At 71.6% G+C, this 40,430-nt stretch carries 50 protein-coding genes and 3 pseudogenes; 24 read left to right on the forward strand and 29 right to left on the reverse strand.

Going from position 1 to position 40,430, the window contains the following annotated elements; all coding sequences use genetic code 11:
• The 22 genes and pseudogenes from QK442_RS33120 to QK442_RS33225 form a co-directional block, all read right to left on the reverse strand.
• Positions 1-432: pseudogene (locus tag QK442_RS33120) on the reverse strand (hypothetical protein); the annotation flags it as partial.
• Between the two features lie 194 nt (positions 433-626).
• Positions 627-845 (reverse strand): hypothetical protein, encoded by a 219-nt coding sequence (locus tag QK442_RS33125; protein WP_282697868.1) that lies wholly within the window; start codon positions 843-845, stop codon positions 627-629.
• Between the two features lie 37 nt (positions 846-882).
• Positions 883-2,124, reverse strand: a complete 1,242-nt coding sequence (locus tag QK442_RS33130; RefSeq protein WP_282697822.1) for an MFS transporter — start codon at positions 2,122-2,124, stop codon at positions 883-885.
• 91 nt (positions 2,125-2,215) lie between these two features.
• Positions 2,216-3,388 (reverse strand): hypothetical protein, encoded by a 1,173-nt coding sequence (locus QK442_RS33135; protein WP_282697823.1) that lies wholly within the window; start codon positions 3,386-3,388, stop codon positions 2,216-2,218.
• Positions 3,385-4,296 carry a hypothetical protein gene (locus QK442_RS33140; RefSeq protein ID WP_282697824.1) on the reverse strand — a complete coding sequence of 304 codons (912 nt, stop codon included), beginning with the start codon at positions 4,294-4,296 and terminating at the stop codon, positions 3,385-3,387. Before QK442_RS33140 ends, QK442_RS33135 begins: the two co-directional genes overlap by 4 nt.
• A gap of 139 nt (positions 4,297-4,435) precedes the next feature.
• Positions 4,436-4,858 carry a hypothetical protein gene (locus tag QK442_RS33145; protein ID WP_282697825.1) on the reverse strand — a complete coding sequence of 141 codons (423 nt, stop codon included), beginning with the start codon at positions 4,856-4,858 and terminating at the stop codon, positions 4,436-4,438.
• Complete coding sequence (locus tag QK442_RS33150; RefSeq protein ID WP_282697826.1) at positions 4,855-5,586, reverse strand: hypothetical protein; 732 nt, start codon at positions 5,584-5,586, stop codon at positions 4,855-4,857. The genes QK442_RS33145 and QK442_RS33150 overlap by 4 nt, the downstream gene beginning before the upstream one ends.
• A complete protein-coding gene (locus QK442_RS33155) occupies positions 5,583-5,963 on the reverse strand; it encodes a hypothetical protein (protein ID WP_282697827.1) in 381 nt (126 codons plus the stop codon). Before QK442_RS33155 ends, QK442_RS33150 begins: the two co-directional genes overlap by 4 nt.
• Positions 5,964-6,030: 67 nt before the next feature.
• Positions 6,031-6,606, reverse strand: a complete 576-nt coding sequence (locus QK442_RS33160) for a hypothetical protein (protein ID WP_282697828.1) — start codon at positions 6,604-6,606, stop codon at positions 6,031-6,033.
• A gap of 23 nt (positions 6,607-6,629) precedes the next feature.
• Positions 6,630-7,121, reverse strand: a complete 492-nt coding sequence (locus QK442_RS33165) for a hypothetical protein (protein WP_282697829.1) — start codon at positions 7,119-7,121, stop codon at positions 6,630-6,632.
• 10 nt (positions 7,122-7,131) lie between these two features.
• On the reverse strand, positions 7,132-7,956 hold the full coding sequence (locus QK442_RS33170; RefSeq protein WP_282697830.1) for a hypothetical protein: 825 nt from the start codon (positions 7,954-7,956) through the stop codon (positions 7,132-7,134).
• Positions 7,957-7,982: 26 nt separating this feature from the next.
• Positions 7,983-8,495, reverse strand: a complete 513-nt coding sequence (locus QK442_RS33175) for a hypothetical protein (protein ID WP_282697831.1) — start codon at positions 8,493-8,495, stop codon at positions 7,983-7,985.
• A complete protein-coding gene (locus QK442_RS33180; protein WP_282697869.1) occupies positions 8,492-8,917 on the reverse strand; it encodes a hypothetical protein in 426 nt (141 codons plus the stop codon). The genes QK442_RS33175 and QK442_RS33180 overlap by 4 nt, the downstream gene beginning before the upstream one ends.
• 276 nt (positions 8,918-9,193) lie before the next feature.
• Positions 9,194-9,274 (reverse strand): annotated as a pseudogene (locus QK442_RS33185) (plasmid replication/partition related protein); the annotation flags it as partial.
• A gap of 82 nt (positions 9,275-9,356) precedes the next feature.
• Positions 9,357-9,857, reverse strand: coding sequence for a hypothetical protein (locus QK442_RS33190; RefSeq protein ID WP_282697832.1), 501 nt, complete (start codon positions 9,855-9,857; stop codon positions 9,357-9,359).
• 46 nt (positions 9,858-9,903) lie between these two features.
• Complete coding sequence (locus QK442_RS33195; RefSeq protein ID WP_282697833.1) at positions 9,904-11,418, reverse strand: ATP-binding protein; 1,515 nt, start codon at positions 11,416-11,418, stop codon at positions 9,904-9,906.
• Positions 11,419-11,448: 30 nt separating this feature from the next.
• Positions 11,449-11,862: a DUF6238 family protein gene (locus tag QK442_RS33200; protein ID WP_282697834.1), complete on the reverse strand. Its 414-nt coding sequence runs from the start codon at positions 11,860-11,862 to the stop codon at positions 11,449-11,451.
• A gap of 51 nt (positions 11,863-11,913) precedes the next feature.
• Positions 11,914-13,389 (reverse strand): SCO6880 family protein, encoded by a 1,476-nt coding sequence (locus QK442_RS33205; protein ID WP_282697835.1) that lies wholly within the window; start codon positions 13,387-13,389, stop codon positions 11,914-11,916.
• 93 nt (positions 13,390-13,482) lie between these two features.
• Complete coding sequence (locus tag QK442_RS33210; protein WP_282697836.1) at positions 13,483-14,832, reverse strand: ATP-binding protein; 1,350 nt, start codon at positions 14,830-14,832, stop codon at positions 13,483-13,485.
• A 28-nt stretch (positions 14,833-14,860) separates the two neighbouring features.
• Positions 14,861-15,550 (reverse strand): hypothetical protein, encoded by a 690-nt coding sequence (locus QK442_RS33215; protein ID WP_282697837.1) that lies wholly within the window; start codon positions 15,548-15,550, stop codon positions 14,861-14,863.
• A complete protein-coding gene (locus QK442_RS33220) occupies positions 15,550-15,879 on the reverse strand; it encodes a DUF6112 family protein (protein WP_282697870.1) in 330 nt (109 codons plus the stop codon). Before QK442_RS33220 ends, QK442_RS33215 begins: the two co-directional genes overlap by 1 nt.
• Positions 15,880-16,008: 129 nt before the next feature.
• Entirely contained in the window at positions 16,009-17,133 is a 1,125-nt protein-coding gene (locus tag QK442_RS33225) for a C40 family peptidase (RefSeq protein ID WP_282697838.1), read from the reverse strand.
• A 504-nt stretch (positions 17,134-17,637) separates the two neighbouring features.
• Between QK442_RS33225 and QK442_RS33230 the strand changes: the two genes are divergently transcribed.
• The 16 genes from QK442_RS33230 (at position 17,638) to QK442_RS33305 (ending at position 30,097) form a co-directional block, all read left to right on the forward strand.
• Positions 17,638-18,393, forward strand: a complete 756-nt coding sequence (locus tag QK442_RS33230; RefSeq protein ID WP_282697839.1) for a site-specific DNA-methyltransferase — start codon at positions 17,638-17,640, stop codon at positions 18,391-18,393.
• A 178-nt stretch (positions 18,394-18,571) separates the two neighbouring features.
• Complete coding sequence (locus QK442_RS33235; protein ID WP_349239704.1) at positions 18,572-19,147, forward strand: DUF4913 domain-containing protein; 576 nt, start codon at positions 18,572-18,574, stop codon at positions 19,145-19,147.
• Positions 19,144-19,623 (forward strand): hypothetical protein, encoded by a 480-nt coding sequence (locus QK442_RS33240; protein ID WP_282697841.1) that lies wholly within the window; start codon positions 19,144-19,146, stop codon positions 19,621-19,623. Before QK442_RS33235 ends, QK442_RS33240 begins: the two co-directional genes overlap by 4 nt.
• A complete protein-coding gene (locus tag QK442_RS33245) occupies positions 19,620-20,000 on the forward strand; it encodes a hypothetical protein (RefSeq protein ID WP_282697842.1) in 381 nt (126 codons plus the stop codon). Before QK442_RS33240 ends, QK442_RS33245 begins: the two co-directional genes overlap by 4 nt.
• 15 nt (positions 20,001-20,015) lie before the next feature.
• A complete protein-coding gene (locus QK442_RS33250) occupies positions 20,016-20,708 on the forward strand; it encodes a hypothetical protein (protein ID WP_282697843.1) in 693 nt (230 codons plus the stop codon).
• 337 nt (positions 20,709-21,045) lie between these two features.
• A complete protein-coding gene (locus QK442_RS33255; protein WP_282697844.1) occupies positions 21,046-21,483 on the forward strand; it encodes a hypothetical protein in 438 nt (145 codons plus the stop codon).
• Complete coding sequence (locus tag QK442_RS33260; protein WP_282697845.1) at positions 21,480-21,899, forward strand: hypothetical protein; 420 nt, start codon at positions 21,480-21,482, stop codon at positions 21,897-21,899. Before QK442_RS33255 ends, QK442_RS33260 begins: the two co-directional genes overlap by 4 nt.
• A complete protein-coding gene (locus QK442_RS33265) occupies positions 21,900-22,289 on the forward strand; it encodes a hypothetical protein (RefSeq protein WP_282697846.1) in 390 nt (129 codons plus the stop codon). It abuts the gene before it with no gap.
• A 32-nt stretch (positions 22,290-22,321) separates the two neighbouring features.
• Positions 22,322-23,167 (forward strand): winged helix-turn-helix transcriptional regulator, encoded by an 846-nt coding sequence (locus tag QK442_RS33270; RefSeq protein WP_282697847.1) that lies wholly within the window; start codon positions 22,322-22,324, stop codon positions 23,165-23,167.
• Positions 23,164-23,589 carry a hypothetical protein gene (locus tag QK442_RS33275; protein WP_282697848.1) on the forward strand — a complete coding sequence of 142 codons (426 nt, stop codon included), beginning with the start codon at positions 23,164-23,166 and terminating at the stop codon, positions 23,587-23,589. Before QK442_RS33270 ends, QK442_RS33275 begins: the two co-directional genes overlap by 4 nt.
• A 71-nt stretch (positions 23,590-23,660) precedes the next feature.
• A complete protein-coding gene (locus tag QK442_RS33280) occupies positions 23,661-24,407 on the forward strand; it encodes a hypothetical protein (protein WP_282697849.1) in 747 nt (248 codons plus the stop codon).
• Between the two features lie 127 nt (positions 24,408-24,534).
• Entirely contained in the window at positions 24,535-25,809 is a 1,275-nt protein-coding gene (locus QK442_RS33285) for an MFS transporter (protein ID WP_282697850.1), read from the forward strand.
• Positions 25,806-27,308 carry an ATP-grasp domain-containing protein gene (locus QK442_RS33290; RefSeq protein ID WP_282697851.1) on the forward strand — a complete coding sequence of 501 codons (1,503 nt, stop codon included), beginning with the start codon at positions 25,806-25,808 and terminating at the stop codon, positions 27,306-27,308. Before QK442_RS33285 ends, QK442_RS33290 begins: the two co-directional genes overlap by 4 nt.
• A complete protein-coding gene (locus QK442_RS33295; protein WP_282697852.1) occupies positions 27,305-28,171 on the forward strand; it encodes a DUF317 domain-containing protein in 867 nt (288 codons plus the stop codon). Before QK442_RS33290 ends, QK442_RS33295 begins: the two co-directional genes overlap by 4 nt.
• Positions 28,172-28,184: 13 nt before the next feature.
• Positions 28,185-29,018, forward strand: a complete 834-nt coding sequence (locus QK442_RS33300; RefSeq protein WP_282697853.1) for a hypothetical protein — start codon at positions 28,185-28,187, stop codon at positions 29,016-29,018.
• A gap of 53 nt (positions 29,019-29,071) precedes the next feature.
• Positions 29,072-30,097 carry an LPXTG cell wall anchor domain-containing protein gene (locus tag QK442_RS33305; RefSeq protein ID WP_282697854.1) on the forward strand — a complete coding sequence of 342 codons (1,026 nt, stop codon included), beginning with the start codon at positions 29,072-29,074 and terminating at the stop codon, positions 30,095-30,097.
• A gap of 137 nt (positions 30,098-30,234) precedes the next feature.
• Here QK442_RS33305 and QK442_RS33310 read toward each other — a convergent pair whose 3' ends face one another.
• On the reverse strand, positions 30,235-30,387 hold the full coding sequence (locus QK442_RS33310; RefSeq protein ID WP_282697855.1) for a hypothetical protein: 153 nt from the start codon (positions 30,385-30,387) through the stop codon (positions 30,235-30,237).
• Between the two features lie 172 nt (positions 30,388-30,559).
• Between QK442_RS33310 and QK442_RS33315 the strand changes: the two genes are divergently transcribed.
• From QK442_RS33315 to QK442_RS33350, 8 genes are all read left to right on the forward strand, one after another.
• Positions 30,560-31,666 (forward strand): hypothetical protein, encoded by a 1,107-nt coding sequence (locus tag QK442_RS33315; RefSeq protein WP_282697856.1) that lies wholly within the window; start codon positions 30,560-30,562, stop codon positions 31,664-31,666.
• A 40-nt stretch (positions 31,667-31,706) separates the two neighbouring features.
• On the forward strand, positions 31,707-32,867 hold the full coding sequence (locus QK442_RS33320; RefSeq protein ID WP_282697857.1) for a hypothetical protein: 1,161 nt from the start codon (positions 31,707-31,709) through the stop codon (positions 32,865-32,867).
• Between the two features lie 93 nt (positions 32,868-32,960).
• Positions 32,961-33,449, forward strand: a complete 489-nt coding sequence (locus tag QK442_RS33325; protein ID WP_282697858.1) for a hypothetical protein — start codon at positions 32,961-32,963, stop codon at positions 33,447-33,449.
• Complete coding sequence (locus tag QK442_RS33330) at positions 33,446-33,619, forward strand: hypothetical protein (protein WP_282697859.1); 174 nt, start codon at positions 33,446-33,448, stop codon at positions 33,617-33,619. The genes QK442_RS33325 and QK442_RS33330 overlap by 4 nt, the downstream gene beginning before the upstream one ends.
• 269 nt (positions 33,620-33,888) lie before the next feature.
• Positions 33,889-34,371 carry an NUDIX domain-containing protein gene (locus QK442_RS33335; protein WP_282697860.1) on the forward strand — a complete coding sequence of 161 codons (483 nt, stop codon included), beginning with the start codon at positions 33,889-33,891 and terminating at the stop codon, positions 34,369-34,371.
• Positions 34,372-34,546: 175 nt separating this feature from the next.
• Positions 34,547-34,915, forward strand: coding sequence for a DUF317 domain-containing protein (locus QK442_RS33340; RefSeq protein ID WP_282697861.1), 369 nt, complete (start codon positions 34,547-34,549; stop codon positions 34,913-34,915).
• Positions 34,916-34,927: 12 nt separating this feature from the next.
• Positions 34,928-35,203: a hypothetical protein gene (locus QK442_RS33345; RefSeq protein ID WP_282697862.1), complete on the forward strand. Its 276-nt coding sequence runs from the start codon at positions 34,928-34,930 to the stop codon at positions 35,201-35,203.
• Between the two features lie 77 nt (positions 35,204-35,280).
• Positions 35,281-35,958, forward strand: a complete 678-nt coding sequence (locus QK442_RS33350) for a DUF317 domain-containing protein (RefSeq protein ID WP_282697863.1) — start codon at positions 35,281-35,283, stop codon at positions 35,956-35,958.
• A 136-nt stretch (positions 35,959-36,094) separates the two neighbouring features.
• Here the strand turns inward: QK442_RS33350 and QK442_RS33355 are convergent, their stop codons facing one another.
• From QK442_RS33355 to QK442_RS33380, 6 genes and pseudogenes are all read right to left on the reverse strand, one after another.
• A complete protein-coding gene (locus tag QK442_RS33355; RefSeq protein WP_282697864.1) occupies positions 36,095-36,790 on the reverse strand; it encodes a hypothetical protein in 696 nt (231 codons plus the stop codon).
• An 85-nt stretch (positions 36,791-36,875) separates the two neighbouring features.
• Positions 36,876-37,181, reverse strand: coding sequence for a hypothetical protein (locus QK442_RS33360; RefSeq protein WP_282697865.1), 306 nt, complete (start codon positions 37,179-37,181; stop codon positions 36,876-36,878).
• A gap of 265 nt (positions 37,182-37,446) precedes the next feature.
• Positions 37,447-39,156: a mobilization protein gene (locus QK442_RS33365; protein WP_282697866.1), complete on the reverse strand. Its 1,710-nt coding sequence runs from the start codon at positions 39,154-39,156 to the stop codon at positions 37,447-37,449.
• A 4-nt stretch (positions 39,157-39,160) separates the two neighbouring features.
• Positions 39,161-39,679, reverse strand: a complete 519-nt coding sequence (locus tag QK442_RS33370; RefSeq protein ID WP_282697871.1) for a plasmid mobilization relaxosome protein MobC — start codon at positions 39,677-39,679, stop codon at positions 39,161-39,163.
• 212 nt (positions 39,680-39,891) lie between these two features.
• Positions 39,892-40,077: a hypothetical protein gene (locus QK442_RS33375; RefSeq protein ID WP_282697867.1), complete on the reverse strand. Its 186-nt coding sequence runs from the start codon at positions 40,075-40,077 to the stop codon at positions 39,892-39,894.
• A pseudogene (locus QK442_RS33380) lies at positions 40,074-40,430 on the reverse strand (hypothetical protein); the annotation flags it as partial. The gene QK442_RS33375 and the pseudogene QK442_RS33380, both read right to left, overlap by 4 nt.

Below are 40,430 nucleotides of genomic sequence, written 5' to 3' on the forward strand. Positions count from 1 at the left end.
CACCAACGACGTCTTGCCGGTGCCCGGAGGGCCGTAGAGCAGCACCGGCACGTCGGCGTCGCGCAGGCGATTCAGAGCTTCGACGTCGGGCAGGTCGGCCAGCTCCCGGGGGTGGTAGAGCTGGCCTCCCGCGCGGCGGATCGGGCCGGTCGGCCTGGGCGTGGCTGCTGCGGTAATGGTCGTGCGGGCCGTGGCCGTTTGGGGGCGGGGAGAGTGGGTGCCCGGTGGGCTGATCACAGCGGTCTGCGCGGCTGCGGCGGTCTTCGTGTTCGCGCGGAACTCCGGTTGTCCGGTTCCGCTTTGGTCGGCCTCGCCGCGTCGCACCAGGGTGAGGGCGGCGTTGCGGACGGCGCCGTGGGAGTGGCCCAGCTGCCTGGCCATGTCCCCGATGGTGAGTCTGTCCGCCGGCCGGTCCGCCAGCAGACGGGCCACTTTGGCCCGTAGTTCGCCGCCCTTGGTGCGCACTGGACTGGCGGGCGTTCCGGATGTGGTCAAAACGATGCTCTTTCAACAGGATTGGGTGCGAGCGGGGTTGGCGATGCGCTGGAAAAGCTGGCCGCTCTCGGAGCGGATCACGGACGGTGCCGACATCGGCGCCCGGGCCAACCGGGGCGTACCGTCGGTGCTCACCGGCCGGCCGAGGGATCGGTCCGGGTGCACGGGGTGGCCGGCGACGAGCAGCTCGCTGCCCGAGCAGGCCCGTGCGTCCGCTCCGTACCGGGTTCCGTTGCATGACAGGCGCAGCATGGCGTCTCCTCGAAGCCGGCCTGGAGCAGGATCCGTCGGGCGGCGGCGTTGTAGCCGGTGGTGGTGATCTCGCCGGTGATGGCGTGCCGGATCGTCATGAACGGCTCTTCTGGTGCTTCGGGCAAGGCGGGTCTCCTATCGGTGGCGGCGGAAAAGCGGTGGGGTGGAAGTGCGGCGGTGCCGCCCGGGTCGTCGGCGAGGGCCGAGTGCGGGCCGGGAGAGCGTGAAGACGGCGGTGGCGAGAGCGGCGCCGGCGGCGGGGAGCGCGGACAGGCCGAGGAGGTGGTCGGCGAGGGTGCCGGCAAGGACGGTGCCTGTGGCCTGGCCGGTGCCGACGGCGAGGATCAGCCACGAGTACGCCTCGGTGCTCCGCGCGGCGGGGGCAATGGTGTCGACCGTCTCGAACCCGCAGGTGATGACCATGGTGAGGAACAGTCCCGGCAGGGAGGCGGCGACCATTGCCGCCTGCGGGCCCGACTGGATCAGCAACCCCAGCCATCCGGTTGAGAACAGCGCGGCTGTGCAGATGAGTTGGGTGGCGGGTGTGGCTCGGCGGCGGAGGCGTGCGAAGAACAGGCCGCCGAGGAAGGAGCCGGTGGAGAAGGCGGCCGGGACTACTCCGGTCAGCCAGTTCGCCCGGTGCAGCTCTGCGATAGCGGCGGCCCAGACGCTCAGCCCGCCCAGGGATACGCCGAGGGCAGCGAGCCCGGTGCACAGCAGGACCATGCCGCCGCTCGCGAGCCGCTTCCGACTCGCCGGGCGGGTGGCTTCGGTAGCCTCTTCGCGGCCGGGGCGCCAGGCGCGTGATGGCGTGGAGGTGAGGACTGCGGCAGTGCCGAGCATGCCGAGCGCGGAGGCCGCGGCCAGTGCGGTGTCGGCGCCGAACGAGGTGGCGAGCCAGGTGGCCAGGAGCGGGCCGGTGACGTACATAAGGCCCTGGGAACCGGTGTCGAGGGCCTGGATGACCTTCCGCTGACCCGGGTCGGTCACGACGCTCGGCCACAGGGCCCGCAGCCCCGACTCCAGCGGAGGGTTGGCGAGGCCGGCGAGTGCGACGGCGGCGCCGATCGCCCACAAGCTGTCGTCCGGCCCGATGACGGGCAGCGCGAGCAGGCTGCCGCTGGCGATGACGGAGGCCGGCGCGCTCACCCGGGTCTGCCCGTGGCGGTCCATGAGCCGGCCCTTCAGCGGCTGGGTGAGGCTGGCGGCCAGCCCGTAGACGGCGGCGAGCGTGCTGGCCGTCGCCAGCGACCTTCCGCCGCCCGTGATCCACAGGACCAGGGAGACGGCGACCATGCCGCTGGGCATCCGGCCGGTCAGGGTGCCGGCCAGCAGGCGCAGGACGTGGCGCGTTCCCAGAACAGCCCGGTACGTCACGGGCGGTGGGGCGAGGGGGCGTTCGGCCAGGAGCAAGGAGGGCGGGACTTTCCGGGAGGAGGTGCAGGCGCCGCCGTAGCCCGTACGGGTTTCAGAGACGGCGCGGGACGCGGGGCGGGGCGGCCTGGACGGGGGGCGGGGTGGCGCTGACCGCGGGCGGGGCCTTGATGTGCCGGGGCTGCGGCGTGCGGTGCGGCGGCAGGACCGCGATGGTGTCCTCGAAGGCGGTGAGCGCCTGGTGGAGTTGGCGGTCCAGGACATCCACCTGGACAAGGAGGCCGCGCAGCCGGACGGACAGGTCCCGGCCGGCGACGGTCTCGGTGGCGAGCGCGAAGTCGGCGCATTCGGCGAGGAGGTCGGAGAGATGGGAGAGGTGACGGGGGCCGGCGCTGTCGCTGACGAGGTACCCCAGTACCTCGGCGACCGTTTGGCTCTGCGTGGCGCCCGCGACGTCCTCGACAAGGTCGGCCAGCGCCGGAAGCGCCCCCGGGCTACGGGGAAACCGCCCACGCGGGTGCAGCACGCCGGGCTGGACGGCCGGCGGCAGGGCTGCCAGGGCCTGGTCGCAGGTGTCGTACCGGCCCAGGACGCGCACCGTGGCGCTGTCGACGTCCCCGGCGACGATGAGAACGCAGTCCTCGGAGGGCTCGTCGAGGTCAGGAACACCGGCGACGGTGAGCTGCCGGCCGGCCGCGTCGTAGCGGCTCTCGTACAGGTACATCATGTGTCGACGGCGGACATCGTGGGCGTGTGCGGTCCACCGTGCTTCTTCGGCGGCGGGTAGTTCGGGCCCGGTGGACGGTGGGGTCTCCTGGACGGCGAGGTCGCGCAGGAGCCTGGCCTGTCGGGCCCAGGTGGCCTGGCACTGCCGGACGGTCGTCCGGTCGACGGACGTCTCGTCCGCGAAGCGGCGGCGGGCCAGGTCCGCGGCGGCTTCGAGGTCGTCCACGAGCAGGCTCCACCCGGCCACGTGTCGGGCGGGTGGCTGGAAGGCCAGGGCGGAACGGGCGCGGTCGATCAGAAGCCCCGCATGCGGATGGAATGCGGCGAACTCCGCTTCCTGCTGACGGTGTTGTTCTGCCACGATCTGCCGCTCCAGGGCGACCTGCTCGGGCCAGCCGGTGCTCGCCCGGGCGCGCTTGACCGCATCGCCGGCGCGCGCCTCGATGTCGGCGAACCGCTCGGCGTAGGTCCCCAGCGCGTCGAGCGCCGCGCGGGCATCGACGGAGCCGAGAGCGCTGGAGTTGACGAGAGGCCGTGTCACTGGCGCCTCGCGGTGGGCTGCGGCGGGGCAGACAGAGAGGGCAGAGCGTGCGCCGGCCTCCCGGCAAGGAGCGACTGGCTGGTGGTGAGCACGATGGTGTCGGCGGCGCGCGTCGCGAGGTCGATCAGCCCGTCGCCGCCCTCCAGGATCCACCAGCCCAGCGGGTCGGGATGAGCCGAGATCGGTGCCGGTTCGGTTCCCGGGGTCGGGGCGGCGGCGATGTTCTCCACCTCCTGGAGGAAGCGCAGTTCGTTCTCGTCGGGCGTGCCCATCTCACGGATCGCCGTGATGACGTGCGGCACCGCGGTGGCGAACCGTTCATAGGCGTCGACGAGGTCCGCCGGGGCCGGGTCCGGGATGGTGCCGGCCTCGTAGGTCTCGCGGGCCCGGTCGAGGTCGTCCGACAGATCGGCAGCGTGTGCTTGGAGGACCGCGCGGGTGTAGGTCGGCAGGAGTTTGACGGTGATGATGTGGGCGGCAGCGGAGGCAGTCGGCCGCACGGTCACATCGGGCGGCCCGGGGGTGTTGACCGGTCCCGGAGCATGGCGGGGCTGGAGCGCGCCGACGTGGTACACGTCGAGGCGGGGATCCTTGACGAGCGCCAGCTCGGCTCCGTCGTCGCGCTGGAGGATGGCCGCCTGCCGTACTCGGTGGCCCGCCAGAGTCCGAGCGATGGGCCCGTCGCCCCACAGGCAGGCGGCGAGGTCCTCCTGCCAGATGGGGAGCGAGTAGTTCTCGACCCGGGCGGTCCACTGTCCGGGCAGGTGCTCGGTCACGTCGAGCGCGAAGTCCCCGATGTACCGCTCGCTGCTGGGCGTCAGTCGCAGGCCAAGAGATTGCTCGGCAACGACACGGAGGGCGAGAAGGGTCTCGCGGGCGTGGGCGAGGTCGGACAGCGGCAGGACCATGTACCCGGCCTCGTTCTTATCGAACCCGGCGAGTTCTAGGGCCTGGCGGGCCCAGAGCCAGTTGCTGCCGTCGACAAGGCCGACGATGCCGTCGCGGTCGCTCGTGAACAGGGTGATCTGGGTGTCGGAGGCTGAGGCTTCAAGGGAGTTCAGGGGCAGGGGCCTCTCGGTGGGGGAGCCTGGGCGAGGCGGGCTCGGTGTGGAAGGCGGTGAGGTGGTCGATGCCGAGCTGGTAGAGCTGGCGGTCGGTGATGTCGAGGAGGTCGCCGGCGCGCAGGTACCGCTCGGCGAGTACGGGCTGTCCGTGCTTGCGGCACCAGATGCTCGCGGTGCGCAGGGCGTCTCGGAGGGCGAGGAGCGGGCTGGCGTCGGTGCCGGTCAGGGCGTCGAGGAGGACGTGGAGCTGTACGGCGGTCCGTTCGCCGGCCAGGTGCCGCGTCCAGGCCCGTACGGACTCGGCCGGATCCGGCAGGGCGAGGCCGGCGAGGTAGCTGCGGGCTTCGGCGCGGGCCCGGCGGCGCAGCTCCGTGCCCGACGGAGTCTGGGTGGAGGCGATGGTCACCGGCTTCGTCCCGGCTCACCCGGTGCCGACGCCGACGCGGGGAGATGGGCCTCGTACTCGCGGGTTCGGGCATGGTTGAGCCGGTGGGCGAGGTCTTCCAGCTTCGCCGGCACCTTCGCGGTGACCTGTGGTCTGCGGCCTGCGGCCGAGGGCACATCGGGTGCAGCGCGCAGGCGCAGGGCGATGCGGTCGACGTCGATCTCCACGACTCGCAGGACGCCGCCGAGCTCGGCCAGACGCCGGGCATCGCGGTCGTGTGCCGGGCCGGGGAGGCTGGAGACGGCCGAGGCGACGGCGAGGAGCAGGTCGGCTGGGGGCCGCAGGAGACTGTCCTCGCCCTGCGCCAGGGCGGCGAGCGCACGTCCGGCGTCGTGCGGCTGCCGGAGATCTGCCGCGCTCGCGGCCCAGTCCTTCAGAGTCTGGGCTGCTGCCGTCACCGACGGCGGCACATCCGAACCCCCGGCCACCTGACCTGGCGCCGGGGACAGAGCAGGGTCGAGTCGGACGGGGTAGCGGGCGGCTCGGAGCATCTCGGCGGCGTGGGAGGCGTGCTCGTTCTCCCACGCCCGTCCCATGTCGAAGGGGAGGCGGTGCCATGTGCCGCGCAGTGTGCCCTGCGTGACGAACCCGGCTCGGACGAGCAGGTCGGAGGCCAGCTGGTCGATCAGCCCCTCCGCCTCCACCTGGCCACCTCGACCGCGGACGATCATGATGGGGTCCTTTGTCACCTGACACGTCCCTGACCCGATACGGGAAGTGAGGCCACCGGCCGCGCGGGCACGGCCTGGGTGGTGAGGGCCGGCCGGTACTGCGAGGAACGGATTCCGGCGGCCTGCGCGATCCGGGAGCGCCGCTCAGCCAGCCCGGCCCGCGGCTGGACCTGGGGCGGGCCGGCGCTCTGGGAGGGGTCGAGGGTGTAGTCGGCGTGGACGTCGAAGCCGTGCCGGCGCAGGTCGTGTACGGCCTGCCGGGTGCGGCGCACACCGTCGTACTCCGGGTTGGTCAGCCGGTACAGCCCCTGGACGCCGGGGACGGGTTCGAACTGCTCGCTCGTGAGGTACCAGTGGCCGAGGTGTGGTGGCGTGTTGGCGGTGGGGGCCGCCACGAACCCGTGGTCGGGGTGTCGGCCGAAGGTGAAGTGCTGCTTCAGGAGGTCTCCTTGGGATGGGTGGTCAACGACGCGGCGGCCGGGTGGTGGCCCGTGCGGGTGCTGCGGGGGACACGGGGGTGAGCTTCGGCAGATCGCGGGGCAGGGACATCGGCGGCGGCATGCCCGGCGTCCACAGCGCCATCGCCTCGCTGAAACGGGTCCGCGGGTCGGTGTCCCAGGAGATGACCGGACCGCGAGGGTCGTTCTGGCGGCTGATGACTTCGATGCCGTCCGGGTGCAGGACGTAGCCCCAGTGGTGCCCGTCGGAGTTGTCCTGGGTGATGGCGATCTGCTCGGCAGGTGTCCCGTCGAGGTTCACGACCCCGGTCATCTCGTAACTGGACCACTGCTCGCCGCCGGTCAGCCGCTGGAGCAGGCCGGGCGGTGATCCGTTGAGAAGGTCGGTCCCGATCGCTTCCCAGGCGAAGACGACGTCGTCCACGAGGTATCGGCTGAGGGCTTCGAGGTCCCGACGGAAGCGGAACTGGTAAGCGGCCAGCAGCAGTGGGAGAACGTTTGGCGGGCTGCTGTCGTACTGGAGGTGCACGCCGGCGTATCCGTCGGCGGTAGGGCGGGCGATGAAGGCGGGGGATCCCAAGGGGGGCTCCAGGGGGAAGGTGGCTACGGGGTCCGTCCGGGCAGAAGCACGCTGGATGCCGACGGGCGTGGAGGGACTGCGGGCAGACGGTGGTGCGGCGGGAGCGGGCAGAGGCCGGCCATACGCTCGGGGACGACGTGAAGGTCCTCGCCGAGCCGCCGCACCCGGACGGCGGCGTCGGCCAGATCCTTGGCCAGGTAGAAGGCGTCGTCATCCCCGTCGTTGCGGTCGTACGCGCGGGCCCGGTCGGCGGCGGCGTCGAAGAGTTCGGCGAGTCGGGTGAGCAGGCCGTCGCTGCCATCGACAAGCTGGTGCAGCACCGCGACGGTCTCCCGCACGCCGGTGCTCGCGCTGACGGCGGTGCTCAGGGCGTGCAGCAGGTCACCGTAGGGGAAGCGGTTGCCGGACAGGTCGGCGCTGCTGAGAGCCGAGCCGTTCGGGCCGGCCGTCTGGGGGATGTGGTCAGCAGGTTTGGGATGGTGGGGCAGGGGAGGGGGCCCTTCAGTAGTGGGCACGAGCCGGGAGCTACCGCGAGCGCGAAGGTGAGCGTGGGGCAGTCGCGCTGGAGGGCAGGGACGTGCCCGATGCGGTCCGACCCGGCTGGAGAGCGGGCGCAGGGGCCGTGGCGAGCTTGCTCATGCCCGGTGCTGCGGCGGGGTGCCGGTAGTTGAGTCCGATACCGATCTTGGCGAGCCGGTTCGCGAGGACCTGGATCCGTACGGCTGTGGCGACCGGGCCGGACTCGTGCGGCAGGAGGAAGGCGCCCTGGTCCGGAACGCTTTGGAAGCCGGACAGGTACAGGGCGTCGTGGGCCTCGGTGGGGACGCTTCCGTACGGGGCGCCGAGCAGGCCATCCGCGTAACGGACGAGGGTGACGGCACTCGTCTCGGCCGGTGCCTGGCGATGGGCCCGCAGAGCGGGCCTGTGCCGGGCCTGCTCGCGCACGGACTCCACGGCGCAGTCGTACCGGGGCAGGAGTCGGCGGGTGATCGCGGCGGCGGCTCGTACGGGATTCGGATCGATCACGATGCCGTTCGGCTCGGGCACACCGTGGAAGTGATGCGGCAGGAGGCCGGGTGGCTCCAGCGCGGCGACGAGGAACCGGTCGTGACGAATGGGGTGTTCGTTGATGTAGAGCTCTTGACCGGCCGGGCCGGTGAGGACCGCGCCGTGGCCGAGGACGTATGTGCTGACAGCCCAGTCGACGTGTCCGGTGTCCCACAGGCGCTCGGCGATTGGGGACTCGGCGCTGTCAGAGAGGTGGGGGTGGTATCGGGCTGTCCAGCTACCCGGGAGACGGGCGGCGACTTCAATGGCGAAGGCGTCGAGGGGAGTTGATTTCCGGGGCATGGGTATCGGCGTATGAGGCGGTATGTCTAAAGGTCCTCGTGATCGGCGTCCCAGTCGGCGTCGTCAAGGGTGCCCTGCGGGTACTGGAACAGGGCCTCTTCCAGCGGGTGGAGGCTGGAGAATCCGGGGTGGGAGCGGAAGGCGTCGGTGCGCTCGTGGATGTACTGCTGGGTCTCCGCGGCGGCAGTGATGGTGCGGACGACGTTGCGGGAGGAGATCAGACCCCACTGCGTCATGTCCGTCGGGGTGGTGTGCTTCATCCACACCCAGATCCCGTTGCCGAGCTTGATGATGCTGTCGGGGTGGTAGAGCCCGCCGGTCCGCCGGTTGCGGCGCGGGCTGCGGCGCTCACCGAGGTCCCGCATCAGACCCAGGGCGGCCTTCCTGACGACGGCGGCTTCCAGGTCCGCGCGTTCGCGGATCCGGGCGCACAGGTCGTCGAGCAGGTCCTCCTTGTGCATCCGGCCGGCGTCGTTGGTTATGTACTGGGCGGCTTCGAGGGCGAGCTTGCGCAGGTGGGGGTCGGAGGAGTACTTCACGGGAGGTTGCGGTCCTTCCAGACGGAGGCCATTTCGGCGAGGGCGGTTGCGGCGTGCTCGATCACTTCGCGGGTGACGGCACGGCCGGGCGGGGCGAGTTCGGGGTCGTACTGGGCGAAGGTGCGGCTGCCGCGTATCTGGGCGAGGGCAGGGAGGATCTCGCAGAGGAGGTTGGTGGCGACACGGCGCTGTCGCAGCTCCTCTTCGAGCCGGGCCTTCCGTTCCGCCCAGGCGCCCTGGACTGTCAGCTCACCCTCGACCACGCGGTCGGCGAGCTCGGGGTCCTCGGCGCGCAGGCGGGCGAGCTGGGATTCTGTCGAATCTGCCTGGGCCTTGGCCTCGCGGGCGGTCTTGTAGGCGTCGTCCAGGGAGACGGCACCGGATATCACGCCGTCGACGAGGTCGGGTGCATGACGCAGCACGGTCCTGGCCTGTCCGATCCGCCCGATGGAGAGGCCGGTCTGTTCAGAAACTGAACGCGTGGTCTGTTCAGTCTCTGAACGCCCCGGATGTTCAGAAACTGAACATGCCGAGGCCGCGATCATCGCGAGCTGCCCCTTGGTCAGGTGACGCCGACGGCTGTTCACGGACAGCACGTAGGCTCGGGCATCGTCTCCTTCGTACGTGGTGTACGAGGGTTCGACATCGGCGATTTCGCAGGCGCGCAGGCGGTTCTTGCCGTCGAGGATTCGGCCGGCGGCATCCAGGACGACGGGCTGGCGAAGGCCGTGCTCGCGGATGTCGTCCGCGAGGGCCTGGAGCTCTTCCTCGTCGAGCATGGGGAAGAGCGCGGTGGTCGGGTGTAGCTCGATTGTGGTCTCCGTGATGTAGATCGGGGCTAAGACGGCAAGGGGCGTCTGGCTATGGGCGCGGTGCCGGCGGGGTAGCCGGAGGAGTCGATGGCGGCAGCGAAGATCCGGACACCGTCTGCTTCTTGGCCGGTGGGGAGTCGTACTTCTCGCGCAGTGCCGTTTCGATGCCGACGTCCGCAGCAGCGAGGGCGATGAGCAGCCCGCTGGAGGCGTTCCACATCTGCTTGCGCGATTCCGAGAGCTTGTGCGGGGGATTCGGGTACTGGTAGGCGGCGTGGTGCAGGAAGGTGCTCAGGTCCTGGAGGATCTGATCGGCGGCGTCGAGCGCGGCGAGGATGACGGCGCTGGCTTCGACGGGTGTTGCGGCGTGTTCGAGTGCTGCTTCGAAGGGCTTCAGGTCCAGCTGGTGCGGGGTGGGACCGGGCACGGGGTGGCGCTGGAAGAAGGCTTCGGTGTCTCGGCGGGCCCAGCGGCGGAGGTCGTCGGTGGTGGCGGTGCCAGTGTTGTGGGCGTCGATCTGGTCGGCGGTGCGGCCGACGTTGTCGTACAACTCGAAGTCGGGGTTCAGACAGGGCTCCGGGTATGAGGGTGGCGGGTCAGTGCATGCGGGCGTCGGTGTCGAACAGTGCTTGCTCGGTCGGGTGGAGGAGGTGCTGGACCACGAAGCTGCGGCCGGCGACGCGCCACAGGCCGCGTCCGCGGGTGAGGTGGGAGATGGCCTCGGTCTCGACGGTGGTCAGGCCGAGGAGGGTGGCGGCAGCCTGGATCTGGTCGGTCTCCTGGCGGTAGATGATGCGGGTGGAGCAGTCGGCGAGTAGTCCTTCGGCGAGGGCTCGGCCCTGAGATCCGGCGTCGCCGGCGGTGAGCAGGTCGCTGAGGCGGTGGATGACCATGAGGTTGGCGATGCCCAGGCCGCGGGACAGCTTCCACTGGGCCTGCATGCGCTGGAGGAGGCCGGGGTGGCGCATCAGGCGCCAGGCTTCGTCGTAGACGATCCAGCGCCGTCCGCCGTCGGGGTCGGTGAGCGCGGCTTCCATCCAGGCGGAGGCGCACGTCATCGCGAGGACGAGGGCGGTGTCGTCGCCGGAGCCGCCGAGTCGGGACAGGTCGATGGAGAGCATCGGGCTGGTCGGGTCGAAGGCGACGGTGGAAGGAGCGTCGAACATGCCAGCGAGGTCGCCGTGGACGAGCCTGCGCAGGGCATGGGAGAGGTCACGGGCTGCGTCTCCGAGGTGGCCGGAGACGGTGCCGGCGGCGGCGTCGAGGAGGTGGGGCTGAGCGAGGGTGTGTGCGATGTCGCCGAGGAACGGGGGGCGGCCAGCGGCGGTCGCGGCGCGTACGACGCCATCGAGGGCGATGTCGAGGGCGGTATGCTCCATGGGGAGCAGGTCGCGGCCCAGGACGGTGCGGGCGAGGGAGCCGAGCAGGAGCAGGCGGCGTTTGCGGACCTCTCCCGCCCAGTCCGCCTCCGAGATGGACGGCGGCTTCGGGGCGGCATCGAGAGGGTTGAGGCGCCCGGGAAGCCCGGGGCCGAGGGCGATGGAGGTGCCGCCGAGGGCGGCGGCGACCGGGGTCCATTCGCCCTTCGGATCGCACGGGACGTAGACGCGGTAGCCGAAGGCGACCGAGCGGAGCGCGAAGGACTTCGCGAGCGCGCTCTTGCCCTGCCCGATGACGCCGGCCAACAGGATGTTGGGGTTGGTGAACCCCTCGACCTTCCCGTACAGCGCAAAGGGATCGAAGACGAAGGAACCCTCGGCGTGGACGTCGCGGCCGATGTAGATGCCCTCGGCGCCGAGACCGCCTTCGGCGAGGAAGGGGTAGGCACCGGACGCGGTGGCCGTCGTCATGCGGTGGGCGGGCAGGCGCAGGCGGTTGCCGCGGGCGGAGGCGGGGCCGGGGCGTCCGGCTGGCGGGTAGAGCGGTGCGGGCATCTCGGCTTCGGCCGCAGTGGTGCCGGTGGTTTCCAGTGCGGCGGCCTGCGCCTTGGCGCGTGCTTCAGCGAGCTGCTTGCGGGCGGCGCGGCGGCTGGTGCGGTCGGTGCCGTGCGGAGTGAACAGGGGACTGGCGGAGGCGCGGCGGGCCCGGCGTCCGGGGCGGTGTCGGGACATGGGTGGCGGATCGATTCTGCGCGGTGCGGCTCAGGCGGTGCCATGGTCGGCCGGGGTGGTCTTGCGGCGGACGGCGTGGCCGGAGGCGAGGTGGCGCTGGCAGATGGTGAGGACGAGCGGCCCGTCGGGGAGCCGGTCGGGCGTGCAGGCAGGAGCGGCGGGGAGTGTGTGGAAGGCGTCGTGGAGGCTGGCGGTGGCCTGCCACAGCCGAAGGTGCGCGGTGGCCAGATGCCTTCCGGCCGCAGGGTGTTCGGGGCGTACGGCGTCGGCGATCTGGTCGAGGAGCAGGTGCAGGCGGGTGACGTGTTCGTGCAGGGTGTCGAGGTGTCGACGGTCGGCCGGTGTGCCGTTGGTGAGGGCGCGGGTGTGGTGTCGGATGCCGGCGGTCGCGGCCCGCAGGTACGGGTGCGCGTCGGTCGGGTCGGTCGCGGTGGTGGTGGCCAAGAGCGGAAGGGTCTTTCTGCGGGAGCCTGGATCGGGTCAGGCGGCGGGGCCCTACTTCTCCTGGGCGGTGCGGGCGAGGGGGAGGGCGGCCAGGGTGAACGCGGAGGGCTGCTGGTAGACGAGGCGGCGCAGGTCGACCTGGGCGGTGACGGCGGCGGTCTCGATCTGGGCGCAGGCGGCGTCCAGGGCCTGGTCGGTGTCGGCGGAGACGGTGAGCAGTCCGGTCATGGCGACGTCGGCGTGGCCGGCGATCAGTTGCCTTTCGCGTTCCTTGACGTCGCCGTACTCGACGACGTCGGCCTCGGAGTCGACCTGTCCGCGGCGGGCGCGCTCGTTGGCGTCGGCGATGATCGTCGCTTTGGTGCGCTGGACGTCGCGGAGCGCGGACTCGAAGCCCTGGGGCACGTAGAGGAGGGAGAACGTGCGGCGGACGCCGGCGGTGAAGAGCAGCTGGTGGAGGAAGCCGGCGTGGCTCTCGGTCCGCGGCCAGTTCTCGACCCAGTAGGTGGCGTGGCGGGCGGTGTCGGTGATGAGCCGGTCGTGCTCCTCGACCTGGACGACGGGCCCGGCGGCAGCAGGGTCGGCTTCGGCTCGGCCGGTGTCCGACCACTGCTGCAGCCCCGCCAGGGCCTTCGGGTCATACGCGGTGCGGATGACGGCGGCGATCTCCCGCGCGGTCAGCCAGCCGTTCACGGTCAGCCCGGCGGTGCGGGCGACCTGGGTGAGGGAGGAGGTGGCCTGGCCGAGGACGGTGAAGGCGCCGGGAAGTCCGCCGCCGGCCTGGCTGATCAGCCGTTTGGCTGCCTTCAGGTCGAGGGAGATGGCCAGGTAGGTCTCGTGCGGGGCGGCGGCCGGGCCGGCGGAGGCGACGAGGTCGCTGTAGACCTGCCCGGCGAGCTGAGTGTCGGGCCGGCCATTGGTGTTCCAGTGCCGGGTGAGGGTGTCGCCGGAGTCGGGGACGGTGCGCTCCAGGACCTGCACGGCGGAGATGTGCCCGGTGCGCGCGATCCCGGCCAGGGCGCGGCCCCACGCGTTCACGTGGGAGTTCTGGGTGGCCGGATCGAGCAGGGCGAAGGCGCGGCTGGTGACGCGGGCGACGGCGGTGAGGGTCTGCTGGTGGGGATCGTGCAAGGCAGCGGCCTGTCCGTCGGCCGGGGTGACCACCTTGATCGAGGCGGTCGTGCCCGGCAGATGGAGAGTGCCTTCGGCGCGCGGGCGGGTGGCCGGCCGAGCGAGCCACAGGGTCTGCCCGGTGCGGCGGCGCTGCGCGTAGCGGGCGACGATCGGTGCCCAGTCGATGAGGGACCGGCCGCGGCGCCGGATGGCGACGAGGGCGGCGACCGCCGCCCACAGCGGAGAGAGGATCAAGGCGCCGGGCAGGCCGGTGGCCACGACGGTGACCAGGAGCAGGGCGAGCGCGGCGGAGGCGAGGACGAGCTGGGGAAGGGAGAGGCCGAGCAGAATCCCGCGCCGAGACCGGGCCGGGAACTTCACCGTCATCGGCGGGGTGAGCGTGAGGTCAGACAAGACAGAGGGCTTTCAACGGCGAGGGCGGCGACCCCCGGGGCGGGACACAGCGGTGGTGTCCCACCCCAGGAGCCGGTGGACAGGATCGGGGCGTCAGGAACCCGTGGGCGACGGCGGCGTCGCGAACGGGCTGCCTCCCGCGGCTGACCCGGAGCCCTGCACGGCGCCGACGGCACCGGCGTTCGGGGGCGACGCATCCTGCGTGCTGCGCGGCGTCGGACCCGGGGCGGGGCTGCCGGAGGCGTTACTGCCGGTACCGAAGGCGTTGCCCGAGTCCTGGGCCGCCGGGCTGGTCGGCATGGAGCGGACCGAGTCGTCCAGGCCGCTCTTGACCTTGTCCATGGCCGCTGAGGCTCCGGTGCCGCCGCTGCCGGAGGGGCTGGCGGCGATGTCACCGGGGAATCCGCCGGAGCCCGAGGCCGGTCCCTGAGGCGCTGCGGCTCCGGCGCCAGCGGCGGCACCGCCGGTTCCCGCTGTCGCCGCTGCGGCAGCCGCCTTGCGGGTGGCGTTCTCGGCGTGCTGCTTGGCGAGCTGGGCTCCGGCCCCGCCGGAGCGGTGCAGCGTCTCCCCGTCGGTGGACTCCGCCGCCCAGTGCACGAACTTGAACGTCGCGTACGGGCAGAGCATCACCAAGAGCATGATGACGATGCCGGCCATGACGTCGGCGAGCGCGGCGATCCCGCCTTCGGCGTCGGTCTTGCCCAGGGCGGAGATGCCGAGGAGGAAGATCACGGTCATCAGGAGCTTCGAGACGATCAGCGTGGCCGTCGCCTCGATCCAGCCGCGCCGCCAGCGGCGTGCGGCTTCCCATCCGCCGCCGGCGCCCGCGAAGACGGCCAGGGTCACGAGGACGAGGATGCCGACCTTGCGGACCATCATCACGCACCAGTAGAGGACCGCGCCGATGGCGGCGCCGAGGGCCGCGAGGGCTGCCACCAGCCAGCCGAGCGGGGAGATCGCGGCGATCTGCGAGACCTTCACCATGCGGCGGACGGCGTCTTCGATCGGTGTGCCGGCCGCGGCGAACAACGAGTCGGACAGGGCGTCGACGACTTCGATGGCGACCGTGGTCAGGGCGATGGCCGCGAAGCAGAAGAGCACGCCGCCGACTGTGCCGGTGAACCCCTGGGCCAGAGCCTGCCCGTCGCGCTTCATCGCGGCCCGGACGAGCTGGGCGCAGAAGGTGGCGACCAGGATCGTCAGCCCGATCGGCAGCAGCAGCTCGTAGTTGTCCCGGAACCAGCCGGCGCCGAGGTCGATCCGGGTGGTCGTGTTGACCGCCTCGGCGGCCAGGTCGGCTGCAGCGGCGGCGAGTTCGCCGCAGGATTTGGCGATCCAGTTGCCGATGCCTTCGGTGATCGCCTTGCCCGGGTCGGAGACGAAGTCGATCGCGTCGGCGGCGGTGCACAGACTGCCCGCGACGGGAAGAGCGCAGAAGTCCACGGCGGACTCCTCCTATCTGTTCAGCGGGTCAGGGGGCGGTGTTCGGCGCGATGGCCACCAGGGCGCAGTCGGCGCTGGGCCGGCACTGGACGGCGAGGGTGACCGAGCGGTCCTCGGCGCCGCCCCCGCCGTCCTTCCAGGCGATGGTCTGCTTGCCGGTGACGGTGACGGCGTAGATGTACGCCTCGGTCAGCGCGGCCGGGTCCTCGGCCAGGGCCTGCTTGAACGCCGAAGGGAAGTGCGCTGAGGAGACCGTCGCGGTGGCGTACTGGGCTTGGTCGTGCATCCGTGACCACAGCAGCGGGTCGGGGACCTGGGCCTGGATCGAGGTCCAGTCGGTGTACTTCGTCTCGGTCGTCATCCACGCGTGCATGCCGGCGAGCTGCTGGTCGCGGGTGGTGGCCCGGGTGTCGTAGGACCAGAGCATCACCGCCGCGGCCCGGCCGTAGGCGAGGGGATCGGACAGCCGCGGCTGCGGGGAGACCGTCCCCGTCGCCGGTCCCGTGGCAGAAGCGGAAGTGCCCGGACGGGCGGACGGGCTGCTGGCGGACGGCTTGGCAGCGGGGGGCGAGCCCTGGCCACCGTCTGCGGTGACGTAGGCGGCGAAGCCCGCACCGGCCAGCAGCACGGCCAAGACGGCGGCGAGGAAGACGACGCGTCGGCCGGTGGACCAGTGCGAGGTCAGGACGCCGACGCGAGGGCGGGAGCGCTTGCCCATCAGCGGACCTGGGTGCCGAGCGTGGAGAAGAAGGCGACGATGCCGTTCGCGGCGCCGAGGCCGAGTGCGGCGCCGGCGCTCACGAGCGCGCCCTTCTTCCCGTTGGCTTCGGCCTGGTGACCACCGCTGTGGTGGCCCCAGGCCCACACGCCGAGGGAGACGGCGAGCGCGCCGACGACGGCGATGATCCCGAAGAGGTTGATCGAGTTGACCACGTTGCGCAGCACGGTCAGACCCGGCAGGCCGCCTTCCTTCGGGGAGACGCCGGGGTCGTAGGCGAGGTACAGGACGTGGTCCGTGAGGTGCGAGAGGGAAGCGAGGGTGGTGATGGTTGAACTCCTTGCGAACGCAGACCCGATGGCACTGCGGGAAGGGGAGAAGGGAGGAGAGGCACGCGGCGGCGGTGGCGCGCGGCGGCCCGGGAAGCGGCCCGTGGCCCGGCAAGCGGGCGGGGAGCGCTAGGAGTTGAGGGCGGGGATGCGGCGGACGGCGAGGATCTGCCAGTCGGCGACCTTCTCGATCCGCACCGGACGCCCGGTCCGCGGGGCGTTGATCACGAGACCGGCGCCCATGTACATCCCGACGTGCTCGGGGACGGCGGCGGTGCCGCGGGTGAAGAGCAGGTCACCGGGCCTCATGGCGTTGGCCGGGACCGGCACGCCTTCCTTGACCTGGGTGTACGTGGTGCGGGTGAGGGTGATGCCGGCCTGGGCGTACGCCTGCTGCATCAGGGAGCTGCAGTCGCAGCGGGCCATGGGGTCGGGGCCGTCGGCGTCCTTGCAGGTACCGCCCCACTGGTACGGGGTGCCGAGCTGGTGCATCGCCCACTCGATCGCGGTGCGGGCCTTCTCGGAGGCGTCGGCCGGAATCGTGTAGCCGTCCGGGACGGCGCCCTGGGGGATCTCGCCCCACTGCGATCCGTCCTCGCCGGGCCAGCATCCGTTGTCCGGCGTACCGTCCTCACCCTCGCTGTCGCCCCCGCCTTCGGGCAGGGTCTTCGCGATCGCCTCCCGCAGGGCGCGGGCGAGCGGCTCCCACTGCGCGTACGCGTCGGGGAAGCCGGAGAGCTGGACGGCCTGCGCGGCCTGGGTGAGCGTCATCTGCTGCCAGCCCGCGACCTTGAGAAGGCCCTCGTAGAAGCGGGTGGCTGCGTGGACGGGGTCGAGGATCTCCTCCGGGGTGCCCCAGCCTTGGCTGGGCCGCTGCTGGAACAGTCCCAGGCTGTCGCGGTCCCCGTAGCGCAGGTTGCGCAGGCGGGATTCCTGGATCGCGGTCGCGAGGGCGACGACCTGGCCGCGCTCGGGAACCTTCATCGCGACCCCGGTGGCGACGATCGTCTTGGCGTGCGGGATCTGCTCGCCGGGCAGCTCCAGGCCCTCGATATGGACGCCGGGGGCTGCGCCGGCGCCGTCGAGGATGCCGGCGACCTGCCGGGCGACGGCGTCGGCGTCGACGGTGCTGTCGACGGCGCACTCGGATGCGCGGGAAGCGGAGCTGCTGGCGGCAGCCGTCGCGGCGGCTGCACCGGCCAGGAGAAGAGGGGAGAGGACGACGACGCCGAGGACGGCGGCTATGCCCTTCAATCCCCAGCGCCTCCGTAGGCGGCAAGGGCTCTACGCGGTGTTCGGGGCAGGGGAGGGTACGGCTGTGTCACGAAGGGTCCTTCGGGTGAAGTCCGGCCGCGCTGGTACGAGGTGAGAAGGGCGCGAGGGGCCGGGATGAGGTGATGGGGAAGCCTGGGAGGAGGAGCCGCGGGGCGAGTTGCCTCTCGCTGGTCGGGCGTCCTCGGGGGTATCGGGAGCGGGTCAGGACAAGGCTGTGCCTCCATGAGGGCAGGGGAGGGGAAGACCATCCGGCGGATGGGGCCGGGCGGTGGTCAGACTGTAGGACGCGATTCCCGGTTGACCTAATTTCTCGCCTGGAGGGGGTCAACCGGGAATCGTGTCCTACAGTGTGGCTTCCCCCGCTCGCCCGCCGCTCTCCTTCGGCATGCCGGCCTTCCGTGCCCGCATTCGCCGAAGCGGCGCCCGCTTTCCGAGCGCGCTGGGTTTTCCCTTTCTTTCCGTGACCCGAATCGGGGTACCTCTTTGCCTTTTTCCCTCCACCACGGCGACGCGCTCGGCGTCCTGGCCGGCCTCCCGGACGACTGCGTGGACGCGGTCATCACCGACCCGCCGTACAACTCCGGCGGCCGGACCGCGAAGGAACGCACCTCGCGGACCGCCCGCCAGAAGTACACCTCGGCTGACGCCGGGCACGAGCTGGCGGACTTCCCCGGCGAGAACATGGACCAAAGGTCGTACGGCTTCTGGCTGACGCAGATCATGACCGAGGCCCACCGGCTGACCAAGCCCGGCGGCGCTGCGCTGCTGTTCACCGACTGGCGGCAGCTCCCGGTCACCACCGACGCGATCCAGGCGGCCGGCTGGCTGTGGCGCGGCGTCCTGGCTTGGCACAAGCCGCAGGCCCGCCCGCAAAAGGGCCGGTTCACGCAGAACTGTGAGTTCATCGTGTGGGCCAGCAACGGGGCGATCGACGGCTCCCGCAACCCCGTCTATCTTCCGGGCCTCTACTCGGCTTCGCAGCCTTCGGGCAAGGCCCGGCAGCACATCACGCAGAAGCCGGTTGAGGTGATGCGCGAGCTGGTGAAGATCTGCCCGCCGGGCGGCACCGTCCTCGACTTCACCTGCGGCTCCGGCTCCACCGGCGTCGCCGCGCTCCTGGAGGGCCGCGACTTCATCGGCGTCGAGAAGACCCGGCACTACGCCGAGATCGCCTCCGACCGCCTGACTGAAACACTCCACCAGACCCTCGGCCAGGACGACCTCGCCCTGACTGCCTGACCCGGGATCCGCACAACGACGAGCCACAGAGAGCTCGTTCCCCACACGTACGCGGAACGGGGATCCATCACTTCATCGCTCAATCTTGGATTTCCGGCTGCCGCGTGCGCCGGAGGAAGGGATTTCCTTGGTGCCTGACCCTCTGGAGGAATTCGACGCCGCCGGGGAATTCGACCCGGTGCGCCTCCCGGAAGGAGACCTGGACAGCATCCAGGCCACCGTCCGCAAGTTGCTCGACCGCTCCGACGAGCAAGCCCGCCAGCTCGATCACCTCGCCGCCGCACCCGGTCCGGCGTCGCTGCCGGGCTTCGGCTTCCCGCCGATGCCCGCGGCGGCGGTGATGCCGCCGGAGCCGCGGCCGATCCTGGAGCTGGACGGCGAGGAGTACGAGAACGAGCTGGACCTGCTCACCGACTGGGTGGAGGACTTCCTCATGCCCACCTACGGGGCGGAGGTCACCACCGCCTCCCCGTGGTGCGACCAGTGGCAGGAGCACCTCGACGTCGTCGCCTGGCTCCACGCCCTGTGGATGGCCTACCTCCAGCACAAGGACCCCGAAGCCGGACCGGCCGGACCGTTCGTGTGGCACAGGGACTTCCTCACCCACTGCATGGCCGCCATCCGAGCCGCGGGCGGGCCACTGTCCGCCTGCCAGACCGACCCCGAGCGTCCCTCGCACCGCCTCCTTCGCGGCCCCGGCCGCTCCGTACGCGCCGTCGCCCGCGACGCCGAGACGGGCCAGGCGGAAGGGTGACCGCCGAGGGCCGGCCGCCCGTCTTCGGCCTCACCTTCGACCCGCGCGCCCTGACCGACCTGCTCCAGGCCCCGGGAGACATCCGCGACCTGTCCCTCGCCCTGCTGCAGGACGTCGTCACAGGCGACCGGCACGGGAGCAAGCTCATGGCCGAACTGGCCGGGCTGCGCAAGCTGTACGTCGACCACCGGGCCGCGTGGCGGATCGTCTACGCGCTGCGGCCGGCCCCGGCCACCTCGGCCTATCCCATGGAGGTCCACGTCGTGGCAGTCCGTCCCCGGGCCCGCCACGACGTGTATGACACCGCCGCCCAGCGCCTCGGTATCGCGCGCCGCCCGGTTGGCGCCCGCGCCCACGCCGCCCGCACCAGCTCACCCCAGATCGACGCGTACCGCGCGATCCCGAAGCCCGGCCCGCCGCCCGGCCTTCCCCGCCCCGCTCAGCCCACCGTCCTCACCACGAAAGCCGTACGTTGACAGCCTTCCCGAACTTCCTCGACGACTTCACCGCAAACCTCCTGGAGCTCCCCGCCGAGCCCGAGAACCCGCACCACCGCGCCCTGCTGGAGACCTACATCGAGGTCCAGCAGCTGGAGCGCCGCCTCCTGGAGTCCCTGACCAGCCCCCAGCCGGACATCACGCCGGACGGCTTCCACGCCTGCACTGACATCCTCATCGATCGCCTCGCCGCCGGACAGGAACTTGCCGTCCTGCTCTCCGCGTCCTGCTGCTGCGCGGCCGAGGAACCTTCCTGCGCGCAGGACCCCGACAACTGCACCCCGGACTGCTACGAGGATGCCGAGGACACCGACGACGAGGATGCCGCGGGCCCGCATGGCTGCCGGCGGCGCTGACCGAGGCCGGCTGGCATGCCCGTGCCCCGATCTGCTCCGCCGTCCGTCCGCAAGGCCCTGACCTCCCTCGACCACCGTGTCGAACTCGCCATCGGATTCACGGTCGACCGGCTCTGGCGCGACCACGACCGCGGTCTGCTCGATGAGCAGACCGCGAGGATCGCCGCCGCCCACCGTTCCCTGTCTGACGCCGAGCGATCCGTGACCTTCTACCGCGTCCTCCTCCATCGCCTGTCGAGCGACGAGTACCCGATGGAGCCGGCGCTCTTCCCGCGTATCGAGCGCACCGTCGAGCAGCTCAAGGAGGCCGTCCTCATCCGGGGAGCCCGCGAGACGGATCTGTCCGACGTCCTCGAACCCGTGGAGGCGACCTCCGCCCGCAGCCCGGCCGGCCACACCGACCTGAAGGCCCGCGACCTCGCCATGCTCCTGGCAATCGGCCAAGGCGCCAAGCTCCACGAGCACCTGCTGACCCAGCGGGTCTCCGTGGTGACCGCCTCCGGCACCCGGATCGGTCAGCACGACTTCTCCCGGCTGGAGACGTCCGGGCTCGTCCAGCGCGATACCACCCACCCGCTGCACGCCGGCCAGCCGGTCACCCTCACCGACGCCGGCCGCGCCGCCCTCACCATCAGGCCCTCCAGCCGCGTCGCGAGCCGCCCCGCTCCCCGCCCCGGTGCCTGGCCCGGTGCCGCCCACACCCGCTGACCCCTTCGACTCCCAGGAGCCCCTGCCTCTTTCGGCTGCGCGCCTGTCGCCTGGAGGGCTACCAACCACCTACGCCATCAGTCGCCGCCTGGCTGGGGGACCGCTGTACGCCGATGCGAAAGTCCCGGCCGAGGCGTCCCAGCAGCGCCCGATGAAGTCCGCCAGCCCGGCGCCGGCTCAAGGGCGGACGCGGTAGCCGGGCGGCGCGAGCGGCGAAAGGTACCAGAGTTTTCCCGGTTAGGTGAACCGGCGATTCTCCGGATCCTAGACATCACCCACCCGGAGCGCACGCCTCCGGACCTTCCCGCCTGCCTGCTTCAAGGAGAGGAGTCTGCCCGTGTCCGACGAAGCCGACGATGTCCTGCAGGCCGTCGCCCGCCAGATCGAGGACCGCTTCGGCGTCCCCCTCGGTGAGCTGCGCGAGACGGTGGCCGCCGCCCGAGGAGCTTCGTTCCTGCCCACCGCCGTCGTCCGCTGGTACGAGGATCTCGAAGAGGCCCAGCGTCTGCTCGCCTCCGCCGAGGACGAGCTGGTCGATGCCTTGCAGTCGGCCCCGGCCGGCGAGCTGGACGAGCAGGTGATGGTGCTCGCGCAGCGTGTGGACACCGCGCTGACCATCCGCGACGGCCGAGCGCTGACCGTGCGCCACCTCCTGGAGGACTACCCGCTGCCCGAGCAGCCGGCCACCAGCCGCGCCGCCCGCCGCACCGGATCCGTCCTGACGACCACCCCGGTCCCGCAGGCCGCCCCTATACCCGTAAGGACCCGCCGATGAGCAACTCCATCAAGCCCAGCAGCCGGGACGACCGCTTCGCCGAGGTCTTCGGAGCCCCGCTCGACCAGTTGCTCGCAGCTCCCGCCCCCAGTCGGCACCTGCGTGAAGCCCTGGAGCTGCGGGCGTTCCTGGCCGTGACCGAGGACCACGTGGTCTGGGTCCGTGACCGCGTCCACGAGCGAAGCGATCCGAACCGGCCGTTGGACGAACTGTCCGAGGACGACCTGCGGTCGGACGCCGAGTGGATGCGGGCCGCACTCCAGGCCCGCCGCGGCTACCTGGCCGCCCTCGACAAGGTCCTGAACTCCGAACCCCCGCCGGAGTACCAGCCCGCGGTCGTGTTCAACCAGCCCGTGCTCAGCGCCCGAGCCGTACCGGCAGAGCGGACGATCGCCCCCCAGGTGAAGGGACGCTGATTGCCTCACCCCGTAACCGACCAGCTCGCCGCACGTCTCGAAAGCCTCTTCGGCCGCCCCCGGGCCGAGCTTGCCGCCATCGCCAGCACCGAACGGCCGAACATGCTGGCCACCCTCCTCGACGCGCTGGCCGACGTCGAACTGGCAGAGAAAAACATCGAGTTCCAGCGCGAGCGGCTTCTTCAGCTCGCCGACCCGGGCCATGACATCGGCCCCGCCGCAGCCGGTCATCTCCAGGACTGCAGCCGCCGGATCGCCGAATCGGTCGCCACCCGCGACACCCAAGGCCGCTTCGCCTCCGCCGTGATGCAGAGCCTCCACCGCGCCCCCGCCCCCGCCGCAACGCCCGTCGCCCCGACGCCTGCCCCGGCCGCCGCGCGCACCCGCTGAACACCCGACCACCACGTCTCAGGAGTACTCCCATGCCCGCATCCGGCCTGCCCGCCCCCGCCTCCAGCGACCTCGACCTCGTGGTCCAGGCCCTGGGGACCATCGCGCCGAGGTGGAACGCCTGGGTACTGATGAGCCTGACGCAGCCCACCCGCTACTCCGACCTCAAGGCGACGATGCCGTGGATGGCTGACGGCCAGCTCCACCCGAAGGTCCGCGGCCTGCAGGCCGCCGGCCTGGTGCGGCGCACCGAGCACGGCCGCCGCCATGTCGTCTACACGCTCACAGACCGGGGCGCCGCGCTGCTGCCCGTGCTCGACCACTTCGCCGAGTGGGGGACCACCCATCTGGAGCGGCCCACCGTGAAGGACCCCGTCACCAAGGAGACGACGACCCGTCCGGTGGCCAAGGCCGAGGAGATCGAGGACGCCCTCGCCCTCATCTCCCCCCGGCACACCACCGCGATCCTGTGGGCGCTGCGCGACCGCGGCGCCGCCACTGCCGCGTCCCTCGCCACCTCCGTTCGCCCCGACGCCCACCCCACATCCATCTACCAGCCGCTCAATCGCCTCTCGGACAAGGGCCTCGTGACGCGTGACCGAGAAGGACGCTTCACGCTCACCGCCGCCGGCCGGGCCCTGGCGCCCTCGTACCAGGCGCTCACCGCCTGGGCCACCGGCCGGTCGTCTGCTCGTCCGGCGGCGCCGCGACCCGCGGCCGTGCCCACCCAGGCCGCCTCCCAGGCCAAGGCCGCAGAGGCCGTGCTGCGTACGAACCCGGCGGCGCCCACGTGGAAGTCCGGTGACCTGTTCTCCCATCCGCCGGTCGCCCGCCCGGTCAAGGTGACGGCGGCTCCGGCGGGAGGTATGCGCCGGTGAGCGGAGCCGCTGAATCGCGGCCGGTGGTGGCGCTGGGGACGAAGACGGCCCGCGACGCCCTCGCCGCCCGCGGCCTCGTCCTCGGTTCCCACCCGCCCGGCATTGCTCTGGCCACGGTCGCCGGCCTGATCCGCCAGACGGCGGACAACGTCGACGAGGTGCAGCAGAGGCTGCTGCAGCGGGCCGACATGGCCATCAGCCAGCTCCAGTCCGTGACCCAGGGCCGCGACCGCTACCGGCACGGCTCCACCGACGGGCTCCTGCAGTCCCTCGGAACCGAGATCGACAGCCTCGTCGCCCGCCGAGGCGAAGGCATCCAGCTCCTGCGGCTGCTCACCAACAGCTACGCCGACCTCAACGGTGCGCCCAAGCCGCCCCCGGCGCCGTCCCGTCTGCCCTCTCCCCACCGTGGCGGCCGGTAGACGCTCCGTCCCCCTCCAACGGTTCATGACGGGTGCGTCGCGGCGGCACCGAACCCATCAGAAAGGCCCCGATGTCCTCTTCCGGCCCCGCACCTGACGGGAGATCCCTTCCCGAAGTCGACTTCAGAATCGATGACTTGGATGCCGACGAACAGCTCTGTGACGACTTCCACCGCCAGGTATCCGTCACGCAGGACATGTTCGTACGCCTCGCCGAGCACCACACGGCCGACGGCGTGCACAGCTACCACGTCCTGTTCGACGGATCTGCAACCTGGGGTATCCCCGGCGCGCCGCAAGTGATGGCCGTCGTCCTTCGACGAGACCCGGAAAACAAGTCGTTCAGCTTCGAGCAGGTGCGACTGCCGCTACCCGCGATGGCGCAGTCCTGGCTCATCCACCGTGGCTGCCCACCCGGAACCCTCGACCTCGATCCCGAGGCCGGCCCACCGGCGGCGGACGAAATGACGCGCGCGCTGGAAAGACGTCTTGCCGGCTCCGGAGACCACTACGCCATGGGCTACTCCTACACCCGCGACGACCCGGACGACATGGTCACCGTCGTGGCGCTGCGTGCCCTGGACGAGCGGACCCCCACTCCCTTCCGTGTCCTGGTCGAAGAGGTCGACCTCGACGCCTGGACCCACACCCTGCGCGAGGGAGGGTTCGCCACCAAGGAGGAGGCGCTGCGCTGGTGCGACGACCGCATCGCCGGCGAAGCTGCGCCCCTCCCGCCTGTCCGCCCGGCCGCCACATTCGCCCAGCCCACCGGCTTGCCGACGGCCCCCGCCGCACACCCGCCCGGCCGCTCGCGCTGAGCACCGCCGACGAGAGCTGTGCAACGCAGCCGGCGCTTCGATGGCTGCGTACAGCCGCCGGGACGGCGCTCGCATTGGCACGCCCGGAGCGGTAGCGCCGCTCCTGATCCTCTCCGACGGAAGTACATTGAACGACTTCGTGATCGCCGGCCCCCGGCATGCTCTGCCGCCCCAGCTGTCCCTGCTGCGGCGGATCTACCTACCCCGTACGGCCGACGCCGCCGCCTTCGCGATGTCCACGTACGGCATCCCGCTGATCGTGCTGGCCACCACCCAGTCCGCCACCCTCACCGGCATCGCCTTCGCCCTCGAATGGGTGCCGCGTCTGGCAGCCTTCTCGCTCGCCGGACAGGTGGTGGACCGGCACGGCACCAAGCGCGTCTTCCGCATCGCCTCGGTCCTGCGTGCCCTGGTGGTCGTCGCCGCCGCCTTCATCCTGCCCACGCAGACTGGCGGCACGGGGGCCACCATCACGGTGATGGCGCTCGCCGCGGTCACCGGAGTCGTCACCGAGTTCTCCTACATCGCCGCCGAGACCGCCGGCGCGAGCGCCAGCAAGGACGCCGGCGACCGCGCCCACCGGGTGCAGTCCGTCCTCCTGGGCATCGACCAGACCGCCACCCTGGCCGGACCCGCGCTCGCCGGGTTCCTCCTGCACGGCATCGGCGTCACCGGAACCCTGCTGACGATGGCCGCCTGCTCGCTGCTCGGAGCCCTGCTCGCACCCTGGCACCGCGAGGCACGGCTCGTTCCGCCGCCGGCGCCCGCCCTCGCCGGGCTGCGCACCGGCTGGAAGACCCTCGTCTCCCTCCCGGCGCTGGCCTGGCTCATCACCGGCCTGACCGTCTCCAACCTGGCGACCGGCGTCCTGCAGGCCGCGGCCCCGGTCATCGTCGTGCAGCACCTGGGCCAGTCCAGCGCTGCCGTCGGCGTGATCTGGTCCGCAGCCGCCGCAGCCTCCCTGCTCGCCGTCGCGCTATGCCGCTTCGCGATCGACCGCCTCGGCCTGTGGCCCGCCGGAGCGGCCAGCGCCGCCGTCGCCGCCCTGGCCGGGCTCGCCGTCTCCCAGGCCGGCGACTACACCCACTTCCTCGTCCTGACCGCCGTCCTCATGGCCGGCGAAGGAGGCATGACCGTCGTGCTGCGCACCCTGCGCTCCCGCCTCATCCCCGAGCCCGTCTTCGGCGCCACCCTCGCCGTGACGATCCTCGTGATGCTCATGCCCTTCCCCGTCGCAGGACTCCTCGTCGCCCTCACCCCCGCCACCCAGCTCGGCCACGTCCTGACCGCCTGCGCCGGTCTCCAGGCCGCCGGCCTGAGCGCAGCCTTCTGGCGCCTGCGCCGCGAACCCGCCATGCACACCAGCCCGGATGCACCGCCTGGAGCCCCCGAATCCCCGTGACCCTCACCCCTCTCTCGCCGTTCAGCGCCGACCAGGCCCTGTGCGCCGCCTCCCTCGTCCGCAGCCTGGCGGACCGGCTCGCTGCCCTGCCCGCCGCCGAGGCGAACAGCCTTGCCGGCCACCTGCTCGCCCCGGGCGGCCTGGCGACCGACATGCGCCGCCTGCTGAACGCCGCCGCCCGCCACCACCCCACCGAAGACAAGGACCACCTCCCCGTGACCGTCGCCCCGACCTCCCCGCAGCAGACCACCGGCCGCCCCACGGTCCTCGTCGTCGCCCCCGGCGACGAGGTGTACCGCGGCTACTGCCTCAAGCAGGTCGCCGCCGCCTACGACGTCGCCGTCATCACCCCGCAGCCGCTCACCTGGGAGGCCGACCACGTCGTCGACCACGAACTCGCCGACCCCTACCAGCTCGACCAGCTCCTCGCCGCAGGCGAGGCGATCACCGCCCGGCGCACCATTGCGGGCGTCCTGACCTGGAACGAGCCCCTGCTCGTCCACACCGCCCAGCTCGCCGAGCACCTCGGCCTGCGCACGAACCCGCCGGCCGTGATGGAGAACTGCCGGGACAAGCACGCCACCCGCCGACTCCTCGCCGCCCACCAGGTCCCCTCGGCGCGCTCCGGCCGGGTCCGCAATCTCCTGGAGGCCACCATCCTCGCCGAGGACATCGGGTACCCGGTCGTCCTCAAGCCCGCTGGCCAGGCCGGCAGCGTCGGCGTCATCCGCGTCGACAACAGCGAGGACCTCGCCAGCGCCTTCGACTTCGCCGCCGCAGGCGCCGGCCTGGACGGAGGCCAGAACAAGGACGTGCTGGTCGAGGAGTACCTCGACGGCCCGGAGATCAGCGTCGAGTGCGTCACCCAGCACGGCCACACCCACGCCGTCGCGGTCACCCGCAAGAAGCTCGGCTTCGAGCCCTACTTCGAAGAGGTCGGCCACACCGTCGACGCCACCGACCCGCTGCTCGACGACGTCGCCCCGATCGCCGCCGCCGCGATCCGCGCGCTCGGCCTCGACCACGGCATCCAGCACGTCGAGATGCGCCTCACGACCTCCGGCCCGCGGATCATCGAGGTCAACGGCCGTATCGGCGGCGACCTCATCGGCCACCTCGTCCGCCTCGCCACCGGCCTCGACCTGCCCCGCATCGCCGCCGACCTCGCCTGCGGCACCAACCCCCGCCTGGAGCACACCCGCCTGCGCGCCGCCGGCGTGACCCTGCTCTACCCGGAGACCTCCGGCACCCTGACCCACCGCTCCATCGACCCCGACTTCGCCGACCGCACCCGCTGGCTCGACCTCGTCCAGTGGATCGGCGCCGTCGGCGACCAGATCGTCCTGCCCCCGGACGGCGACGTCGACGTCGCCCGCGCCGGCCTTTACGTCGTCACCGGCTACGACACCGCCAAGGTCGAGCAGCGCCTCGCCGAGACCGCCCAGCACATCGCCCTCACCGTCCAGCCCGGTGCCGCGCCGGCGGAAGGCACCGCGTGACGTACACCCCGGAAGGAGACGTCTACGTCTCCCCGCGCTACCTCGCGGGACCCGACTGGTGCGCGGACGCGGGCTTCGTCCCCGTGAAGCACTGGCCCACCGTCCACCTGGAGCACGGGTCCTGCCAGATGCTGATCACCTCGCCCGACCAGCGCATCCGCATCGGCTGGTACGGCGACGACTTCGACGTCTACAAGATCACCGCCAGCGAGGACGCCTCGTCCCCAACTCGTTGGTCGGCCACCTTCAACGACATCTTCCCCACCGAGATCGTCGCCGCCTTCACCACCGCCCTCGAACGCGACTGGGAGGCACGCAAAGACCAGGACCCCTTCATCGAAGCACCCTCCCCGCACTGGGCGACGCGGGTACAACCGCTGCTCGACGCGGGCTGGCAGATGCAGCGGCTTCCGGGATCGGTCACCCTCGGCCGCAGCAGCCGCGCCGACGGCCCCTTCGTCGAGGTCACAGCCCCCGATGGCACCGCGGGCGTGTCCATCGACGTCGTCAGCGAAGACCTCGACGCGGAGACGGTGCTGCTGTGGGCCGGATCCGGATGGCACCGAGCCGAGGCCCGCTTCACCTCCCGCACACCCGCCCACCTGATCGCGGCCACCACCCAGGCCCTGCTCGACCCCGCACCGGTCCTGCGCTACCGCGAGCACCTCGCCCCCGAACTCGCCGCCCTGGCGAAGCTCACCCCGCTCACCCCGCCGAAGCCTCCGGCCCCGACCCCACTCGAAGTCCAGCGTGCCCGACGTCACACTCCCGCGATCACCACGCGCAGCGTCCCGCGCTGGAGCACCACCAGCCGACCACCCACGACCATCGCGCCGCCCGCCGTCCGCGCGGCACGCCGCTGACTCAAGGAGACTCGTGGCCCTGCACGCCAAGGAGTTCTTCGACCAGCTCGAACTCCCTCTCCCCTTCGGCACCGTCGTCGGCGACGTCTACTACGCCAGCCCGACCGACTCGCCGATACGTCTGCGCATCGAGTTCGCCCGCACGATCATGGACCGGCAGTACGACGGCCTGCGCCTGGCCGTCGTCCACGCCGAGCGCGGCACCCTCGACACCGCCCACCTCCGCTTCGCCGACCACGGCACCTTCACCCGCCGTGACGCCAAACTCGGACCCGGCGCCGCCCACGGCGTCATCCGCGACTGGCACAAGGACGGCCTGCCTCCCTGGGCCGGCGCAGACCTCACCGGCCTGCGCACCGCGATCCTCGACTTCGTCCAAGTCTCCTGCCCGACCCTCATCGCACCCCGGAGCTTCGCCATGCCAGGCCCGTGGGCCGACCGCTGGCACGACAGCCTCTGGGCGACCGACACCGTCGTACTCACCCGCCTCCACGAAGCGACCCAGGCCGTCCTCGACCTCGCCGAGGGCGGCACCTACGACGGCATGCCCATCACCGAGACTCTGCGCAACGCCCGCTACTACGTGATGGACATGGTCGGGCTTCCTCTGGACCAGGGCATGCTCGCCGAGGCCGCAGCCGTCACCCAGCTCACCGGCCGCCGTCTCGGCCCCGACACGGCCGACGCCCTCGAACGCATCGCCAGCATGCCGATGGACAAGCAGCGCGCCCTCGTCCAAGCCGCCTCCCGACGACACGCGGCCACTGCCACCCCCCTGTCAACGAGCCTCCCGTCCGCCCGTCCCGTACCGGCTCCCGGCCAGGCGCCGGCTGCCCGCTCCCACTGACCTCCGCCCGCGAGGCGTCCCCCCATCACCTGACCGAGGAGAACTCCTTCTTCATGCGTGCCCCCCGCCGCACCGCGGCCACCGTCGCCGCGACCACTCTGGCGACCAGCTCCCTGATCTGGGCCCCGACCGCCTTCGCCAGCGCCCCCGAGATCCCGCCGGGCGCCGTCGAGATCACCAAGAAGGACCCGGACGGCACCCTGCTCGCCGGCGCCGCGTTCGCCCTGCTCGACACCCTCAACGGCACCAAGGCCCTGACCGGCAAGACGAACGCTGACGGCATCCTGCTCTTCGAGGGCGTCCACCCCGGCACCTACCGCCTCAAGGAGACCGCGACCGGCAGCCCCCTCCACGACCTGGCCCCCGACCAGGACGTCATCGTCACCCCTGAGCACACCGCGAAGCTCACGATCATCGACACCTTCAAGCCCGCCGAGCTGCTCGTGAAGAAGACCGACAGGAAGACCGGCAAGCCCCTGGCCGGCGCCGTCATCAACATCACCCCCGCCACCGGCACCCGCACCGGCAAGACGATCACCCTGACCACCGGCAAGGACGGCACCGCCACCACCCCGCTCCCCGTCTCCTCCCGCAAGGGCACCGCCTACACCGGTACCGAGACCAAGGCGCCCACCGGCTACGAACTCGACGCCACTCCCGTCAAGATCACCGCCAAGCCCGCCGCGAAGACCACCGTCACCTTCACCAACACCAAGAAGGCCAAGCCCACCCCGCCGCCCACCACGCCCCCCACGACTCCGCCGACCACACCGCCCACCACGCCCCCGACGACTCCGCCGACCACCCCGCCGGTCACCCCGAGCACACCGCCCACCACACCGGCGACGACCCCGCCGACCACCCCGACCCCGAGCCGGTCCACCTCCACCGCACCGGTGCCCCCGACCGACACCCCGAGCACCCCGCCGTCCAAGGGCTCCCTCGCGCACACCGGCGCCGACTCCAACGCGTGGCTCCTCGCTGGCGGGGGCCTCCTGATCGCGGTCGGTGGCGGTGCCCTGATCGCGGTACGACGGAAGAAGACGGAGGACGCGGCGGAGACTCCGACCACCGGCTGATCAGAGGGACCTGCCAGACGCCGAGGCGCAGGCACTCGGCACCGGTGAGCCCCTCCCAGCCCGAAAGCCCCGGGAACCATCATGGTTCCCGGGGCCTTCGTCATGTCTGCGGAGACCGTTCCCGCTCCGCTGCAGCGTCAGACGCGCATGACGGCCACCGACGCGAGGGCGCCTGCCGCCCATGCGAGGAGCAGACCCTTCTCCTTGCTGAGGCCGTTCGCGTCGGCCCACCGCTTCGCGAGGGAACGCACGATCATTCCGGTCACCGCCGCTGCCGTATTCCTGGACATGGACAGGTCCTTTCGAGAGGGAAGAGCAGCGCCCGAGTTGGCGCCGCGCACTCACAGAAGCAGTGCAAACCCGCTGGTGGCAACGGGGGTTGGACCGTTTGCAAGTTAGAGCGGCCTGGAGTGGGAGTACTCGGCTCGCCCGGCCTGCCGCAGCGCCCCTACGCTGCCCGGCATGGCAGTCGAACCCCATGTCCTGCAGCGCGACGACCTCCTGCGCGCCGCCACATCCGCCGGCTTCAGCACCATGACCGCGAGGAAGCTGGAGAGCTTCCGCAGTAACGGCCTGATGCCCCATCCTGTCCGCGTCGGCAACGACGGACGCCGCCCGGTCTGGGTCTACCCGCCGGGCAGCGACCACCAGCTGGTTCGGCTCCTGAGCTGGCGCGAGCACACAATGGACGCGGACGTGCTGCGGGTCGTGCTGTGGGTTGAGGGCTTCCCTCTTGACCTCGATTCCGTCCGTACCTCCGCGACCATCGTGGTGGACGACCTGTCGCACGAGCTGGAGCAGCTCCTTCAGACCGAGGCATCCCGCCAGGGCCTCGACCCGGTCGACGGCCAGGACGCGGTCGTGGGCGCCGTCGCCGCGACCATGGCCGCGATGCGGGGCAAGCGCGCTCTGCCCCGCCCGATCCGCGCCCCGGCCAGCGACCGGGCAACCGCTGTCGCGCACATGCTCCAGATCTTCGTCCTCGGCACCCGGCCGGACGTGACGGAAGACGAGGCGGAGACGATCGAGAAGGTCCTCGGCGTCTCGCCGGGCAGACGGCAGCGGGTGGAAGGGGCCGAGCCCTGGCTGACCGGTCCGGCGAGCCTCGTCGTCGGTGCTGCCGACGTCGTGTCCCTGCCGCGGATGGCCGAAGCGCTCGCCGAAGCCACCGACGCCGAATGGGAGGAAGCCCGCTTGGCAGCCAGGCTGCTCTTCCTCCAGCTCCCCGTTGTCGCTCGCGCCGTTGCCGCCCAAACCGGCAAGGAGAACCTCGCGGGTTTCGGCGTATTCGCTGTTCTCGACAGCGAGCCACTCTTCGCCGTCCTTCTGCTCGCCTTCGCCCTGGGAGCGCGCCGGGCCGACTGGGCTGGCAACGTTGAGGACCTGACTGACTCGCTCACGCCCTGGCCCTCTCTCATCGGCGAGATGAAGCAGGTACTCGACATGCCGCAGCCCGTACTCGAACACAACCTCGCCGGCCATGGGTCCGAAATGCAGGCCAGCACCGAGAAGATCATCCAGGCTCTCCTCGACGGCGAGCTGGACCCCGGCCCCCGCCCCGACCGCTAACGCGAGAAGCGTCACGACCAGCGGACCGTAGGGTTCTCCTATGAGTACGGTGCGTGCCCGGGTGTGGCGTTTCACGATCGAGAAGGGGAAGGCCGGCGCGGAGGCTGTCCAGGCCGTCGAGATCGGCCAGGGCCCGCTCCCTGTCTCCCTGGCCGCCATGGTCAACGCCAACGCCCTGGCCTGCGACCTGCGCAAAAAGGTCGACCAGCGAGTGCGCGACCACGAGATCAGCTTGCTGCTCAGCTACATCCTGGGTGACCAGGGCAAGGGACCGCTCGGAGTCGACTGCACCGCTCTCGACTCCAGCGCCCTCCACATCAAGCGCTTCGTAAGCGAGTGCACCGGGCTCGGCGTGATGAGCGCCGCCAGCACGGCCCTGTTCGACTGGACCCATAAGACCGGCGGCCTCAGCAGCTTCGACGTGCTGCCGGGAAAACTCCAAGGGGTCTACGCGAAGACCGGCGTGCGGCCGGATCTGCTGTACGACCTGGCCGACGGGCCGGTCGCCGGAGAGGCGCGGGGACGGCGTCGGGACAGCTCGCTGATGTTCCCGGCGGGCAAGGGCACCCCGGAGCAGAGGAAGCGGCTGGAGAAGCTCGCCCAGTGGTCCGCCGCCCACGGCGATCACGCCTTCTTCATGAGCTGGGTCTGGCTCGGTCTGGGCGGGGTGTACGTCGATATCTTCCTGCCCGACGGCTCCGCGGCCTTGAAGGGCCTCAAGACCGACTGGATCGAGGTCCCCGGAGATCCCGAGCCGTGGGAGTTCCGCGTCCCGCCTCCCGACCGACGACGCGCAGTGGACCCGGCCCCGGACGAGGAACTCGTGGCGATGCTTCCCGGGGTCAGTGGTCAGGCAGCCACGAGGGAGGCCATCCGCCAGACTGGCCCGGCGGTGGAAGAGGCGATGACCCGGGCCTTCAAGCGCGAGGAGACCCAGCTTGGCACGCTCGCCGGTGTACCCGTGCGAGGACGCTGGATCCGCGGTGACCTCCTGGGCGAGGCCCGGCACGAAGTCCTGCTCGCAGTCCTGGGCGAGCGCATCGAACTGAACCGCCGTGCCCAGCGCGAACGACTGGCCAGTCTCACCGGAGACCGGCTCGACACCTACCTCGACGGCCGCCTGCTCACCGCCGTACGACCGATCGACGGCCCCCGGCCGGGATGGGACCGGATCAGCGCAGAGCTGCTGGAACTGACCTAAGACCCGCCCGGCCGGCTCTGTCCGCAGGCCGGCCGCACGACTCCGGTCCCTCCGGCTAGCCTGCTGGCCTCGGCACATCGCTACGCTGCAGCGGTGAACGTGCCCTCCTCGCTGCCCGGAGACCCCTCCGAGCTGCGCCTGCGTATCTCCTACACCGGCGACCTCACCGACATCCCCCAGGACGACACCCTGGAGCGGTGGGACGTGGAGATCCTCCACGAGGAGAGCAAAGTCGGCGCGATGACCTTCTACAGGGTGCACCTCGACCGGGGCGCGAACGCCTACCGGACAATGGAAGAGGCATCCGCCGAGCTCGACGAAACCGCCCAGGCCCTTCTCGACCCCGACACGGGCAACCTCACCGAGGACGCGAGCACGTCCTTGCCGTACGTGGGCTCTGCCCTACTCGTCATGGACAGGGTGACCCTGGACGAGCAGTGGCGCGGGCACGGCCTCGGCCCCATCCTCGCCACCGAGGCGATCCACCGTCTCATGGCTGGCTGCCGCGGCATCGTCTGTACGCCGGGCGTCACCGACCTCACCAGCGACCGTTTGAGGAACAGGCGGAGTTCGACCGGGTGACCGCCAAGATCGCCCGAGGATGGGAACACATCGGCTTCCGCTCCTATCAAGGCACCGTCTACCTCCTCTCGCCGGCTTCGCTGGAGCTGGAGGAACAACGAGGGGCAATGAGAGGACGACTCGCCGAACTCGGCGCCGTGTGGCGCCATGCCCAAGCCCGCCACACGTGACCCTGACCTGGGACGTGGTGAAGCAGTGGACGGAGTCGTTCCACGGGCGTTCCTCGTCATCGAGCCAAGGTCCGTTCTGCGGCGGTGTCTCAGCGCACCCCCACCACCCCCGCAGCCCCCTTCGGGACAGCCCCGCTTAGGGGCCCGAGCACCGTGTTCGCTTCGTCCTAGTGCAGTGCCGCAAGCCGAGGCGGGCGCACGGTCGTGTTCGGCGCGGCAGAGTGTTCAGAATGGCCACCCCGGCGCCCCGGTCGTCCTAAGTTGTGGGCATGATTCCTGATTTCGTGTCAGACCTCCGGCGGGCGGTCGGCCCCGAATTTCTGCTGTGGCTTCCCGGGGTGGTCGCGGTCGTCCGCGACGAGCAGCGGCGGGTGCTGCTGCAGCGTCGGTCCGCCGCCGGGCTGTGGACGCCGCTGAGCGGGATCGTGGAGCCGGGTGAGGCCCCGGCCGCCGCGGCGGCGCGGGAGGTCGAGGAGGAGACCGGGGTGCGGATCGTGGTGGAGCGCCTGGCGGCAGTGACGCACTCCCCGCCGGTCACGCACGCCAACGGCCACAGGGCGCAGTACCTGGAGCTGGTCTTCGCCTGCCGCCCGGTCGGCACGGGGCAGGCGGCCCAGGTCTGCGACGACGAGTCGGTCGAGGTCAACTGGTTCGCGCTGGACGCGCTGCCGCCGATGAGCGACCGGATGCGGGAGATCATCGCGACGGTCGAGAAGGACGAGGCAGCGGCCCATTTCGCCCCGGCGCCGTGACCGCGCGCCCTCCCCGCGCGTAGGAGCCGGAGGCCAGCCTGCTCAATCGCGTGCCCGTTCTCCACCAGTTCGCCGGAGGCAGACAGGAAGGAACACGAAAGGACTGGTGGACAGGCGGAAGGGATGTCAACGTGGACCCCTTCCCGAAAGCACCAGGTCAGAGAGGTAATTGCCTATGACCGTCGATGCTGCGAGGCCAGGCTTCTCCACCACCGTCGCAGACCTACGACTGCGGACATGGCTGCTCGGCCGGGGACAGCCGATGGACGTCATCGACCTGTTCACCGACGCCGACTTCAAGGTCGTCGTCGACGACCGCGCCGATGTCCACATCGCGTCGCGAGACGGCCGGCTCTACCTCGGCTTCTTCCCCGGCGGCCGGCCCGGGACCGACGCAGAGGGCTGGAAACTCGCGGTCACCGGCACCGCGGATGTACCCGGCTACTGCGTCTCCTTCCACCGGGAGACCCCCGCGGCCGTCGTCGCCGCGACCGTCAGCAGCGTGCTGGCCACGTCCACCCCCGCCGCCCCCTTCCCCACCTGATAGGAACCGCTGTTGTCTTCCCCTCTCACCGCTCGCGATCTCATCGACCGGCTGTCCGCAGTCGACCCTGACACCCCAGTGCGCCTCGCCATCAACCCCCTTTTCCCGCTTCAGCACGGCATCGCCGACGTGATCGCTGTGAAGGACGCGCTCGGCCGCGTGACGGTCTACGTGACGGAGAACGGCGAGCAGCAGGGCCCCGTCCCGCCGGAGGTCACCGTCGCTGCCGGCTGGCACGAGCCCACCGAAGCACCCCGCCGCGCGCGCTCCGCCATCGCCGCGCAGTAACCATCCGCACCCACTGCCTGGAGGCGCCCCTGAACTCGCACCACCATTCCCTCTATCCCTCCCGTCCCGCCTACTGGGTGCGTCCGCGGCACCTTGCCGGCGACGACGACGAACTCGCCGATCGTGTGGCCGAGGGTCTCATGGAGGCCGGCTGGTCGACCTGGACAACGGCCCGCTCCACCCTTCTGTACCTGAGCCCCCGTGGACTCGCCGGCGCCGAGTGGGTGCGCGGCTCCCACGACTTCCTCCTCGGCGACCTCCAGGTCGCCTGGTACGTCTCCGCCCGCCCGCACCCGGCCAGCGCCGCGATGGAGTGGACCGCCTGCTTCACCACCGGCACGCCTCCCGAGGCCATCGCCGACTTCCTCCTGGCCACCGAGGCGCGCACCGACCCCGCCGTCAACTACGACGACTACAGTCGCGTCCTCGACGCCCTGTGCGCGCAGGGCTGGGCCCGGGACATCGACACCCCCGACACCCGTGCCTGGGATCCCGGCATGTCGGCGGGATTCGCCTGGGCCGAGCTCCCCGAGATGATCCGCGACGGCGACCCGCGCCCCGGCCTGTCCGGGTGGCAGGCGTGGGCCGAGCCGGTGATCGGCGACCCCTACCAGTGGACCGCAGTCTTCAGCGCGAGCGTCCCCCACGATCTGGTCTCGGCCTTCGCCGCGTCGCTCGCAGCGCCCACTCCGGTGCTGCGCCGCAACCCGCCCGAGAGCGCCGCCGACCGCCTCTCCGTGACGCCAGCAACCTGACCCGCCGCCCGTGCTGGCAATCCGTTCTTCGCGTCCGCACCTGTCCTTGAACAGCCGCGGACGCTGCCCGACGGGAAATGAAGACGGCCCCTGGGCTCCACATCGGAGCCCAGGGGCCGTCTTCGTGTGTGCTCGGTCAGCCGCGGGCCTTGTCGACCGCGCGGGCCAGATGGGTGTCGACGAGAGCGGGGGAGCCGGACACGACGACGAGAACGGAACCGGTGCGTACGGCGGTCTGCTTCATCACGGTGTCGCGACCGCCGGCGGTGAAGGTGAGCAGCTGGCTCCAGGCTTCGTCGCCGAGGGCAGGCGCCGGGAGCTTCTGCGTCGTGACGGCTATCGGGGCGTCGCCGACGACGACCTGGTACACCGGGCAGCCGGTCATCGCCTCGAACACGGTCCTCGTGCCGGGGGCGAGCTTGGCGACGGTGTCGCTGTAGAGCTCCTCGGTCACCTCGGAGCCGGGGCCGCGGGTGTAGGAGAACGTGGCCTTCGCGCTGTTGGGGAAGTCCAGGTCCCCGCCGGCGGCGCCGTCGCCGCCGAGCTTCTCCAGGGCGGGGCAGCCGATGACGGTGACATCGTCGCGGTCGCCGCTGTCGGTCTTCGCCTGACGGGTGTAGCCCTGGCCGAGGTCGGACTCGTCCAGCAGCCGCCGGGAGAGAGCTGCCGAGGAGAGCGGAGCCTCGGCGGGTTTGGCCGCGGCAGCCGGCTTGCCCGCGGCGGCCGGCGCGGAATCGGAGACAGCGGGGGAGGCGCTGCCCTTCGCACAGCCCGAAACGGCGAGGGCGGCAAGAGCGGCAAAGGACAGAGCGGCGGAGGCGCGACGGTGCACAGGGATCCTTCGGTGGTCGGCTGGTCTGACGGCGCCGGACCCGAAACGGGTTCTCCTCCGGCGGTTCGGCGGGACGAGGACGGGATTAGTGGCCGAGGTCTCGCAGGCCGTCGCCGTAGGTCTCGTGCCGGTGGGTGACCGGACCGCTGTGCCGGTCGTACCACGCGGTGTCGAGGCGGGGCTCGTGCTGCTCGTGGCCGGCGGGGCAACGCAGCCACACCTCGTCACGGAGGCTGATCACGACCCAGCCGCGGTAGGAGCCGCACGTCCCGCACGCCCGGACGTCACCATCGACGACCAGCGGGTGGGGGTGCGTCATCATCAGCCCCTCCACCTCCTGGCGCACCACGGCCGGGGAATCGAGAGGGGGCTCGACGTGCGTGGCGCTCACAGCCTCAGACCACGTCCAGGCCCCTCGTTGCTGACGGGCCGCACGCCTGCGTCCAAACACGTCTTCCCCTTTCGACGGCTTCCATCGGACGGGGATCGTGCCTCGAACGACCGGGTGGCTTCAACTCTCGGATATGCCATTGTCATGTCGCGCTTCTTGGTCGGGGTGCTTATCGATCGGGACGTCGAAATGCTCGGGGCCCGGCCCGTGCACGGCCGGGAGGCCGGAGACCGCCGGACGCGGCACGTCGCGCTTGTCCGGCGTCCTACCTGCGACGGCGGGGGAAACGGTTGTCGTCCGAAGGTGTTCTGCCCGTCGGCGAGCTGCCGAGGCGGGAGACGGTCGGCACGGCGGTTGCGTCGGCGGGAAGGTTCGCGGCACGGCGCAGGCGCCAGACGAGGACGTCACTGACCGACTCGGCGGTGCCCAGCTCGCGGCGGTCGGCGGCGTCGGCGAGCAGGGTTGCCGGGTCGTGGCCGGCGGCTTCGGCGTCGGCGAGTGTGGCTGCGAGGGCGTACCAGCCCTCCTCGGCGAGAACCTGCTCGGCAAGGAGGGGGATGGCCGCGTACAGCGTGGCGGTCTGCCGTTGGAGCAGCGGCCGGGACAGGCGCCGGCCCCGCTGGTGGAGCACGGTGAGCGGATGGCTGGCAGTGGCCTGGTAGGCGGCTCGAAGGTGTGCGGCGGCCTGCTGGGCAGCCTCGGCCTGCTGAGCGTGGCCCTTTCGCGCGTGCCAGTGCGCTGCGGCGGTGATCAGGAAGAACAGCATGTCGATCGCCATGGCCGTGGTCGCGCCGTCCTCGCCGCGGCCGAGGGCCGGACCGCTGTGGACGAGTTCGCGGGCGGCCTGGCGCAGGGCACGGTCGTGCCCGCGTACGGCGCGGACGTGCGAGCGGGAGGCACGCTCGAACGCCCAGGCTGCTTCTCGCAGTTCGCGCCGGGTGTGCGCGGCGGACGTCTTCGCGAGCGCGTCGAGGATCTCTCCGGCGGCGGCGATGTGCGCGGCGGCAGGGCCGTCCTCGCCGTGCTCGACGACCAGGAGGGCCTGCCAGGCGGCAGTCGCCGTGCTGCGTCGCGCTGCGGCCGGCGCCGCAGGGGCCGGGCGCAGGGACCTAACTGCGTCGCCGGTCGGGGCGGCGGTGTCCGCGGACCAGCGTTCGCGGATGCGGGGCAGGCTGAGGTCGGGGGCGAGGCGGGCGCCGGAGTAGTACACGGGCTCGCCGTCCTTGTTGCGGTCGTCGGGCAGGGCGACCTTGTAGCCCAGGAGGTCGCCCGACGGGGCGACGCGCGTCTTCACCAGAAGGCCGGCCGAGGCCAGGCGGCCGAAGAACTCCTTCTCGCTGACCGCGCCGGCCACCGCCCGCCGTACGGTCTCGCGCAGTTCTTCGCGGGCGGTCCGCTCGCGGCCCTGGCGCTCGGCCTTGTGGCGCTCGGCGCTGGTGGGGCGCTGGGCGGCGGTACCGTCGCCGGGCTTGAGGCGGCGCAGTCCGAGTTCCTGCTCCAGGAGGCGGGCCTCGGCCTGGACGCGGACGGCGTCGCGGTCGAGGTCGGGCCGGTAGCCGTCCTCGCGGGCGAGGGTGGCGAGGATGTGGATGTGGTCGTCGGCGTGCCGGACGGCGACCCAGCGGCAGCCCGCGCCCTGGCCGGGGTCGTCGATGCCGGCGGCGGCGACCATGCGCCGGGCAACATCGCCCCACTCCTCGTCAGTGAGGATCCGGTCGGTGGGACCGTTGCGCACGGACAGGTGCCACACGTGCGGCTTCGCCCGCTGGTCGTCGGTGAGGAGGGCGAGGGGCTGGTCGAGGAGCTGCTGGAGCTGCTTGTACGTGGCCTCGGCGTCGCGGCCGGGGTCGGGGGCGGCATGGTCCCAGGACGCCACGAGGTGCGGGTCGACGTGCTCCTCGGCCTTGCCCGGCCCGTACAGGTAGTAGAGCAGGCCGATGGTGCGCTTCCCGCGCTTGTGGATCTTGGGGACCATGGTCTTAACGGCTTTCGAGGAGCTTGTCGGTGGCGGCCTGGACACGTTCGGTCGCTCGGCGGACGGCGTCGAGGACGGCGTCGAGCTGGGCGTCCGCCGGCCGGTCGCCCGAGTTGACCGCCCAGGCGAGCTGGTTGAGGTTGTTGCCGACGTGGCCGAGGTGCCGGCGTGCGGCGAAGACCTCGGAGATCAGCTCGCGTTCGCCGGCGATGGACCCGGCGGCGGCGCCCGGGTTGCGGGCGGCTGCGAGGGCGGCGCGGGCGAGGAAGGCGGGAAGGCTCGTACGGGCGGCAGCGGCGGCGGCGACGAGCTGCTGCTTCTCAGTGGCGTTGAGACGGACGCTGCACACGTAGGAGCGCTTGTCGGGGTCGCTCTTCGGCGAGCGCTTGCGCGAAGCGGTCTTCGCGGTACGGCGGATGCGGCGGGGCGTGAGCTTCTCCGGCTGCGATCCGCCCTCGGTCGCAGCCTCGTGGTCCAGCACCCCCCGGTGCTGGACCACTCCCGCCCCCTCCGGGGCGGGCATGGCCAAGACGCGCTTCCCCGACGGGGAAGAGTGTCTTGGCCGATAACTTGCTCCTCCTGGGGACGAGTTGGTCCCCGGCTGGATGGCCGAGGGGAGGAACGGTTCCTGCGATTCCGGCATGGTCTCTGCGTTCTCGATTCGGGGAGGAAGCGGGACCGCTCCGGACGGAATCCGGAGCGGTGGGGGTCACGGGCGGTCGCGCCGGCGCAGGGCTACCCGCATTCGAGGCACCGGGCGACGTGCCCGGACAGGTCCCGCGCCATGCGGTGCTTGGTGCTCGTGGCCAGCCCCGCGCTGCCCCTCGCGGCCGAGCCCGCCTGGGCAGCGTGGTTGAGCAGGTAGGTGGCCTCCTGCTCGTACTTGGCCCGGATGCGGGCGAACTGCCGGCATGTATTCATCGGTGGCTCCTCACAGTGGTGGTCTGAAGGCTGCGCAGGTGGGCCAGGACCGGGGTCAGCCGCTCGTTTCGGATCGGGATCTTGTGTTCGCGCATGATCTGGCGGAGCTGCACTCGGGTGATCGACTCGTTGCCGTCCCGTTCCAGGGCGTTTGGGACGTGGGGCCGGACCAGGTCGACGATCTCGTCCACGGTCAGACGGGAGCGTCGGCCTCCTGCCTCCGGCGGCGGTTCCTGGTCGCCGTTGGTCCCGGTCCCGGTCCCCGCCCCGGGCCCCGTCCCGGTCCCCATCCCGGTCTCGGTCTCGGTCTCGGTCCCCGTCTCGGTCTCGGTCCCCGTCTCGGTCTCGGTCCC

Origin of the sequence: Streptomyces sp. CC208A (assembly GCF_030010625.1) — a bacterium.
Classification (GTDB): Bacteria; Actinomycetota; Actinomycetes; order Streptomycetales; family Streptomycetaceae; genus Streptomyces.

Bases quoted from the DNA above. Each gene is read 5' to 3' on its own strand.
- QK442_RS33280 (WP_282697849.1), top strand. From the start codon at position 23,661: ATGTCCTCTTCCGGCCCCGCACCTGACGGGAGATCCCTTCCCGAAGTC.
- QK442_RS33215 (WP_282697837.1), bottom strand. From the start codon at position 15,550: ATGGGCAAGCGCTCCCGCCCTCGCGTCGGCGTCCTGACCTCGCACTGG.
- QK442_RS33195 (WP_282697833.1), bottom strand. From the start codon at position 11,418: ATGTCCCGACACCGCCCCGGACGCCGGGCCCGCCGCGCCTCCGCCAGT.
- QK442_RS33310 (WP_282697855.1), bottom strand. From the start codon at position 30,387: ATGTCCAGGAATACGGCAGCGGCGGTGACCGGAATGATCGTGCGTTCC.
- QK442_RS33270 (WP_282697847.1), top strand. From the start codon at position 22,322: ATGCCCGCATCCGGCCTGCCCGCCCCCGCCTCCAGCGACCTCGACCTC.
- QK442_RS33365 (WP_282697866.1), bottom strand. From the start codon at position 39,156: ATGGTCCCCAAGATCCACAAGCGCGGGAAGCGCACCATCGGCCTGCTC.
- QK442_RS33260 (WP_282697845.1), top strand. From the start codon at position 21,480: ATGAGCAACTCCATCAAGCCCAGCAGCCGGGACGACCGCTTCGCCGAG.
- QK442_RS33305 (WP_282697854.1), top strand. From the start codon at position 29,072: ATGCGTGCCCCCCGCCGCACCGCGGCCACCGTCGCCGCGACCACTCTG.
- QK442_RS33340 (WP_282697861.1), top strand. From the start codon at position 34,547: ATGACCGTCGATGCTGCGAGGCCAGGCTTCTCCACCACCGTCGCAGAC.
- QK442_RS33375 (WP_282697867.1), bottom strand. From the start codon at position 40,077: ATGAATACATGCCGGCAGTTCGCCCGCATCCGGGCCAAGTACGAGCAG.
- QK442_RS33320 (WP_282697857.1), top strand. From the start codon at position 31,707: ATGAGTACGGTGCGTGCCCGGGTGTGGCGTTTCACGATCGAGAAGGGG.
- QK442_RS33315 (WP_282697856.1), top strand. From the start codon at position 30,560: ATGGCAGTCGAACCCCATGTCCTGCAGCGCGACGACCTCCTGCGCGCC.
- QK442_RS33125 (WP_282697868.1), bottom strand. From the start codon at position 845: ATGACGATCCGGCACGCCATCACCGGCGAGATCACCACCACCGGCTAC.
- QK442_RS33250 (WP_282697843.1), top strand. From the start codon at position 20,016: ATGCCCGTGCCCCGATCTGCTCCGCCGTCCGTCCGCAAGGCCCTGACC.
- QK442_RS33170 (WP_282697830.1), bottom strand. From the start codon at position 7,956: ATGCCCCGGAAATCAACTCCCCTCGACGCCTTCGCCATTGAAGTCGCC.
- QK442_RS33140 (WP_282697824.1), bottom strand. From the start codon at position 4,296: ATGGTCCTGCCGCTGTCCGACCTCGCCCACGCCCGCGAGACCCTTCTC.
- QK442_RS33335 (WP_282697860.1), top strand. From the start codon at position 33,889: ATGATTCCTGATTTCGTGTCAGACCTCCGGCGGGCGGTCGGCCCCGAA.
- QK442_RS33370 (WP_282697871.1), bottom strand. From the start codon at position 39,679: ATGCCCGCCCCGGAGGGGGCGGGAGTGGTCCAGCACCGGGGGGTGCTG.